Source organism: Microbacterium sp. OR16, assembly GCF_047306725.1.
Taxonomy (GTDB): Bacteria; Actinomycetota; Actinomycetes; order Actinomycetales; family Microbacteriaceae; genus Microbacterium.
Genome location: NZ_JAZEXK010000002.1, coordinates 460,013 through 514,955, shown reverse-complemented (window position 1 = coordinate 514,955; position 54,943 = coordinate 460,013). Strand labels below are relative to the sequence as shown.

General features: G+C 69.9%; 56 protein-coding genes (1 of these 56 only partly in view). 31 read left to right on the top strand and 25 right to left on the bottom strand.

The window, feature by feature from the left end:
* From V2S05_RS12995 to V2S05_RS12975, 5 genes are all read left to right on the top strand, one after another.
* On the top strand, window positions 1-735 hold the end of the coding sequence (locus V2S05_RS12995; RefSeq protein WP_413635819.1) for a glycoside hydrolase family 35 protein. It extends 1,026 nt beyond the left edge of the window; the window shows 735 of its 1,761 coding nt (coding positions 1,027-1,761); its start codon lies off the left edge, out of view; its stop codon occupies window positions 733-735.
* A 28-nt stretch (window positions 736-763) separates the two neighbouring features.
* A complete protein-coding gene (locus tag V2S05_RS12990; protein WP_413635817.1) occupies window positions 764-1,897 on the top strand; it encodes a hypothetical protein in 1,134 nt (377 codons plus the stop codon).
* Between the two features lie 140 nt (window positions 1,898-2,037).
* Entirely contained in the window at window positions 2,038-2,247 is a 210-nt protein-coding gene (locus V2S05_RS12985) for a heavy-metal-associated domain-containing protein (RefSeq protein WP_413635816.1), read from the top strand.
* 85 nt (window positions 2,248-2,332) lie between these two features.
* The gene (locus V2S05_RS12980; RefSeq protein ID WP_413635941.1) at window positions 2,333-4,609 is read left to right on the top strand and encodes a heavy metal translocating P-type ATPase; all 2,277 of its coding nucleotides are present in this window, start codon (window positions 2,333-2,335) and stop codon (window positions 4,607-4,609) included.
* Between the two features lie 15 nt (window positions 4,610-4,624).
* A complete protein-coding gene (locus tag V2S05_RS12975; protein WP_413635814.1) occupies window positions 4,625-6,730 on the top strand; it encodes a heavy metal translocating P-type ATPase in 2,106 nt (701 codons plus the stop codon).
* A gap of 32 nt (window positions 6,731-6,762) precedes the next feature.
* Here the strand turns inward: V2S05_RS12975 and V2S05_RS12970 are convergent, their stop codons facing one another.
* The 3 genes from V2S05_RS12970 to V2S05_RS12960 all read right to left on the bottom strand — a co-directional run bounded on the left by V2S05_RS12970 (window position 6,763) and on the right by V2S05_RS12960 (window position 10,374).
* Window positions 6,763-7,353, bottom strand: coding sequence for a GNAT family N-acetyltransferase (locus V2S05_RS12970; protein ID WP_413635812.1), 591 nt, complete (start codon window positions 7,351-7,353; stop codon window positions 6,763-6,765).
* 29 nt (window positions 7,354-7,382) lie between these two features.
* Complete coding sequence (locus tag V2S05_RS12965) at window positions 7,383-9,449, bottom strand: APC family permease (RefSeq protein WP_413635939.1); 2,067 nt, start codon at window positions 9,447-9,449, stop codon at window positions 7,383-7,385.
* A gap of 73 nt (window positions 9,450-9,522) precedes the next feature.
* Window positions 9,523-10,374 (bottom strand): PfkB family carbohydrate kinase, encoded by an 852-nt coding sequence (locus tag V2S05_RS12960; protein ID WP_413635811.1) that lies wholly within the window; start codon window positions 10,372-10,374, stop codon window positions 9,523-9,525.
* Between the two features lie 123 nt (window positions 10,375-10,497).
* Between V2S05_RS12960 and V2S05_RS12955 the strand changes: the two genes are divergently transcribed.
* The gene (locus tag V2S05_RS12955) at window positions 10,498-11,166 is read left to right on the top strand and encodes a GTP pyrophosphokinase family protein (protein WP_413635810.1); all 669 of its coding nucleotides are present in this window, start codon (window positions 10,498-10,500) and stop codon (window positions 11,164-11,166) included.
* Between the two features lie 87 nt (window positions 11,167-11,253).
* On the opposite strand, the gene V2S05_RS12950 is transcribed toward V2S05_RS12955, so the two are convergent.
* A complete protein-coding gene (locus tag V2S05_RS12950; protein ID WP_413635809.1) occupies window positions 11,254-12,096 on the bottom strand; it encodes an alpha/beta fold hydrolase in 843 nt (280 codons plus the stop codon).
* A 96-nt stretch (window positions 12,097-12,192) separates the two neighbouring features.
* On the opposite strand from V2S05_RS12950, the gene V2S05_RS12945 reads away from it, so the two are divergent.
* Window positions 12,193-12,771 carry a TetR/AcrR family transcriptional regulator gene (locus V2S05_RS12945; RefSeq protein WP_271638781.1) on the top strand — a complete coding sequence of 193 codons (579 nt, stop codon included), beginning with the start codon at window positions 12,193-12,195 and terminating at the stop codon, window positions 12,769-12,771.
* 9 nt (window positions 12,772-12,780) lie between these two features.
* Here V2S05_RS12945 and V2S05_RS12940 read toward each other — a convergent pair whose 3' ends face one another.
* Window positions 12,781-13,995 (bottom strand): amidohydrolase, encoded by a 1,215-nt coding sequence (locus V2S05_RS12940; RefSeq protein ID WP_413635808.1) that lies wholly within the window; start codon window positions 13,993-13,995, stop codon window positions 12,781-12,783.
* Window positions 13,996-14,279: 284 nt separating this feature from the next.
* Between V2S05_RS12940 and V2S05_RS12935 the strand changes: the two genes are divergently transcribed.
* A complete protein-coding gene (locus tag V2S05_RS12935; protein WP_271638779.1) occupies window positions 14,280-14,483 on the top strand; it encodes a cold-shock protein in 204 nt (67 codons plus the stop codon).
* A gap of 62 nt (window positions 14,484-14,545) precedes the next feature.
* Here V2S05_RS12935 and nhaA read toward each other — a convergent pair whose 3' ends face one another.
* The 5 genes from nhaA to V2S05_RS12910 form a co-directional block, all read right to left on the bottom strand.
* Complete coding sequence (gene nhaA, locus V2S05_RS12930) at window positions 14,546-15,823, bottom strand: Na+/H+ antiporter NhaA (protein ID WP_413635807.1); 1,278 nt, start codon at window positions 15,821-15,823, stop codon at window positions 14,546-14,548.
* Window positions 15,824-15,936: 113 nt separating this feature from the next.
* The gene (locus V2S05_RS12925; protein ID WP_413635806.1) at window positions 15,937-17,397 is read right to left on the bottom strand and encodes an alanine/glycine:cation symporter family protein; all 1,461 of its coding nucleotides are present in this window, start codon (window positions 17,395-17,397) and stop codon (window positions 15,937-15,939) included.
* Between the two features lie 196 nt (window positions 17,398-17,593).
* Complete coding sequence (locus V2S05_RS12920; protein WP_413635805.1) at window positions 17,594-18,607, bottom strand: LacI family DNA-binding transcriptional regulator; 1,014 nt, start codon at window positions 18,605-18,607, stop codon at window positions 17,594-17,596.
* Between the two features lie 30 nt (window positions 18,608-18,637).
* Window positions 18,638-20,299 carry an alpha-amylase family glycosyl hydrolase gene (locus V2S05_RS12915; RefSeq protein WP_413635803.1) on the bottom strand — a complete coding sequence of 554 codons (1,662 nt, stop codon included), beginning with the start codon at window positions 20,297-20,299 and terminating at the stop codon, window positions 18,638-18,640.
* Window positions 20,300-20,322: 23 nt separating this feature from the next.
* Window positions 20,323-21,249, bottom strand: coding sequence for a 2-hydroxyacid dehydrogenase (locus V2S05_RS12910; protein WP_413635801.1), 927 nt, complete (start codon window positions 21,247-21,249; stop codon window positions 20,323-20,325).
* Window positions 21,250-21,360: 111 nt separating this feature from the next.
* Here V2S05_RS12910 and V2S05_RS12905 point away from each other — a divergent pair, with 111 nt between their 5' ends.
* The 6 genes from V2S05_RS12905 to V2S05_RS12880 all read left to right on the top strand — a co-directional run bounded on the left by V2S05_RS12905 (window position 21,361) and on the right by V2S05_RS12880 (window position 26,811).
* The gene (locus V2S05_RS12905; RefSeq protein WP_413635799.1) at window positions 21,361-22,386 is read left to right on the top strand and encodes an iron-siderophore ABC transporter substrate-binding protein; all 1,026 of its coding nucleotides are present in this window, start codon (window positions 21,361-21,363) and stop codon (window positions 22,384-22,386) included.
* Window positions 22,387-22,413: 27 nt separating this feature from the next.
* Window positions 22,414-23,460: a FecCD family ABC transporter permease gene (locus V2S05_RS12900; RefSeq protein WP_413635797.1), complete on the top strand. Its 1,047-nt coding sequence runs from the start codon at window positions 22,414-22,416 to the stop codon at window positions 23,458-23,460.
* A 47-nt stretch (window positions 23,461-23,507) separates the two neighbouring features.
* Window positions 23,508-24,578, top strand: coding sequence for a FecCD family ABC transporter permease (locus tag V2S05_RS12895; RefSeq protein WP_413635938.1), 1,071 nt, complete (start codon window positions 23,508-23,510; stop codon window positions 24,576-24,578).
* The gene (locus V2S05_RS12890) at window positions 24,575-25,375 is read left to right on the top strand and encodes an ABC transporter ATP-binding protein (protein ID WP_413635795.1); all 801 of its coding nucleotides are present in this window, start codon (window positions 24,575-24,577) and stop codon (window positions 25,373-25,375) included. Before V2S05_RS12895 ends, V2S05_RS12890 begins: the two co-directional genes overlap by 4 nt.
* Window positions 25,365-26,318: a siderophore-interacting protein gene (locus tag V2S05_RS12885; protein ID WP_413635794.1), complete on the top strand. Its 954-nt coding sequence runs from the start codon at window positions 25,365-25,367 to the stop codon at window positions 26,316-26,318. Before V2S05_RS12890 ends, V2S05_RS12885 begins: the two co-directional genes overlap by 11 nt.
* Window positions 26,319-26,379: 61 nt before the next feature.
* Window positions 26,380-26,811 (top strand): DUF1761 domain-containing protein, encoded by a 432-nt coding sequence (locus V2S05_RS12880; RefSeq protein WP_413635793.1) that lies wholly within the window; start codon window positions 26,380-26,382, stop codon window positions 26,809-26,811.
* 38 nt (window positions 26,812-26,849) lie between these two features.
* On the opposite strand, the gene purQ is transcribed toward V2S05_RS12880, so the two are convergent.
* Window positions 26,850-27,557, bottom strand: coding sequence for a phosphoribosylformylglycinamidine synthase subunit PurQ (purQ, locus tag V2S05_RS12875; RefSeq protein ID WP_413635791.1), 708 nt, complete (start codon window positions 27,555-27,557; stop codon window positions 26,850-26,852).
* A complete protein-coding gene (gene purS, locus V2S05_RS12870; protein WP_363505294.1) occupies window positions 27,554-27,802 on the bottom strand; it encodes a phosphoribosylformylglycinamidine synthase subunit PurS in 249 nt (82 codons plus the stop codon). The genes purQ and purS overlap by 4 nt, the downstream gene beginning before the upstream one ends.
* A gap of 144 nt (window positions 27,803-27,946) precedes the next feature.
* Between purS and V2S05_RS12865 the strand changes: the two genes are divergently transcribed.
* Complete coding sequence (locus V2S05_RS12865; RefSeq protein WP_413635790.1) at window positions 27,947-28,408, top strand: substrate-binding periplasmic protein; 462 nt, start codon at window positions 27,947-27,949, stop codon at window positions 28,406-28,408.
* Complete coding sequence (locus V2S05_RS12860; protein ID WP_413635789.1) at window positions 28,405-29,400, top strand: cation diffusion facilitator family transporter; 996 nt, start codon at window positions 28,405-28,407, stop codon at window positions 29,398-29,400. The genes V2S05_RS12865 and V2S05_RS12860 overlap by 4 nt, the downstream gene beginning before the upstream one ends.
* A 10-nt stretch (window positions 29,401-29,410) precedes the next feature.
* Here the strand turns inward: V2S05_RS12860 and V2S05_RS12855 are convergent, their stop codons facing one another.
* The gene (locus V2S05_RS12855) at window positions 29,411-29,929 is read right to left on the bottom strand and encodes an adenine phosphoribosyltransferase (protein WP_413635787.1); all 519 of its coding nucleotides are present in this window, start codon (window positions 29,927-29,929) and stop codon (window positions 29,411-29,413) included.
* 65 nt (window positions 29,930-29,994) lie between these two features.
* Here V2S05_RS12855 and V2S05_RS12850 point away from each other — a divergent pair, with 65 nt between their 5' ends.
* Both V2S05_RS12850 and V2S05_RS12845 read left to right on the top strand, forming a co-directional pair.
* On the top strand, window positions 29,995-31,425 hold the full coding sequence (locus V2S05_RS12850; protein ID WP_413635786.1) for a GH1 family beta-glucosidase: 1,431 nt from the start codon (window positions 29,995-29,997) through the stop codon (window positions 31,423-31,425).
* Between the two features lie 59 nt (window positions 31,426-31,484).
* The gene (locus V2S05_RS12845) at window positions 31,485-32,483 is read left to right on the top strand and encodes a LacI family DNA-binding transcriptional regulator (RefSeq protein WP_413635785.1); all 999 of its coding nucleotides are present in this window, start codon (window positions 31,485-31,487) and stop codon (window positions 32,481-32,483) included.
* A 208-nt stretch (window positions 32,484-32,691) separates the two neighbouring features.
* Here V2S05_RS12845 and V2S05_RS12840 read toward each other — a convergent pair whose 3' ends face one another.
* From V2S05_RS12840 to V2S05_RS12830, 3 genes are all read right to left on the bottom strand, one after another.
* On the bottom strand, window positions 32,692-33,204 hold the full coding sequence (locus V2S05_RS12840; protein ID WP_413635784.1) for a CinA family protein: 513 nt from the start codon (window positions 33,202-33,204) through the stop codon (window positions 32,692-32,694).
* Between the two features lie 243 nt (window positions 33,205-33,447).
* Complete coding sequence (locus V2S05_RS12835) at window positions 33,448-34,776, bottom strand: uracil-xanthine permease family protein (RefSeq protein WP_413635782.1); 1,329 nt, start codon at window positions 34,774-34,776, stop codon at window positions 33,448-33,450.
* A gap of 204 nt (window positions 34,777-34,980) precedes the next feature.
* Complete coding sequence (locus V2S05_RS12830; RefSeq protein WP_413635780.1) at window positions 34,981-35,844, bottom strand: phosphoribosylaminoimidazolesuccinocarboxamide synthase; 864 nt, start codon at window positions 35,842-35,844, stop codon at window positions 34,981-34,983.
* Between the two features lie 137 nt (window positions 35,845-35,981).
* Here V2S05_RS12830 and V2S05_RS12825 point away from each other — a divergent pair, with 137 nt between their 5' ends.
* Window positions 35,982-37,397, top strand: coding sequence for a DHA2 family efflux MFS transporter permease subunit (locus tag V2S05_RS12825; RefSeq protein ID WP_413635936.1), 1,416 nt, complete (start codon window positions 35,982-35,984; stop codon window positions 37,395-37,397).
* 33 nt (window positions 37,398-37,430) lie between these two features.
* Here the strand turns inward: V2S05_RS12825 and V2S05_RS12820 are convergent, their stop codons facing one another.
* Window positions 37,431-37,916, bottom strand: coding sequence for a hypothetical protein (locus V2S05_RS12820; RefSeq protein WP_071642184.1), 486 nt, complete (start codon window positions 37,914-37,916; stop codon window positions 37,431-37,433).
* Window positions 37,917-38,025: 109 nt separating this feature from the next.
* On the opposite strand from V2S05_RS12820, the gene V2S05_RS12815 reads away from it, so the two are divergent.
* The 4 genes from V2S05_RS12815 to V2S05_RS12800 are packed head-to-tail and all read left to right on the top strand — an operon-like array spanning window position 38,026 to window position 41,100.
* A complete protein-coding gene (locus V2S05_RS12815; RefSeq protein ID WP_413635778.1) occupies window positions 38,026-38,220 on the top strand; it encodes a helix-turn-helix transcriptional regulator in 195 nt (64 codons plus the stop codon).
* Window positions 38,207-38,641 (top strand): hypothetical protein, encoded by a 435-nt coding sequence (locus V2S05_RS12810; protein WP_413635777.1) that lies wholly within the window; start codon window positions 38,207-38,209, stop codon window positions 38,639-38,641. Before V2S05_RS12815 ends, V2S05_RS12810 begins: the two co-directional genes overlap by 14 nt.
* Before the next feature lie 47 nt (window positions 38,642-38,688).
* Entirely contained in the window at window positions 38,689-39,219 is a 531-nt protein-coding gene (locus V2S05_RS12805) for a GNAT family N-acetyltransferase (protein WP_413635776.1), read from the top strand.
* Window positions 39,220-39,261: 42 nt separating this feature from the next.
* Window positions 39,262-41,100, top strand: a complete 1,839-nt coding sequence (locus V2S05_RS12800; protein ID WP_413635774.1) for a heavy metal translocating P-type ATPase — start codon at window positions 39,262-39,264, stop codon at window positions 41,098-41,100.
* A 125-nt stretch (window positions 41,101-41,225) separates the two neighbouring features.
* Here the strand turns inward: V2S05_RS12800 and purD are convergent, their stop codons facing one another.
* On the bottom strand, window positions 41,226-42,503 hold the full coding sequence (purD, locus tag V2S05_RS12795) for a phosphoribosylamine--glycine ligase (RefSeq protein WP_413635772.1): 1,278 nt from the start codon (window positions 42,501-42,503) through the stop codon (window positions 41,226-41,228).
* A 93-nt stretch (window positions 42,504-42,596) separates the two neighbouring features.
* A complete protein-coding gene (locus V2S05_RS12790; RefSeq protein WP_413635770.1) occupies window positions 42,597-43,277 on the bottom strand; it encodes an NUDIX hydrolase in 681 nt (226 codons plus the stop codon).
* A 60-nt stretch (window positions 43,278-43,337) separates the two neighbouring features.
* Between V2S05_RS12790 and V2S05_RS12785 the strand changes: the two genes are divergently transcribed.
* Window positions 43,338-43,694: a sterol carrier family protein gene (locus V2S05_RS12785; protein ID WP_271638752.1), complete on the top strand. Its 357-nt coding sequence runs from the start codon at window positions 43,338-43,340 to the stop codon at window positions 43,692-43,694.
* 51 nt (window positions 43,695-43,745) lie between these two features.
* A complete protein-coding gene (locus V2S05_RS12780; RefSeq protein WP_271638751.1) occupies window positions 43,746-44,069 on the top strand; it encodes a potassium transporter Trk in 324 nt (107 codons plus the stop codon).
* On the opposite strand, the gene V2S05_RS12775 is transcribed toward V2S05_RS12780, so the two are convergent.
* Together V2S05_RS12775 and V2S05_RS12770 are read right to left on the bottom strand one after the other, a co-directional pair.
* Entirely contained in the window at window positions 44,066-44,665 is a 600-nt protein-coding gene (locus V2S05_RS12775) for a zinc-binding alcohol dehydrogenase (RefSeq protein WP_413635768.1), read from the bottom strand. The two genes, V2S05_RS12780 and V2S05_RS12775, sit on opposite strands and share 4 nt — an antisense overlap.
* A gap of 110 nt (window positions 44,666-44,775) precedes the next feature.
* Window positions 44,776-45,099, bottom strand: coding sequence for a hypothetical protein (locus tag V2S05_RS12770; RefSeq protein WP_413635767.1), 324 nt, complete (start codon window positions 45,097-45,099; stop codon window positions 44,776-44,778).
* Between the two features lie 231 nt (window positions 45,100-45,330).
* Here V2S05_RS12770 and purM point away from each other — a divergent pair, with 231 nt between their 5' ends.
* The 3 genes from purM to V2S05_RS12755 are packed head-to-tail and all read left to right on the top strand — an operon-like array spanning window position 45,331 to window position 49,225.
* Window positions 45,331-46,446 carry a phosphoribosylformylglycinamidine cyclo-ligase gene (purM, locus tag V2S05_RS12765; RefSeq protein ID WP_413635766.1) on the top strand — a complete coding sequence of 372 codons (1,116 nt, stop codon included), beginning with the start codon at window positions 45,331-45,333 and terminating at the stop codon, window positions 46,444-46,446.
* Between the two features lie 5 nt (window positions 46,447-46,451).
* Window positions 46,452-47,918, top strand: a complete 1,467-nt coding sequence (purF, locus tag V2S05_RS12760) for an amidophosphoribosyltransferase (RefSeq protein WP_413635764.1) — start codon at window positions 46,452-46,454, stop codon at window positions 47,916-47,918.
* The gene (locus V2S05_RS12755; protein ID WP_413635762.1) at window positions 47,915-49,225 is read left to right on the top strand and encodes an MFS transporter; all 1,311 of its coding nucleotides are present in this window, start codon (window positions 47,915-47,917) and stop codon (window positions 49,223-49,225) included. Before purF ends, V2S05_RS12755 begins: the two co-directional genes overlap by 4 nt.
* A gap of 140 nt (window positions 49,226-49,365) precedes the next feature.
* On the opposite strand, the gene V2S05_RS12750 is transcribed toward V2S05_RS12755, so the two are convergent.
* Entirely contained in the window at window positions 49,366-49,551 is a 186-nt protein-coding gene (locus V2S05_RS12750) for a DUF3073 domain-containing protein (protein WP_099194886.1), read from the bottom strand.
* A 153-nt stretch (window positions 49,552-49,704) separates the two neighbouring features.
* On the opposite strand from V2S05_RS12750, the gene V2S05_RS12745 reads away from it, so the two are divergent.
* Window positions 49,705-50,247: a universal stress protein gene (locus V2S05_RS12745; RefSeq protein WP_271638745.1), complete on the top strand. Its 543-nt coding sequence runs from the start codon at window positions 49,705-49,707 to the stop codon at window positions 50,245-50,247.
* A gap of 102 nt (window positions 50,248-50,349) precedes the next feature.
* On the opposite strand, the gene V2S05_RS12740 is transcribed toward V2S05_RS12745, so the two are convergent.
* Both V2S05_RS12740 and V2S05_RS12735 read right to left on the bottom strand, forming a co-directional pair.
* On the bottom strand, window positions 50,350-50,985 hold the full coding sequence (locus V2S05_RS12740; RefSeq protein WP_413635760.1) for a PadR family transcriptional regulator: 636 nt from the start codon (window positions 50,983-50,985) through the stop codon (window positions 50,350-50,352).
* Window positions 50,982-51,821, bottom strand: a complete 840-nt coding sequence (locus tag V2S05_RS12735) for a DUF4097 family beta strand repeat-containing protein (protein ID WP_413635759.1) — start codon at window positions 51,819-51,821, stop codon at window positions 50,982-50,984. Before V2S05_RS12735 ends, V2S05_RS12740 begins: the two co-directional genes overlap by 4 nt.
* Window positions 51,822-51,976: 155 nt before the next feature.
* Here V2S05_RS12735 and V2S05_RS12730 point away from each other — a divergent pair, with 155 nt between their 5' ends.
* Both V2S05_RS12730 and V2S05_RS12725 read left to right on the top strand, forming a co-directional pair.
* The gene (locus V2S05_RS12730) at window positions 51,977-52,771 is read left to right on the top strand and encodes a MerR family transcriptional regulator (protein WP_271638742.1); all 795 of its coding nucleotides are present in this window, start codon (window positions 51,977-51,979) and stop codon (window positions 52,769-52,771) included.
* A 138-nt stretch (window positions 52,772-52,909) separates the two neighbouring features.
* Entirely contained in the window at window positions 52,910-54,295 is a 1,386-nt protein-coding gene (locus tag V2S05_RS12725; RefSeq protein ID WP_413635758.1) for an FAD-dependent oxidoreductase, read from the top strand.
* On the opposite strand, the gene V2S05_RS12720 is transcribed toward V2S05_RS12725, so the two are convergent.
* On the bottom strand, window positions 54,219-54,935 hold the full coding sequence (locus V2S05_RS12720) for a Pr6Pr family membrane protein (protein WP_413635757.1): 717 nt from the start codon (window positions 54,933-54,935) through the stop codon (window positions 54,219-54,221). The genes V2S05_RS12725 and V2S05_RS12720 overlap by 77 nt on opposite strands.
* Window positions 54,936-54,943 lie beyond the last annotated feature (8 nt).

The following is a 54,943-nucleotide window of genomic DNA, read 5'->3' as shown; positions in this document are numbered from 1 at the left end:
GCAGACCTGCGCGCCGACGCCGCGCTGCTCGAGGTGATCGACGCGACGCCCGTGCGCGCCGAGTCGCCGCAGCCGCTGAGCTTCGAAGAGCTCGGCGCGGAGGATGGGCTGGTCGCCTACGAGAGCGATCTGCTCTTCCCGGCGGGGGCCACCCTCGGCATCCTGCAGCTGCACGACCGCGCGACGATCTTCTTCGACGGCGAGCGGCTGGGCACCCTCGAGCACGACGGTGAGCACACGCTCGCGCTGCCCGCCGCGGGCGGCAGCGGCCGGGTGGTGATCGTCGTCGAGAGCCTCGGGCGGATCAACTACGGGCCCCTCACCGGCCAGGCCAAGGGCATCCTCGGCGGCGTCGTGGTCGACGGACGCCGGTACCAGCACGGCTGGACGCATCGCGTTCTCGGCGAGGGGATCCCCACGGCGGATGCCGGCGTGCACGCCGGCATGGCGGTCGCAGACCCCGCCGGGCTCGCCTCGGGCGTGCTCGACGTCGCCGAGCCGCTCGACGCGTGGCTCGCCTTCCCCGGAGGAGCGAAGGGCATGGTGTGGCTGAACGGCTTCCTGCTCGGCCGCTACTGGGAGCGCGGCCCGCAGGAGACGCTGTACGCACCCGCGCCGCTCTGGCACGCGGGCGAGAACGAGATCGTCGTTCTCGACACCGACCGTCTGCCTTCGCGCGTCGAGATCCGCGAGCGGCCGGCCTTCGGGCCGACCGAGGAGTTCATCGGCACCTGACCGACCGCCTCGCTGGGATGATGGGCGGGTGAGCTCAACCTCCGATGCCGCCGACGTGGCCGATGCCTCGCGCGCCGATGCCGTCCGCCCCGATGCCGTCCGAGGCGATGCCGTCAGAGCCGCTGCCGAGTCCCGCGCGATCGTCGCCGCAGGCCTCGGCGGCCTGAGTGGGCTGATCGGCGGACTGATCGTCTTCGCCGGGCGCCTGGTCGGGCTCGCCGACGGGGCGCTGCCGGTCGGCTCGTTCGCGGCGCTGGTGGCCGGCATCGTCGGAGTCCCCGTCTTCGCGATCACGTACGTGCGCGCCGACTCGCGCCGAGGGAGAGGCCGAGAAGTCGTGCGTCGCTCCCGACTGCGGCGCGCGATCGACGTGATCGGACTCACGCTGACGGCCTCCGCGATGGTGATGCTGCTGATCGCCGCCCTGTTCTCCATCGCGCAGCTGGCGTTCCGCTCCCTCGAGATCGGGGCGTTCGCGGCGGCGGTGCTCACCGCCGGCGCGGTCGCTGCGAGCACGTACGCGCTGTCGCTGCTGGCATCCGACATCACCACGCAGCGCGTTGCGACCCTGCTGGCGCTGTTCCTCGCCGCCGGCACGCTTTCGAGCATGCTCTCGGCCGAAGACGAGCTCTGGTGGCAGAACAACTTCTCGGCGCTGGGGATGCGAGGGGTGAGCGGATCGTACTCGTTCAACGTGACCGTGATCCTGTCCGGTCTCGTGCTGATCACCCTCTCGGGTTACCTCACCCGGGATCTGCGGGTGCGCAGCATCCGCTATGCGGTGCCGGCGCGCGGGGTGGGCATCGTGCGCACCCTGCTGGTCGTCGTCGGAGTGGCCTTCATGGGCGTCGGCGCGGTCCCGGTCGATGTCAGCCAGCTGCTGCACAACATGTTCTCCGTCTGCCTGATCATCGCCTTCGTCGTGCTGATCGCGGCGTGTCCGACCCTGATCGCGGGGCTGCCGCGTGCCTTCGTCGCGGCCAGCGCGGTGTTCGTCGCCGGGATGGTGCTGATCGTGCTTCTCTGGGTGCCGTTCGGCTACTACAACCTGACGGCGGTCGAGCTGCTCGCTGTGGTGGTCGTCTTCACGTGGCTCGTGCTCTTCACGCGAAACGTCTCCACCGGGCAGATGCCCGACGGAGACGCTCGACTCGATGCGTGAGGGGGCAGCCCTTCACTGCTTCGGCGGTCAGGCCCGAGCGCCAGTAGCGCTGCAGGGTGAAGAACAGGATACCCCAGGGGGGTACATGGTAGTACTCTGGTGTGAGTACCCCTCAGGGGTACGCGGACGAAGGAGGAACCATGAGCACCACCGAATTCCAGGTCACCGGCATGACATGCGGCCACTGCGAGATGTCCGTGCGTGAAGAGGTCGAGAAGATCGCCGGCGTCGAGAGCATCGATGTCAGCGCGCAGACCGGCCGCCTCGTCGTCACCTCGGTCGCCGCTGTCGACGCCGACGCCGTGATCGCGGCAGTCGACGAGGCGGGGTACCACGCGGTCACGGCCTGACGCGCCACGGGGTGACCAGATCGTGAGAGACGACGCGGCGCCGTCCGGCGCCGAGCAGACCCGTATCGACCTCGAGATCGGCGGGATGACCTGTGCATCGTGTGCGATGCGCATCGAGAAGAAGCTGAACCGCCTCGACGGCGTCTCAGCGAGCGTGAACTATGCGACCGAGAAGGCCCAGGTGGTCGTCGACGGACCCGTCGACGCGGCAGCGCTGATCGCCGAGATCGAGAACGCGGGGTACTCGGCCGTGGTTCCTGCGCCGCCCGCCGACCACGGGGCGGACGGGCCGGATGCCGAGCCCGCCGCCGACCAGGAGCTGCGCTCGCTGCGTCAGCGCCTGATCGGCTCGGTCGTGCTGTCGATCCCGGTCATCCTGCTCGCGATGATCCCCGCGCTGCAGTTCACGTACTGGCAGTGGGCGTCTCTCGCGCTCGCCGCCCCGGTGATCGTGTGGGCCGCGTGGCCCTTCCACCGGGCGGCGTGGGTGAACCTGCGGCATGGCGCCGCCACCATGGACACCCTGATCAGTCTCGGCACGTCGGCCGCGTTCCTCTGGTCGCTCTACGCGCTGTTCCTCGGCACAGCGGGCATGCCGGGCATGACGCACGGCTTCTCGCTCGCGATCACGCGCAGCGACGGTGCCGGCAACATCTATCTCGAGGTGGCCGCGGGTGTGACGATGTTCGTGCTCGCCGGCCGCTACTTCGAGAAGCGCGCCAAGCGTCAGGCGGGGGCAGCGCTTCGCGCCCTGATGGAGCTCGGCGCCAAGGACGTCGGGGTGCTCGACGAGGGCCGCGAGAAGCGCATCCCGATCGACGACCTGCGTGTCGGCGACGAGTTCGTCGTGCGCCCGGGCGAGAAGATCGCCACCGACGGCGTGGTCGTCTCGGGCACCTCGGCGGTGGACCAGTCGATGATCACCGGGGAGTCGGTCCCCGTCGAGGTCGCGGCGGGCGATGCGGTGACCGGCGCGACGGTGAACGCGGGCGGGCGACTCGTCGTGCGCGCGACGCGCGTCGGCGCCGACACGCAGCTCGCGCAGATGGCACGCATGGTCGAGGATGCGCAGACCGGCAAGGCGGAGGTGCAGCGCCTCGCCGATCGCATCTCGGGGGTGTTCGTGCCGATCGTCATCGGCATCGCCCTCGTCACGCTCGCCGTCTGGCTGGTGCTCGGCTTCCCGGCATCCGTCGCCTTCACCGCCGCTGTCGCGGTGCTCATCATCGCCTGCCCGTGCGCCCTCGGCCTCGCGACCCCCACGGCTCTGCTCGTGGGAACGGGGCGCGGTGCGCAGCTGGGCATCCTGATCAAAGGACCGGAGGTGCTCGAATCGACCCGTCGGGTCGACACCGTCGTGCTCGACAAGACGGGAACGGTCACCGAGGGACGGATGTCGGTCGCAGCCGTCGTGCCCGAGCAGGGCGTGGATGCCGCCGATCTGCTGCTCCTGGCGGGAGCCGTCGAGCACGCCAGCGAGCATCCGATCGCGCGTGCCATCGCATCCGCCGCGTCGGAGATCTCAGCTGATCCGGATGCCCGGCGGCGAGCCGCCGCGTCGCCCGCCGACACCGGTCCGGATGCTCCGACGACTCCGACCTCGCAGCGGGTGCTGCCATCGGTCGACTCGTTCCGCAGCCACGACGGCCGCGGTGTCACGGGTGTCGTCGACGGCCGCGCCGTGGTGGTCGGGCGCCTCTCGCTGCTCGAGGACTGGTCGATCCACCCCTCCGCCGATCTGCTCGCGGCGAAGGCGGATGCCGAGGCCACCGGGCAGACGGCGATCCTGGTCGGCTGGGACGGCGCCGCCGCGGGCGTGATCGTCGTCGCAGACGAGGTCAAGGCGACGAGTGCCGAGGCGGTCGCGTCTCTCGTCGCGATCGGGCTGCGGCCCGTGCTGCTGACCGGAGACAACGAGGCCGCGGCACGGCACATCGCCGCGCAGGTCGGTATCGAGGAGGTCATCGCGGAGGTGCTGCCGGCAGACAAGGTCGCTGTCGTGTCGCGCCTGCAGGCCGAGGGGCGGGTCGTGGCGATGGTCGGCGACGGCGTGAACGATGCCCCCGCGCTGGCTCAGGCCGACCTGGGCATGGCGATGGGCACCGGCACGGACGTCGCGATCGAGGCATCCGACATCACGCTCGTGCGGGGCGACCTGCGCGCCGCGGCCGACGCCATCAGGCTCTCGCGCCGCACGCTCGGCACGATCAAGGGCAACCTGTTCTGGGCGTTCGCGTACAACGTCGCGGCGATCCCGCTCGCCGCGCTCGGACTGCTGAACCCGATGCTCGCCGGGGCCGCGATGGCGTTCTCGAGCGTGTTCGTCGTGGGCAACAGTCTGCGGCTGCGGGCGTTCCGCTGATCAGAAGGATCCGTCATGAATGCGCACGAGACACACCCCGGGAACCACGACCACGGCGACCACACCGCCGGATCCGGGGGCCATGTCACCCACGCCGGCCATGGTGACCACCACGGCGGGCACGGCGACCACCACGGCGGGCACGGCGACCACGTCGGGCAGTTCCGCCGGCTGTTCTGGATCAACCTGCTGATCGCCGTTCCCGTGGTCGCGACGAGCGGCATGTTCGCGATGATCATCGGCTACGAGGTGCCGGGGTGGGCGCGCTGGATCGCCCCGCTGCTGGGCACGGTGATGTACGTCTGGGGCGGCCGCCCGTTCCTCACCGGAGCCGTCGGCGAGCTCAGGAGCCGCACGCCCGGGATGATGCTGCTCATCGGTCTGGCCATCACCGTCGCGTTCCTCGCGTCGTGGGGTGCGGGCCTCGGCATCCTGCACCACGAACTCGAGTTCTGGTGGGAGCTGGCGTTGCTGATCGTGATCATGCTGCTGGGTCACTGGCTCGAGATGCGCTCGCTCGCGCAGACCACCTCGGCGCTCGACTCGCTCGCAGCTCTTCTGCCGGATGAGGCCGAGCGCGTCGACGGCGACGAGGTCACCGCCGTCGATCCGGCCGACCTGCGCATCGGCGACGTCGTGATCGTGCGCCCCGGCGGCAGCGTGCCGGCCGACGGCGTGATCGTCGACGGCCGCGCCAGCATGGACGAGTCGATGCTCACCGGCGAGTCCCGCACGGTCGGTCGCGGGGTGGGCGACCGCGTCACCGCAGGCACGGTCGCCACCGACTCGGGACTCCGCATCGAGGTCGACGCCATCGGCGACGACACCGCCCTCGCCGGCATCCGCAAGCTCGTCTCCGACGCACAGGCGTCCAGCTCGCGCGCGCAGCGCCTCGCCGACCGCGCCGCCGCCTGGCTGTTCTGGTTCGCGCTGGGTGCCGCCGCGATCACCGCCGTGGTCTGGACCCTGTTCGGGATGCCCGACGAGGCGGTCGTGCGCACCATCACCGTGCTCGTCATCGCCTGCCCGCACGCCCTGGGGCTCGCCATCCCGCTGGTCGTCTCGATCGCGACCGAGCGGGCAGCCCGCGCCGGCGTGCTCGTGAAGGACCGGCTGGCGCTCGAGAGCATGCGCACCGTCGACACGGTGCTGTTCGACAAGACCGGAACCCTCACCAAGGGCGAGCCGACCGTCACTGCCATCGCCCCGGTCGACGGCTGGGACGATGATGCCGTGCTGGCGCTCGCCGCGGCCGCTGAGGCCGACAGCGAGCATCCGCTGGCGAAGGCGATCGTCCGGGCGGCATCCGCCCTTCGACGAGCTCAGGGACCCACCGGTGCGTTGACGGCGACCGGCTTCAGCTCGTCGCCCGCCGTCGGCGTCACCGCGACGGTCGACGGCGCCGAGATCCGCGTCGGCGGACCGCACCTGCTCACCGAGGCCGGTGTCGACGAGGTGCCGGATGCCGAGCGCTGGCGCTCCGAAGGGGCGATCATCCTGCACGTGCTGCGCGACGGACGGGTCATCGGTGGGTTGAAGCTGGCCGACGAGATCCGTGTCGAGTCGCGGCAGGCCGTCGACGCGCTGCACTCCCGCGGCATCGAGGTGGTGATGATCACCGGCGACGCCGAGGCCGTCGCGCACGCGGTGGCCGACGAGCTGGGAATCGACCGGGTCTTCGCCGGGGTGCGCCCGGAGGACAAGTCGGCCAAGGTCGCCGCGCTGCAGAGCGAGGGCAGGAGGGTCGCGATGGTCGGCGACGGCGTGAACGACGCTCCGGCACTTGCGCAGGCGGATGTCGGCATCGCGATCGGCGCCGGCACGGACGTGGCGATCGGGTCGGCCGGGGTGATCCTGGCATCCGACGACCCGCGAGCGGTGGTCTCTGTGATCGAGCTGTCGCGGGCCGGCTACCGCAAGATGACGCAGAACCTGTGGTGGGCCGCCGGGTACAACCTGATCTCGGTGCCGCTGGCCGCCGGCGTGCTCGCGCCGATCGGATTCGTGCTGCCGATGTCGGTGGGCGCCGTGCTGATGAGCCTGTCGACCATCGTCGTGGCGCTCAACGCGCAGGCGCTGCGCCGGCTCGACCTGCGCCCCGAGGCCGTCCTCGACCGCTGACGGGCTGACGGGCTGACGGGCGCGGTCGGGCGTCAGCGCTCGACGGGCCACTCCTCGGCGAGCAGCGCGTAATTCAGCCCGTCCATCCACTCGCCTGAGCGGTGCAGTCCGGTCTTGCGGCTGCTCTCCTCGCGGCGCATCCCGAGACGCTCCATCAGTCGCCACGACGGCTCGTTGACGGCGAAGCATCCCGCGTGCACGCGCCGCAAGCCCAGCGTGGTGAAGCACAGATCGATCACCGCGCGCACCGCCTCGGCGGCGTAGCCCTGCCCGGTGTGCTCGGGGGCGAGCGCCCAGCCCAGCTCGGCCTGGGTCGCCGCCGCCTGCGCGGCGACCTCGGCCTGCGCCCAGGCGTCTTCGATGCGGATCATCAGATCGCCGATGATGGGCTGCGCGCCGGTCTCGGCATCCGGTCGGACGATCACGAAGGTCATCGCCCGCCGGCTCGGCTCGGAGTAGGTCTCGTGGAAGGCCTCGCGGGTCGCCGGGGCGCGCCCCAGCCACCGGTTCACCTCCGGAAGACGCCGGATCTCCCACATCGCGTCGAGATCGTCGAGTGCGAGCGGGCGGATCTCGAGCCGCTCGGTGCGCACCGGCCAGGCGACGTCGTTCAGAGAGAGCATGTCGACAGCGTAATCCTGGGTTCGTCCGCTCATCCGGCGTCGGGGGGTCCGGCCGGCCGCTGCGCGCGACGACCGTGCGGTGCGTCGCCGTAGAGCGCCACGGGGCGTCCGGCGCGCTCCTGCCCGGGCACCGGGCGCGACCGGCGCCCGTAGATCAGCTCCGACGAATCGAGCAGCCACGGCACGAGGGTGATCGTCACCCCGTGCACGAGCATCAGCTGCGAGGCGATGCGGCGTGCGCGTCGGTTGTGCAGCAGGCTCTCCCACCAGTGCCCGACGATGTACTGGGGCAGGTAGACCGTGACGACCGACGGGCCGTGCTTCTCGCGGTACTCGCGGATGAAGTGCTCGATGGGCTGCGCGAAGGTGCGGTACGGCGAATCGACGATCACCAGCGGCACCGGGATGCCGTGCTGCTCCCACTCGCGCTGCAGCACCTTGCCGTCCTCCGGCGTCAGGGCGATGTGCACGGCGATGGTCTTCTCGTGCTGTGCGGCGATCGCGTAGTCGAGCGCCTTGATCACCGGCTTCTGCAGGCGGCTGACGAGCACGATGGCGACGTCGCCCTGCGAGCCGAAGTGCGTCGTGTCGTCGATGCTGATCTCGTGCTCGACGTCGCGGTAGTACCGCTTCACCCCCAGCATCAGCACGGCGAGCAGCGGGATCGCGAAGAACACCATCCAGGCGCCGTGCGTGAACTTGGTGATGGTCACGATGACGAGCACGGCGACGGTCATGCTCGCGCCGAGCGAGTTGATCACCAGCCCCACATGCGCCGAGCGCCGTTCGGCTGCGACCTCCGACAGTCGCCGGTGAGTCGTCTCGCGCAGCGTGCGTCGCCAGTGCCGCACCATGCCGATCTGTCCCAGCGAGAACGACACGAACACCCCGATGATGTACAGCTGGATCAGCGCTGTGAGGTTCGCCTGGAACGCCACCAGCACCGTGACGGCGCCGATGCCGAGCAGGATCATCCCGTTCGAGAACACGAGCCGGTCGCCGCGGGTGTTCAGTGCCTTCGGCGCGTAGCCGTCGCGGGCGAGCACGGCTCCGAGCAGCGGGAAGCCATTGAACGCGGTGTTGGCGGCGAGCAGCAGCACGCAGGCGGTGGCCGCCTGGATGACGAAGAACAGGATGCTGCCGCCGCCGAACGTCGCGGCGGCGATCTGCGCCATCAGGCTCGGCTGCGGGCCCGAGCAGTCGAAGCCCTGCAGGTCGCACGGGTTCTCGGCGTAGCGCACGCCGGCGATCAGCGCCATCGCGGTGAGGCCGGTGAACAGCACCGCCGCGACCCCGCCCATCATCGTCAGGGTCAGCTGCGCGTTGCGGATCTTCGGGCTGCGGAACGCCTGCACGCCGTTCGACACCGCCTCGACGCCGGTCAGTGCCGAGCATCCGCTCGAGAAGGCGCGCAGCACGAGGAGCACGATCGCCGCCTGCGAGATGCTCTCGGCCTCGACGGTGTAGCCGGCGCTGGCCGCGACCGGCGCATCGCCGAGGAAGGTGCGGATGAGCCCGGTGCCGATCATCAGCACGACCGACCCGATGAACACATACGTCGGGATGGCGAACACGGTCGACGCCTCACGCACGCCGCGCAGGTTGACGACCACGATGAGGATGACGAAGCCGACGGCCAGCTCGACTCGCCACGGGTCGAGCTGGGGCACGGCGGAGATGATGTTGTCGACGCCGGAGGCGATCGACACGGCCACGGTGAGCACGTAGTCGACGAGCAGCGCCGCGGCCACGACGACGCCGGGCACCTCGCCGAGATTGGTCGACGCGACCTCGTAGTCGCCGCCGCCCGACGGGTAGGCCTTGATGAGCTGCCGGTAGCTGAGCACCACGACGATCAGCAGCAGCACCACGGCTGCTGCGACCCACGGGCTGAGGGTCAGGAACGAGACCCCGCCGATGAGCATGATCATGAGCATCTCCTGCGGGCCGTAGGCCACCGAGCTCAGTGCGTCGGATGCGAAGATCGGCAGGGCCATGCGCTTGGGGAGCAGCTGGTCGTCGACCTGCTGTGTGGTGAGTGGTTCGCCGAGGAGGATGCGTTTCGCGAGTTGCGGGGCGTCCGCGTTCTCACGCATTTCATTTGCCACGAGCGGCGACACTACGCCTGCCGCCCGCACTGCGCAACAACGGCGCGCGAGGCGAATCCGGTCAGGCGTCCGCGGTGTCGCGCAGGTAGTCGCCGAGGCGGCCGAGGCGCGGGCGCGAGCAGGGATCTTCCACGGCGGCGGCGCCGACCGCGTTGGCCGCGTGCAGGGCATCCTCGTGGCTCAGCCCGGAGCGCAGCGCGATCGTCAATGCGGCGCAGAACGCATCGCCGGCGCCCACGGTGTTCACGGGGCGGGCGCGCTTCGCCGGGGCGAACGCCAGACGCTCACCTCGCGCGAACAGCGCCGAGCCCTCGGCACCGTACGTGACCGCGACGAGTGCGGCGTCGGCGAGCTCGGGGATGAGCGCGTACTCGGTCTCGTTGACGATGACGAGGTCGGCTCGGTGCAGCAGCTCGTCGGGCAGCGGCATCGCCGGGGCGGCGTTGAGCACGAAGAATCCGCGGCAGCGGCGGGCGAGCTCGGTCACGGTGTCGATCGAGATCTCCAGCTGCGCCATCACCGTCTCATCGTCGGTGAACTCGATGCCGTCGAGGGTGACCTCGGCGTTCGCGCCCTCGCACACCGAGATCTGGTTCTCGCCCTGGGCGTCGACCATGATCAGGGCCGTGCCGGTCTCGCGCTCGGCGGTGATCACACCCGAGACGTCGACCCCGGCATCCGCCAGCGCTCGCCGCATGTCGTCGCCGGAGGCATCGGCGCCGACCGCTCCGATCATCCGCGTGCGCGCGCCGAGACGGGCGGCCGCGGCCGCCTGATTGGCGCCCTTGCCGCCGGCGTCGCGCGTGAGCACACCACCGCCGACGGTCTCGCCGGCGCCCGGCAGCCGGCTCGTCGTCGCGGTGATGTCGCTGTTGATGCTGCCCACGACGGTGAGTGGGATGTCGACGGTCATGTGCGATCTGCCTTTCCGGGGATCTCATTCAATCACGCGCGTAGCCACGTGCCGGGCGGTCGAGCGCGCCCCCGCGGCAGCGATCCCAGCCGATTCCGAACGCGGGTGCGTAGCGTCGGGAGTATGACGATTCTCCCGGTCGACGAGGCCGCGCTCGCCGAGGCGAAGCAGCTGAGGGATGCGTTCCAGCGGTTCCTGCGCGAGTACGAGTTCGGGATGCGCGAGGTCGAGACGAAGATCTCGATTCTGCGGGACGAGTTCACGCACATGCATGCCTACAACCCGATCGAGCACGTCAAGAGCCGCGTGAAGACACCGGACAGCATCGTCGAGAAGGTCGCCCGCAAGGGCATCGACGCCGACTTCGAGGTGATCCGCCGCGAGATCACCGACATCGCCGGAGTGCGCGTGACGTGCAGCTTCGTCAGCGACGTGTACCGACTGTTCGATCTGCTCACACAGCAGGACGATGTGACGGTGCGCAGGGTCAAGGACTACATCGCCGAGCCCAAGGCCAACGGCTATCGCAGTCTGCACGCGATCGTCGAGGTGCCGGTCTTCCTCTCGACCGGACCGGTGGCGATCCCGGTCGAGGTGCAGTTCCGCACCATCGCGATGGATTTCTGGGCGAGCCTCGAGCACAAGATCCACTACAAGTTCGCCGGCCGGGTGCCGGCGCACCTCGTGCAGAGCCTCACCGACGCCGCCGGTGCGGCCGGCGAGCTCGACCTGCGCATGGAGCGCCTGCACCGCGAGGCGCACGAGAGCAATCAGCGGGCGATCCAGGTCTGACGGATTCAGGACGAGCGCGATTCTGAAGATGCCGCGGGCGGCAGCATCCTTCAGAATCGCGATCGTCCTTCAGGGGTGAAGCGGGTCTTACTTCGCGAGGAACGAGGTCAGTGCAGCGTTGACCTCGCCGGCGTGGGTCCAGAGCAGTCCGTGCGGGGCGCCCTCGATCTCGACGTAGTCGGCGGCGGGCACAGCCTGGTGGAACCGGCGGGCGGTGGCGTCGATCGGCAGGATGTTGTCGTTCGTGCCGTGCAGGATCAGCGTGGGCTTGTCGGCCTCGCGCACGGCGTCGACATCGCCGCGGAAGTCCTCGATCCAGGCGGGCACGACCGCGTAGGCGGCGACCGGCGCGCTGGTGACCGAGAGGTTCCAGTTCGCGTCGACGACCTGCTGGCTGATGCGCGAGCCGAGGTTCTCGTCGAGGTTGTAGAAGTCCTTGTAGAAGTCGGTGAACCAGGCGTAGCGGTCGCCCCTCGCCGCGGCCGCGATGCCGTCGAAGACCGACTGCGGCACACCCTCGGGGTTGTCGTCGCGCTGCACGAGGAAGGGCTCGAGCGAGGCGAGGAAGGCGAGCTTCGCGACGCGGTCGTGACCGTAGCGGCCGACGTAGCGGGCGAGCTCGCCGGTGCCCATCGAGAAGCCCACCAGCACGACGTCGCGCAGGTCGAGCGTCTCGAGCACGGTGTTGAGGTCGGCGGCGAAGGTGTCGTAGTCGTAGCCGGTGTCGACCTTGGACGACTGGCCGAAGCCACGGCGGTCGTAGGTGATGACGCGGTAGCCCTGGTCGAGCAGCTCGCGGGTCTGGCGCTCCCAGCTGTGGCCGTTGAGCGGGTAGCCGTGGATGAGCACGACGGGCTGACCCTGTCCCTGGTCTTCGTAGTAGAGCTCGATGGGGGTGCTGTTCTCGGTGCCAACGGTGATGGTGCCCATGATGAGATCCTTTCCAGTGGGAGTGAGAACGGTCGTTCTCGCTGCTGTGCTCAACCATAGGGGAACGATCGTTCTCGTGTCAACTAGACTCGTCACATGACCGCAGATGACGCACGCGAGCAGGTTCTCTCCGCCGCCGAACGGCTCTACTACCGCAAGGGATACGCGGCCGTGGGCATGGACGAGCTGCGGGCCGCCGCCGGCGTGTCGCTGCGCCGGCTGTACGCGCTCTTCCCGTCGAAAGACGACATCATCGCGGCCGTGCTGCAGCGCAAGCACGAGGAGTGGGAGACGACACTCGCCGCCGCGGTGGCCGATGCGGGCGACGACCCGCGCGCCCGGCTGCTCGCGGTCTACACCTACCTCGAGAACTGGTTCTGCGCCGACGACTTCCGCGGCTGCGCGTTCATCAACGCCTTCGGCGAGCTGGGCGGTACGAACCCTGTCGTGGCCCGGCTGGTCAGAGAGCACAAGGCGTCGTTCCAGAGTCAGATGGCGACCCTCGCGGCCGAATCCGGTGGCAGCGCCGCGCTCGCCGCTCAGCTCTCGATCCTCGCCGAGGGCGCGCAGAGCACCGCGGCGATCTCCGCAGACCCGCAGGTCGCAGCTCAGGCGCGAGCCGCAGCAGAGGTGCTCATCAACGCCGCTCTCAGCTCGTCGAGCGCGCGGGCCTGACGGAAGTCGTCAGTCGAGGAACTCCCGAGCCGCGGTCACCAGCGCCGAGACGCCCACCTCGATCGTGGGGTGGATCACCGGGGCGTAGAACGGCGAGTGATTCGTGGGGACGTCCTTGTCGACCGTGCCGCCGGCCAGGGCATCCGCGTACACCTTCGGGTCGACGCCGCCCCAGAACCAGAACACCAGAGGCACGCCCGCATCGCGGGCGAACCACGACACGTCCTCGCTGCCCGTGAACAGCCCCGGATCGATCACCGACTGCTCGCCGAAGACGCCCTGGAACGCCGAGACCACCCGGGCGGTGGCGTCGGCGTCGTTGATGGTCGCCGGCAGCCGGTGCAGGGTCGAGATCTCGGGCTCGCGTTCGGCCCCGGATGCCATCGCCTCGGCGCGGATGACGCGTTCGACCCGCTCGAGGACCTTCTCGCGCAGCTGCTCGTCGGGATAGCGCAGGCTGAGCTGCAGCGTGGCGTCGGCCGGAATGATGTTGTTCTTCGTGCCGGCGTGGATTGCGCCGACCGTCACGACGGCGAGGTCGCGCGGGTCGACCTCGCGTGAGACGACGGTCTGCAGCCGCATGATCGTCGCTGCGGCCATGACGATCGGGTCGACCGTCGAGTGCGGACGCGACCCGTGACCGCCGCGACCGTGCAGCACGACCTGGATGCCGTCGGATGCCGACATCTGCGGCCCCGGTCGCACCCCGATCGTGCCTGCGGGCAGGGGAGTGACGTGCTGACCGAGCACCACGTCGGGCCGCGGAAAGCGGTCGAGGGCCCCGTCGTCGAGCATCGCGCGGGCGCCGGCGCCGTACTCCTCGGCGGGCTGGATCACGACAACGACCGTCCCGTTCCACTGCTCGCGCTCGGCGACCAGACGCTCGACCGCGCCGATCATGGCGGTCACGTGCATGTCGTGCCCGCACGCGTGCATGACGCCCACGGTGTTGCCGTCGGGGTCGACGCCGGTCGCGGTCGACGCATAGGCGAGTCCGGTCTCCTCGACGACGGGCAGGGCATCCATGTCGGCGCGCAGCCAGACCGTCGGCCCCTCGCCGTTCCTCAGCTCACCGACGACGCCGGTGATGCCGACACCTTCGGTCACCTCGAGCCCGAGATCACGCAGGTGCGTCGCGGCGATGCCGGCAGTGCGCGTCTCCTGGAACGACAGCTCCGGATGCCTGTGCAGATCCATGTAGAGGGCTTCGAGGTCGACGGTCATGCGATGAGCCTAGCCCCGGGGCGCAGCCGGGCGAGCCGTCGGGCGTGGTACGGTTGGGTGTCCCTCCGCCGGAGGGCCCACTCTCACAAGGCTCGCGAATCTCGCTGCAGCCCATCACCCCGATCCCATCCCGCGTGTGAGTTCCGCGGAACAGGATCCCCACGATCCCGTCGGGTCGCACGCATTGCGTCTCCTCATCGGCATCGTCGTAACGTACCCGCCGGACAATTCAGCGGGGGCACTTCGGCTGCGACAGCGGCCACATCGAAAGAAAGCAGAAGCACATGGCCACTGGCACTGTGAAATGGTTCAACTCCGAGAAGGGCTTCGGCTTCATCGCTCCCGATGACGGCTCCGACGACCTGTTCGCGCACTTCTCGGCGATCGAGGGCTCCGGCTACAAGGAGCTCACCGAGAACCAGAAGGTGGAGTTCGAGCCCGAGCGCGGCCCCAAGGGCATGCAGGCGGCGAAGATCCGCGCGCTCTGATCTGAGCGTCTACAGAACCGGCCGGGACCCACGTGGTTCCCGGCCGGTTCTTTTGCGTCTGGTCAGGTCGCCGCGTTCTTCCGGTAGCGGCGGTTGCGCAGCCCCAGCAGGGCGGACGCCAGCACGGCGGCGCCCACCGATGCAGTGAGGATCGCCACCTTCGCCTGATCGTGGTGGGGGTCGGCGACGTCGAAGCTCAGCTCGGCTACGAGGAGCGAGACCGTGAAGCCGATGCCGGCGAGCAGCCCCACGCCGATGATGTCGATCCACTGCAGCGAGGGATCGAGATCGATCCGCCGCACCCGGGTGACGGCCCACGTGGCGACGGCGATGCCGATCGGCTTCCCCACGATCAGGCCGAGGATGATGCCGAGCACCACCGGGTCGCCGAGCGCCGAGAGCCACCCCTCGAGACCGCCGATGGCCACGCCGGCTGAGAAGAAGGCGAAGACGGGCACCGCGACGCCGCTGGAGAGCGGACGGAACCGGTGCTCGAAGATCTCGGCCAGACCAGGGCCGCTCTCGTCTTCGTGCGCCGCACGACGGTGCAGCACGGGGATCGTGAAGCCGAGCAGCACGCCGGCGATCGTCGCATGCACACCAGACGCGTGCACGAGCGCCCAGGCGACGAAGCCGATCGGCAGCAGGATGAGCCACGCCGCCGACGCGTGCAGGCGGAACAGCCTCCGGTAGCGCTGCGCGATGACGCCGTACGCGAAGATCACAAGCGCCGCCAACAGCAGCGGGATGACGTCGATGCTGTCGGTGTAGAAGATCGCGATGATCGCGATCGCGACGAGATCGTCGACCACGGCCAGCGTCAGCAGGAAGATGCGCAGCGCGCTGGGCAGATGCGAGCCGATGATCGCGAGCACCGCCACCGCGAACGCGATGTCGGTGGCTGTGGGGATGGCCCACCCCCTGGCAGCATCCGGCGTGCCGCTCGTGACAGCGACGTAGACCAGCGCGGGCACCACCACGCCGCCGAGCGCCGCGACGACCGGGATGATCGCGGTGCTGAATCGCCGCAGATCCCCGGCGACGAACTCGCGCTTGAGCTCGAGGCCGACCATGAAGAAGAAGACCGCGAGCAGGCCGTCTGCCGCCCACTGCCCGAGCGTGAGGTCGAGGTGCCACGGCTCGTAGCCGACTCGCATATCGCGAAGGGCGAAGTAGCCGTCGGCCCACGGCGAGTTCGCCCACAGCAGCGCGACGGCCGCGGCGACGACGAGCAGGACGCCACCGGTCGTCTCGGTGCGGAGGATCTCGCCGATGCGGCGCGACTCCGCGCGCGACGACGTGGGGAACAGCGGGCGGAAGCGGGAGGAGGAGCGCACCATTCGGGGCCTTCCGGGTCGACGGACGATGACGTCGACCAGGCTTCCCGACACTCCTCCTCCAGCCTATCGGGGCGTGCGCGCCGTAGCAGGGTGCCGCCTGAGCGGCACCGCGCTCAGCGTCTCCGGCCGGCGACGGGGATCGGTCCGGTGACGCTCAGCTCGTCCTCCCAGCACTGGATGCCGGTGACCTCGGGCATCCGCTCCCGGGTGAACACCGGGTCGAGCCCGGCCCGGCGCTGGTCGAGGTAGTCGCGCAGCAGCTTGAACGCGACGCCGGAGAGCAGCGCGATGGCGATGAGGTTGACGATCGCCATGACGCCCATGATGCTGTCGGCGGTGTTCCAGATGAGGTCTGCCGACGCGATCGAGCCGAGGAAGACGACCAGCACGACCAGGGCGCGGTAGGTCTGCAGCACGCCGCGCTTGGCGCGGATGAACTCGATGTTCGACTCGCCGTAGTAGTAGTTGCCGAGGATCGAGCTGAACGCCAGCAGGAAGATGATCACGCTCAGCACGATGTTCGACCACGAGCCGAGCGAGCTGACCAGGGCGTTCTGCGTGAGCACGATGCCCTGCTCGGCGTTCGCCAGGTCGGGGGTCGCGACGAGCACGATGAACGCGGTGATCGAGCAGACCAGGAACGTGTCGAAGTAGACGCCGAGCGTCTGCACCAGGCCCTGCTTGACCGGGTGCGTGACGGCGGCGGTCGCGCCGGCGTTCGGCGCCGAGCCGAGTCCCGCTTCGTTCGAGAACATGCCGCGCTTCGCGCCGATCATGATGATGGTGCCCAGGGCGCCGCCGGCGACCTCCTTCGTGCCCCACGCCTGTGTGTAGATCGAGGCGAAGACCTCGGGCAGGCGGTCGATGTGGATCGCGACGATCACCAGACCCAGCAGCAGGTAGATCAGTGCCATCAGTGGCACGACCCTCGACGAGACGCTGGCGATGCGGCGCACGCCGCCGAAGATGACGAGCGCGGTGAGGGCTGCGAGCACGGCGCCCACCACCCACGGGATCCATGCGACGTCGCCGCCGAAGCTGCCCGAGACGGTCGCGCTGATCGTGTTCGCCTGCAGCGAGTTGAACGAGAACGGGAAGCACAGGATGAGGATGACGGCGAAGACGATGCCCATCCAGCGGGCCTTCAGGCCGTGCTGCATGTAGTACGCGGGCCCCCCGCGGAAGCCGTCCTGGTCGCGCACCTTGAAGGTCTGCCCCAGGGTCGACTCGATGAAGCTCGACGCGCCGCCGATGAACGCCATCGTCCACATCCAGAACACCGCACCCGGACCGCCGAGCGCGATCGCGGTGCCGACGCCGGCGATGTTGCCGACGCCGACCCGGGATGCCGCCGAGATCGTGAACGCCTGGAACGCCGACACCGACTGCGGCCTGCCGTCGGCATCCGTCGGGGTGCGGTCGGTGAGCGTGCGGAACATCTCGGGGATGAGGCGGAACTGCACGACGCCCGAGCGGAAGGTGAAGTAGAGGCCGAGCAGCAGCAGGATGGGCAGCACCGCCCACGTCCAGAGCTTGTCGCCGAAGAAGAGCACGAAGTCGTTGAGTGCGTCCATCCGACCAGTATTCAGGCAGCGGTCCGCCAACCGAGCCAGCGCCGGGCCGAATCGCCCGGATGGATGTGTTTGTGAAGTCAACCGCGAGACTTGCGCTCCAGCACGAAACCGACGTCGGGGCGCCCTGTCTCGTGCTGAAACTCAAGTCTCGCGCGGGGTGCAGGTCGCGGGTCGCCGGATGCCGGATGCGGGACGCTTACGGTCGCGGCCGCGGCGGCGCGGTCGTGCGGCGCACGATCAGCTCGTAGGGCAGGTCGGCGGGCGCGGCATCAGCAGCGCTCTCGAGCTGCGCGAGGATCGCCGCCGCCGCGCGCTCGCCCTGCGCGAGTGGGAACTGATCGACCGTCGTGAGGTCGAAGAACTCGCCCAGTTCGTAGCCGTCGATGCCGACGATCGAGACGTCGTCCGGTACATCGATGCCGAGGTCTCGCGCCGCGAGCAGGGCGCCGATCGCCATCTCGTCCGACGCGGCGAAGATCGCGGACGGCCGCGGTCCCGGGCGGCTGAGCAGCCGAATGGCGGCGCGGTGCCCGCCGTCGACGGTGAAGTCGGCGGGTTCGAACAGTGCGGGATCTGCGGGGATGTTCGCATCCGACAGCGCCTGCTCGAAGCCGAGACGCCGGCGGGAGGGCACCCGGAAGTCGGCCTCGAACTCCGCGGCGGCGCCGATGTGCGCGATGTCGCGGTGTCCGAGCCCGATCAGGTGCTCGGTGGCCAGGCGCGCGACGGCGGTGTCGTCGAACGTCAGCGTGCGCAGCCGCGGATTCGGGCCGCCGACGCCGATCACCGGCAGGCCGAGATCGAGCAGCTGGGCGGTCTCGTCGCCGTCGAGCTCGATGGCGACGGCGATCACGGCATCCACCCGCTGGCGACGCAGGAAGGTCGAAAACACCTCTCGGCGCACGGCGGCGTCGGCCGTGATGTTGTACAGCGTGACGTCGTAGCCGGCGCGCATCAGCGCGCTGGTCGCGCCCGAGAGCACGGTGCTGAAGAACCAGCGGTCGAGGAAGGGGACGATGACCCCGACGTTCTGCGTGCGTCCGGATGCCAGGCTCGACGCGCGCGACGACACGACGTACCCGAGGGAGTCGGCCGCGGAGCGCACGCGCTCTCGTGCGCGCTCCGACACGTGCCCGCGCCCGCTGAGCGCACGCGAGACGGTCGCCGTCGACACTCCGGCGAGCCTTGCGACCTCGTCGATGCTCACCACGACGTCAGCCTATCCCGACCGCCGACCCGCTCAGGCGCGTGTGAACCAGGCGGCCGTGTTCGGCGGCAGCGCGGTGCCTGTGAACGGCTCGCTCTGCACGACGAAGGTGACGTCATCGCCGAGCTCGATCGGCTCGTCGCCGAGGTTCGCGACCACGTGCAGCTCGCCGCGGTGGAAGGCCACGGCCGAATCGGCCACATCGTCCCAGACGAGCGAGCCGCTGCCCAGACCGCGCGCGGCGCGCTCGCGAAGCAGGCTCTTGTAGAGGTTCAGCGTCGAATCCGGCTCGCGCTCCTCGGCATCGCGCGCGAAGCTCGCCCACTCCGCCGGCTGCGGCAGCCACGAGGCGCCGGTGTCGTTGAATCCGAACGCGGGGCCCTCGGCCGTCCACGGCAGCGGAACGCGGCAGCCGTCGCGACCGTAGCGCTCGCCGTTCGTGCGGAACCACGTCGGGTCCTGTCGGAACTCGTCGGGGATCTCCATCGCCTCGGGAAGGCCGAGCTCCTCGCCCTGGTAGACGTAGGCCGAGCCGGGCAGCGAGAGCATCACGGTGGTCGCCGCGCGACCGCGGGACAGACCGATGGCCGGGTCGGGCTTGCCCTGCGAGTTCGGGCCGATGCCGTCGCCCTGCGGGCTGTCGGCGGTCAGTGCGAGTCGCGAGGCGTGCCGGATCACGTCGTGATTCGACAGCACCCAGGTGCTGGGTGCGCCCACCGCTCCGAACGCATCGAGCGATTCGCGGATGACGAGGCGCAGCTCCTGGGCATCCCACGGCGTCATCAGGTAGGGGAAGTTGAAGGTCTGGTGCATCTCGTCGGGACGCACCCAGAGGGCGGTCTTCTTCAGCGTCGGCAGCCAGGCCTCGCCGCACAGCGCGCGGTCGCCGTCGTATTCAGCGAGCACGTTGTGCCAGTCGCGGTAGATGTCGTGCACCTCGTCCTGGCCCCAGTACGGCACGTTCTCCTCGCCGCCGCCCATCGAGTCGGCGTCGGCGACGGGCGCGTAGTCGGGCAGCCCCGCCTCCTTCATCATCCCGTGCGCCACGTCGACGCGGAATCCGTCGACGCCGCGGTCGAGCCAGAAGCGCAGGATGCTGCGGAACTCCTCGCGCACCTCGTCGTTCGTCCAGTCGAAGTCGGGCTGGGTGGCGTCGAAGATGTGCAGGTACCACTGGCCGGGAGTGCCGTCGGGCTCGGTCACGCGCTCCCACATGCCGCCGCCGAACACGCTCTGCCAGTTGTTCGGGGGCAGCTCGCCGTTCTCGCCTCGGCCGTCGCGGAACACGTAGCGGGCGCGCTCGGGGCTGCCGGGGCCCGCCTTCAGCGCCTCCTGGAACCAGACGTGCTGGTCTGAGGAGTGGTTGGGCACGAGATCGACGATGACCCGGATGCCGCGGGCGTGCGCCGCGTTCAGCATGACGTCGAAATCGTCGAGCTTGCCGAACAGCGGGTCGACGTCGCGATAGTCGGCGACGTCGTATCCGGCGTCGCGCTGCGGGCTCGTCATGAACGGGCTCAGCCAGATGGCGTCGATACCGAGGCTCTTCAGATCGTCTAGCCGGCTGGTGATGCCGGGCAGGTCGCCGATTCCGTCGCCCGAGGCGTCGGAGAAGGACCGGGGGTAGATCTGGTAGATGACGGCGGTGCGCCACCACTCAGAGCCGGGTGCTGCCATCTGCTCACGCTGTGCCATGATCCCCACCCTAGTGCAAGCGCTTACAGGACGATGTTCACGGGCGGCTCGCCCGCGAGCATTCGATCGATCTGGCGGCGGATGAGCCGGGCCATGCGCGGATTCATCGCCGTCGACGCCCCTCCGCCGTGCGGCGTGATCAGCAGGTTCGGCGTACTCCAGAGCGGATGCCCGGCGGGCAGCGGCTCCTCTTCGAAGACGTCGGATGCCGCGCGGATCGCGCCTGAGTTCAGCGCGGCGACCAGCGCATCCGTGTCGACCAGCGGCCCCCGCCCGACGTTCACGAGCAGCGCGCCCGGGGCCATGCGCGCGATGCGCGCGGCGTCGAACAGGTGATGCGTCTCGTCGCTGGCGGGCAGGCTCAGGACGACGATCTCGGCACCGGGCAGCAGGGCGTCGAGATCGTCCATGCCGTGCACGCTGATCTCGCCGATCCCGTCGACCTGCTCGGTGCGGGCCGTGCGGGCCACTGCGGTCAGCTCGACCTCGAACGGCGCGAGGCGCCGGGCGATGGCCGTGCCAACTCCGCCGAAGCCGACGAGCAGCACCCGCCGGTCGGCGAGGCTCTCGGCGAAGACCGGTGACCATTCTCCGCGCTCCTGCGCGCGCACGAATCGGGGCAGCTGCCGCTGCGCGGCGATCATCATGCCCACCGCGAGCTCGGCGGTCGATGCCTCGTGCACGCTCGCGGCGTTCGCGAACGGGATGCCCTCCGGCAGCGCGTCGGCCACGCCGTCGTAGCCGATCGACTGAGCCTGCACTAGGCCCACGTCGACGCCCTCCAGTGCGCTGAGCACGCTGCTGCCACCCATGTACGGCGGCACGACGATGTCGATGCGGTCTGCGGGTGCGGGCGAGCGCAGATCCCAGATCCGCAGGTCGACCCCCTCCGGCAGCGCGCCCAGATTCGCGGCGAGGCGTTCGGTCGGCACGGTCACGAGCAGGGTCACGCTACGACCCTACCGGCGTGCGCCTCCGAGGTTCGCGTGCTACGTTAGGCAAGCCTTACCAAAGTGCACACCGGATCTCGGTGCCGCCGCCACCCACTCGAAGGAACGCCCGTGCGATCTTCCCGTCTCCTCGCCCTCGCCGCCGCCGCGGCCCTCGCCGTCGGTCTCGCCGGCTGCGCGTCCGCAGCCGATGACAGCACCGACTCGAACGCCTCCACGGGGTCGTCCGGCGAGTCGTTCCCCGTCACCATCGAGCACGCCTTCGGCGAGACGGTGATCGACGCCAAGCCCGAGCGGGTCGCCACCGTCGCATGGGCGAACCACGAGGTCCCCCTGGCGCTCGGCATCGTCCCGGTGGGCATGAGCAAGGCCACCTGGGGAGACGACGACAACGACGGCATCCTGCCCTGGGTCGAGGAGAAGCTCGACGAGCTCGGTGGTGAGAAGCCGGTGCTGTTCGACGAGACCGACGGGATCGACTACGAGGCCGTCGCCGACACCGCCCCCGACGTGATCCTCGCCGCGTACTCCGGGCTCACGCAGGAGGAGTACGACACGCTGTCGAAGATCGCTCCCGTCGTCGCCTACCCCGAGGTCGCGTGGGGCACCTCGGTCGAGGACATGATCGAGATGAACTCCGAGGCGCTCGGCCTCGAGAAGGAGGGCGACGCCCTCATCGAGCAGCTCGATGCCGACGCAGAGGCCGCACTGGCCCAGCATCCGGAGCTGAAAGAGGCGAAGGTGCTGTTCGGCTACTTCGATATGAGCGACCTGTCGAAGATCGGCTACTACACCGCCGCCGACACCCGCCCCGGCTACCTGCACGAGCTCGGCCTGCCGCTGCCGCAGATCGTCGCCGACAGCGAAGACAGCGACCAGTTCTACCTCGAGGTGTCGGCCGAGGAGGCGCAGCGCTTCGACGACGTCGACCTGTTCGTCACCTACGGCGACGACTCCACCGTGGCGACCCTGCAGGCCGATCCGCTGCTGTCGAAGATCCCCGCGATCGCCGAGGGGCGCATCGCGATCCTGCCCGACGCGACGCCGATCGCCGCATCCGCCAACCCGTCGCCGCTGTCGATCCCGTGGGGCCTGAACGACTACTTCGACATCCTCGCCGCGCCGCTGGCGAAGTAAGTCCCTTCCGCCTGCGGAGACCCGTTCGTGACCTCCACCACCGCCGCACCAGCACCGGCCGTCGCGCACCTGCGCCGGCCGGTGCTGGTGCGCGCGTCGTGGCTGATGGCGGGCGTGGTGGCGCTGGTCGTGCTCAGCATCCTGTCGATCTCGTTCGGCGTGCGCGCGGTGACGATCGACGATCTGTTCGCCGCCCTGTCGGGGCAGAGCGACACGATCGAGCAGGCCGCGATCATCAAGCGGATGCCGCGCACGGCGCTGGCCCTGCTGATCGGCGCCGCGCTCGCCATGGCGGGGGCGGCCATGCAGGCCGTCACCCGCAACCCGATCGCCGAACCCGGCATTCTCGGCGTCTCCAACGGCGCCTCGCTCGCCGTGGTCGTCGGCATCGCCTCGTTCGGGTTGAGCGACCCGTTCGGGCAGATGGCCTTCGCGATCTCGGGCGCCGCGGTGGCTGCGGTCTTCGTGTACGCGGTCGGCTCGCTGGGCCGTGGCGGTGCCACCCCGCTCAAGCTCGCCCTCGCGGGTGCGGCGACCTCGGCCGCCTTCGCTTCCCTGATCAGTGCGATCATGCTGCCGCGGGTCGATCTGCTGCAGGCGTTCCAGTCGTGGCAGGTGGGCGGCGTCGGCGGTGCGGAATGGCCGCGCATCGCGGTCACCGCGCCCGTGCTGGCGCTCGGCGCCCTCATCTGCCTGCTGAGTGCACGGGGGATGAACTCGCTCGCGCTCGGTGACGACATGGCCAGGGGCCTCGGCGAGAACGTCGCTCGCACGCGGATGCTCGCAGCGCTCGGCGCCGTGATCCTCGCCGGCGCCGCCACCGCGATCGCCGGGCCGATCGGCTTCGTCGGTCTGGTCGTGCCGCACGTGTGCCGGATGCTGATCGGCACCGACCATCGCTGGCTGATGCCGTTCTCGGCGCTGGCGGGAGCGGTGCTGCTGACCGCGAGCGACGTCATCGGCCGCGTCATCGCCCCGTCCGGGGAGGAGATCCAGGTCGGCATCATCACGGCGATCGTCGGTGCGCCCTTCTTCATCTGGATCGTCCGCAGGCAGAAGGTGCGCGAGCTGTGAGCACACGCGAGCGCACGGCAGGCGCACATGCCCCGATCGAGACCAGCATCCCGACCGCGCACACGCTCGAGCGGTCGGCCGACACCGGCGCGCAGCGCGTCGTGCGCATCATCGCCGGCCGCCGCGCGCGACACCGTCGCCACGCCGTCGCCACGATCCTGCTGGGCGCTCTGGTGTGCGTGCTCTTCGCCGTCGCGCTCATGGTCGGCGACCGGTTCTACAGTCCCGATCAGATCGTGCGGGTCGTGCTCGGCGAATCGGTGCCGGGGGCCTCGTTCACGGTGGGCGAGCTGCGGCTGCCCCGGGCTGTGCTGGCGGTGCTGACCGGACTCGGCTTCGGGATGGCCGGCGTGACGTTCCAGACGCTGCTGCGCAATCCGCTCGCCTCTCCCGACATCATCGGCATCTCGCACGGCGCCGGTGCCGCAGCGGTGATCGGCATCATCGTGCTCTCGCTCGACGGGCCGGCGGTGTCGCTGCTCGCACTCGGCGGTGCGCTCGCCACGGCCGCGCTCATCTACGCCCTCTCGATCAGAGGCGGCTTCGCCGGCACCCGGCTGATCCTCATCGGCATCGGGGTCGCCGCGGTGCTGCAGAGCGTGATCTCGTACCTTCTCTCGCGCGCGGCGAGCTGGGACATCCAGACCGCCATGCAGTGGCTCAGCGGCAGCCTCAACAACGCCTCGTGGGAGCGCGTGCTGCCGATGGCGATCGCCGCCGTGGTCGTGATGCCGTTGATGCTGTCGCAGGGGCGCTCGCTCGGTGCCATGCAGCTGGGCGACGACTCCGCCGCCGGCCTCGGGGTGCGGGTCAACGCGACGCGCATGCTGTTCATCCTCGGGGCGGTCGCGCTGCTCGCCTTCGCGACTGCAGCCGCCGGACCCATCGCCTTCGCCGCGTTCATGGCCGGGCCGATCGCCGCGCGCATCACCGGCCCCGGCGCGAACCTGCTGCTGCCAAGCGCCTTCGTCGGCGCGGCGCTCGTGCTCGGCAGCGACCTGCTCGCCCAGTTCGCCCTCGGCGCCCGCTATCCGGTCGGAGTCGTCACCGGCGTGCTGGGCGCGCCCTTCCTGATCTACCTGCTCATCCGCACCAACCGCTCGGGAGGCTCCCTGTGACCGCGGCGCACACTCTCGCGGCCGAATCCGTCACGCTCGGGTACGGCGACCGCACGGTGATCGAGGGGCTCGATCTGTCGATCGCGCCCGGCCGGATCACCTCGATCGTCGGGGCGAACGGATGCGGCAAGTCGACGCTGCTTCGGGCGCTGGCGCGCCTGCTCAGCCCCGCCGACGGCCAGATCGTGCTCGACGGCACCTCGGTGCACGCGCGCCCGTCGAAAGAGGTCGCGCGCGTTCTCGGGCTGCTGCCGCAATCGCCCGTCGCACCCGAGGGGATCGCAGTGGCCGACCTCGTGGGCCGGGGGCGACACCCGCATCAGCGGATGCTCGCGCGCTGGAGCGCCCAGGACTACGCGGTCGTCGCCGATGCTCTCGACGCGACCGGCATCAGCGATCTCGCCGATCGCAGCGTGGACGAGCTGTCGGGCGGCCAGCGCCAGCGGGTGTGGATCGCGATGGCGCTCGCGCAGCAGACCGACATCCTGCTGCTCGACGAGCCGACCACGTTCCTCGACGTCGCCCACCAGGTCGAGGTGCTCGATCTGCTCACCGACCTGAGCGCCTCGCGCGGCACCACCATCGTGATGGTGCTGCACGACCTCAACCTCGCCGCTCGGTACAGCGACGAGCTGGTGGCCATGAAAGACGGCCGGGTGCACGCCGTCGGCGCCCCGGAAGAGATCGTCACCGCAGAACTCGTCCAGGAGGTCTTCGGCCTCGCCAATCAGATCACCGTCGACCCCGTCTCGGGCAAGCCGATGGTCACCCCTATCGGGAGGCATCATGTCCGCTGACACCACGACGAAGACCCGGCCCAGCTACCTGCTGGCGCTCGCCGAGGTGCGCGCGGTCGAGCGCGTCTCGCCGAACTTCGTGCGGATCACCTTGGGTGGCGACGACCTCGACGAGCTCGGCACCCCGGGCGACACGTTCGACTCGCGCATCAAGCTGATCTTCCCGCCCCGACCGGATGCTGTGCCGCCGATCGACCGTGACGGCGATGACTGGTGGGGATCCTACCTGGCCGTGCCGGAGACCGAGAGAGGCTCGATGCGCACGTACTCGGTGCGCGAGCTCACCGTGACGGATGCGGGCACCGAGATCGTCATCGACTTCGTGCTGCATCTGAGCCCCGGCCTCACCGGCCCGGCCTCGCGATGGGCGGCCGACGCACGCGTGGGGCAGCCGATCTTCGTCGTGGGCCCGCGCCGCGGGGTGTCGGCCCGGGAGCACGGCGGCGCGGAGTTCGCGCCCGGCGAAGCGCGCTCGGTGCTCCTCGCCGGTGACGAGACGGCAGCGCCGGCGATCGCGCGCATCCTCGAGGACGCCCCGCGCGACCTGCGGGGCACCGCGTTCATCGAGGTGCCCGAGCCGGCCGACGTGCTCGAGATCGCAGCACCGGCGGGCGTGGAGATCACCTGGCTGCCCCGCGCCGACGGCGACGCGCACGGATCGGCGCTCATCCCGGCGGTGCTCGCCCATCTCGGCGACGCGCACACGCACGTCGACGTGCGCGATGTCGACACCGAGGACCTTCTCTGGGAGACCCCGGCGTACTCCAGCCTCGGCGAGCAGATCGCCGCGACCCACGCGCCCGCCGACCGGTACTTCTGGATCGCCGGCGAGAGCGGAGTGGTGACCACGCTGCGTCGTCACCTCGTCAAGGACATCGGGGTCGACCGTGCGCAGGTGGCGTTCATGGGGTACTGGCGACACGGCGTCGCCATGCGCGGCTGAACGACCTCGAACGCCACGGCGTCCGGGAGTAGTCTGAGCCGCATCCGATGAAGGAGGCGTCATGACGGTTCCCGAGATCAACTACTGGGCGGTGCTGGTGGCGACCGCGTCGAGCATGGTGGTGGGCGCTGTCTGGTACGCCCGCGGCGTGATGGGCGAGCGGTGGGCTCGGCTCGCGGGCGTCGACCTCGAGCATCCCTCCCGCAGCCCGCTGTGGCCGATGATCACGACGGTGCTGGTCGGCTTCGTCACCGCGTGGGTCCTCGCCGGCGCAGCCACGATCGCCTGGCACTTCTACGAGGGCTCGTACTTCTGGGCCCCGCTCGTCACCGCGGTCACCCTGTGGGCCGGGTTCACCGCGGCGCGCTTCATCACGCACGACGCGTTCGAGGGGCGCTCGACCCGGCTGACCACCGTCAACATCGGTCACGAGCTCGTGACGGTGCTCGTGATGGCCGTGATCATCGGCGTCTGGCCGCCGGCCGGTCTCTGAGCCGGTCGCGTGCCCACGCGGCGTCAGGCCGCGGTGAGTCAGGCCGCGACGCGCGCGACGGCGGCGATGGCGCTCTCGAAGAAGCCCAGCCCATCCACGCCCGAGCGCATGGCGGCCCGGGTGTCGGGGCCGAAGCCGGCCTCGGTGGCGTGCTCGGGGTGCGGCATCAGGCCGACCACGTTGCCGCGGTCGTTCGTGATGCCGGCGATGTCGCGCAGCGAGCCGTTCGGGTTCACCCCGGCGTAGCGGAAAGCCACGAGACCCTCGCCCTCGAGGCGGTCGAGGGTGTCGTCGGCGGCGATGTAGCCGCCCTCGCCGTTCTTGAGCGGGATGACGATCTCCTGACCCTTCGCGAACGTGTTCGTCCACGCGGTGTCGTTGTTCTCCACCGTCAGACGCTGGTCGCGGCGCACGAAGTGCTGGTGGTCGTTGCGGATCAGGCCGCCCGGCAGCAGGTGCGCCTCGACGAGCATCTGGAAGCCGTTGCAGATGCCCAGCACGGGCATCCCCTTCGCCGCGGCGTCCTTCACCTCGGCCATGATCGGCGACAGAGCCGCGATCGCGCCCGAGCGCAGGTAGTCGCCGTAGCTGAATCCGCCGGGCAGCACCAGAGCATCCACGCCCTCGAGATCATGCGAGCCGTGCCACAGGGCGACGGGCTCAGCGCCGGCGATGCGCACCGCGCGCTGGGCGTCGCGGTCGTCGAGCGAGCCCGGGAAGGTGATGACGCCGATGCGCACGCTCACTGCGCGACCTCGACTCCCACGACATCCTCGATGACGGAGTTCGACAGCACGTCCTCTGCCAGGCGCCGCGCTTCGGCCAGCACGTCGTCGGTGACCTCGCCGTCGACGGTGAGCTCGAAGCGCTTCCCGATGCGGACCTGGCTGAAGCTCTCGACACCCAGGCGGGCGAAGGCGCCGGAGACGGCCTTCCCCTGCGGGTCGAGCAGTTCGGCCTTGGGCATGACGTCGACGACGATGGTGGGCATACCCCCGATTCTAGGCGATGCGGCCGCACCCCACGCCGCGTGAGTCGGGACGAGAAAGCGCGGCCCGAACGTTGTCAAGGGGGCGCCTGAAAGTGGTCGCCGCCCAGGCGCCTCGCTATGGTCGGCGCCATGAGAAGACGTCGGATGACGGGTGCGGCAGCGCTCGTGCTGCTCGTCGCGCTGACGGGCTGCGGGCTGCGGATCCCCGCTGATCCGCACGGCAGCATCGAGCGGATCGAGGGCGGCACGCTGCGCGCGGGCGCCACCGAGCAGCCGCCCTGGGTCGATGTGCACGACGACGGGGAGCCGACCGGCTCCGAGCCCGAGCTGGTGCAGGAGTTCGCCGAGCAGCTCGACGCCACGGTGGAGTGGACGACGGGCAGCGAGGCCGATCTGCTCACGGCGCTCGAGCGCGGCGAGCTCGATGTGGTCGTCGGCGGTTTCCTCGACGACACACCGTGGACCGATCGCGGCGCGGTGACGCGGCCGTACGCCGAGCGCAGCACGGAGCACGGCACGCAGAAGCACGTGATGATCGTGCGGATGGGTGAGAACGCCCTGCTCACCGAGCTCGAGACGTTCCTGCACGAGGAGGTCGGATCATGACCACCCGGTTCGGGCGCGCCGAGCTGCCCCCGCGGCAGGAGCAGGCGCTGCGCAAGGCGATCCGCTTCGAGTGGTACACGCTGATCTTCCTCGCCGTGGCCATCACGATGGTCTATCTGGTGATGGGCAGCTCACAGGCGATGAAGGCGGCATGGATCGAGGATCTGCTGTCGCTCGCCCCGCCGATCGCCTTCCTCATCGCGGTGCGCATCGTCAACCGGCCGCCCAGCGGACGCTATCCGTACGGCTTCCACCGCGCGGTCGGCGTGGCCCACCTCGTGGCTGCCGTGGCGCTGATGGCCATGGGCGCGTTCCTCGTCATCGACTCGCTCACCGGACTGATCGGCGGCGAGCATCCGCCCATCGGCACGGTCGTGCTGCTCGGGCAGCCGATCTGGCTGGGCTGGCTGATGGTCATCGTGATGGCGCTCACCATCCCGCTCCCGATCTACTTCGGCCGGGTGAAGATGCGCCTCGCGAAAGAGCTGCACGACAAGGTGCTCTACGCCGATGCCGACATGAACAAGGCCGACTGGCAGACTGCCGTCGGATCCATCGTCGGCGTGCTCGGCATCGGCATCGGATGGTGGTGGACGGATGCCGTGGCGGCGCTGCTCATCGCCGGCAGCATCCTCTGGGACGGCATCCGCAATATGCGGGCGGCCATCACCGATCTGATGGACACCGCCGCGACGACGTTCGACGACGGGCGGGTGCATCCCCTGACCGGCGAGATCGACGAGCTGCTGCGCCGACTGCCGTGGACAGAGCAGGTCGGATCGCGGGTGCGCGACCAGGGGCACGTGCTGCACGTGGAGTCGTTCGTCGTGCCGCACCGGGGACGCACGCCAAAGCTGAAGGATCTGATCGAGGCTCGCGATGCCTGTCTCGACCTGGACTGGAAGGTGCAGGACATCGTCATCGTGCCGATCGATCAACTGCCCGAGGAGGTCGGCGGAAGCCGCGAGCACCAATCGGAGCGCAGCGAGTGAGAGGCGCCGCTCAGGCCGAGCGGAAGACGGTGTGCAGCTCGCCGATCACGTCGCGGCCGCCGAGGCCGTCGATCTCGAACAGCACGGCGATGCCGGCGACGGTGTAGCCGAGGCTCTTCACGATCTCCCGTCCCGCGGCGAGCGTGCCGCCGGTGGCGAGCACGTCGTCGATCAGCAGGATGCGCGTGCCGGCCGGCAGATCGTCGTGCATCTCGACGGTGGCCGTGCCGTACTCGAGGGCGTAGTCGACGGCCGCCGCCGGGCGCGGCAGCTTGCCGGCCTTGCGGATCGGGGCGAAGCCGACGCCGGCGGCGATCGCCGCGGCACCGGCGAGGATGAATCCGCGCGCCTCGATGCCCGCGACGACGTCGAACGAGCCGGCGAAGGGCTCGATCAGCGCCTCGGTCGTGGCGCGCAGCGCCCTGGCATCCGCAAGCAGCGGCATGATGTCGCGGAACAGGATGCCCGGTTGCGGGTAGTCGGGGATCGAGGCGATCAGGGACTCGGCGCGCGCCAGTTCGGGACTCACCTGGCAAGGTTACCGAATCGACTCGATGCCGACCCGTGGGAGCGCTCCCAGCAAGTCATGGCATCATGAGTTGCATGACGCGAACCTTCCCCGACGGCTTCCTCTTCGGCGCGGCCACCGCGGCCTACCAGATCGAGGGCGCTGCCTTCGAAGACGGACGCACGGCATCGATCTGGGACGCCTTCGCGCGAGTGCCCGGAGCCGTCGTCGGCGCCGAGAACGGCGATGTCGCCTGCGATCACTATCACCGCTATGCCGACGACGTCGCGCTGATGAAGCGGCTCGGCCTGCAGACCTACCGGTTCTCGACCTCCTGGTCGCGCGTGCGTCCCGACGGCGGGCCGGTCAACGGGAAGGGCCTGGACTTCTACAGCCGCCTCGTCGACGAGCTGCTGGCCGCCGACATCGTGCCCTGGCTCACCCTGCATCACTGGGACATGCCGCAGGCGCTCGAAGAGCAGGGCGGCTGGACCAGTCGCGACATCGTCGAGCGCTTCACCGACTACGCACTCAGCGTGCACGACGTGCTCGGCGACCGCGTGCAGCACTGGACCACCATGAACGAGCCGTGGTGCTCGTCGTTCCTGTCGTACACGGCCGGCGTGCACGCGCCGGGGCGCACGAGCATCCGCGACGGTCTGCTCGCCTCGCACCACCTGCTGCTCTCGCACGGCAGCGCCGTGCGGGCGCTGCGCGAGCGCGACTCCTCGCTCGATCTCGGCATCACCCTCAACCTGACAGTCGCCGACCCGGCCAACGTCGACGACCCGCTCGACGTCGACGCCGCGCGCCGCATCGACGGCCAGTTCAACGGCTGGTTCCTCGGCCCGATCTTCCACGGCGAGTATCCCGCCGACATCGTCCGTGACTTCCGCGAGGTCGACTCGGCCGCGGTCGCCCAGTGGCAGGCCGCCGTGCAGCCCGGCGACCTCGAGATCATCTCCGCGCCGCTCGACGCGCTGGGCGTGAACTACTACCACGGCGAGCTGCTCTCGGGGCATCCGCAGCCCGGCGGGGGCGACCCGCACCAGACCGAGGGCCAGCAGCGTGAGACGCGCTCGCCGTTCCCCTCCAAAGAGGGCATCTACTGGGTCGAGCGCGGCCTGCCGCGCACGGGGATGGACTGGGAGGTGCAGCCCGAGGGGCTCACCCGGCTGCTCGTGCGCGTCGCGAACGGCTACGCCGGCGACGTGCCGCTGTACGTGACCGAGAACGGCGCCGCGTACGACGACGAGGTGGGCGCCGACGGCGAGGTGGCAGACGTCGAGCGCACGGAGTTCCTGCGCGCGCACGTCGCGGCGACGCTGGACGCCATCGAGCAGGGCGTGGACGTGCGCGGCTACTTCTACTGGTCGCTGATGGACAACTACGAGTGGGCCTGGGGGTACGCCAAGCGCTTCGGGATCGTGCGCGTCGACTACGAGACGCAGCAGCGCACGATCAAGCAGAGCGGTGCGGAGTACGCTCGGATCATCGCCGCCCACAGCGGTCGTTGAGCGAAGCAGCCCAGCGACTGAGGCGAAACGCAGCCCGCATCACCGAAAGCACGCACAGGATGCCCCGAGCCACGATCGAAGAGGTCGCCGCACTCGCCGGCGTGTCCCGCTCGACGGTGTCACGCGTCGTCAACGGCTCGACCTCGGTCAGCGCCGAGGCGCTCGCCGCCGTGCAGAACGCGATCGCCGAGCTCGGCTACGCGCCCAATCGCGCCGCGCGCTCGCTCGCGAGCCGGCAGACGCACGCGATCGGCCTGGTCGTGCCCGAAGACACCACGCGGTTCTTCGGCGATCCGTTCCTGGCGTCGGTCGTCGCGGGGATCAGCTCGCGTCTGTCTGAGTCGGAGTACATCCTCAACCTGCTCATCGCCAGCGACGACCCCGACGGCAAGATGACGCGGTTCGTGCGCAACGGCGGGGTCGATGCCGCGATCATCGTGTCGCACCACGCCAGCGACTCGTTCATCGAGCGCATCGCCGAGGCGGTGCCCGTCGTCTTCGGCGGGCGGCCGGCGAGGGTGCGCGAGAGCGACATCATCGTCGACGTCGACAACGTGGCGGCGGCCCGCGCCGCTGCCGAGCACCTCATCGCGCTCGGCCGCCGGCGCATCGCGACCATAACCGGCACGATGACGATGGCCGTGAGTGTCGACCGTCGTGACGGCTTCGTCGCGGCGCTGGCGGATGCCGGACTGCAGCCCGCCGGAGAGTTCGACGGCGACTTCAGCGAGCACGGCGGTGCGGAGGCGGCGCGTCTGCTGCTGCAGGGCGGGAAGCATCCGGATGCGATCTTCGTGGCGAGCGACCTGATGGCCCGAGGAGCGATGGGCGTGCTGCGCGCCGCCGGGCTGCGGGTGCCCGAAGACGTCGCGATCGTCGCCTTCGACGACTCGCGGGTCGCCGAGTCGTCGGACCTCACGAGCGTGCGCCAGCCCATGTTCACGCAGGGGGAGATGCTCGGCGGCATGGTGATCGACCTGCTGGCCGGGACGCGGCCGGATCCGCTCACGATCCTGCCGACCGAGCTGGTCGTGCGCGGGTCCGCGCCGGCGGTCTGACACGGTCGATCGTCCGTAGCGTCCGAGGCATGGCATCCATCATCGGCGTCGTGATCGGTGCGCATCCGCTTCCGCGTGGCGACGATTCGTCACGCAGGCGAGGTGACGGGCGACTGACTTATCCTGACGCAGGAGGGGTGACGGGCGCGACGATCTCTGACGCAGCCGGCGTGACGGGCGAAGATTCCGCCGCGGGTGCGCGATCCCGTCAGCGGCTCCCGGCGCTAGCTGCCCGACCGGAGCCATCCGCCCCGCCGAGGCCTTCCGCCGTGCCGGCGCGCGAGATCAGCAGCTCGACAGCCGCCTCGACGGTCGAGTCGAGCACGTCCTCTGGCTCGCCGTCCAGGTCGAGCCTGCGGTGCCCGGCCTCGTCGCGCGTCGCCCATCCGAGGAACACGGTCCCTGCGGGATGCCCGTCTTCGGCATCCGGACCACCGACCCCGGTCGTCGAGACGCACAGGTCGGCGTCGAAGAGCTCGCGGGCGCCGCGGGCGAGCTGCTCCGCGCATTCGGCCGAGGTCGGATCACCGTCGGAAGGGAACCCGAGCACCCGCTCCTTCACCTCCGGCAGGTAGGCGACGATGCCGCCGCCGAACCAGGTGCTCGCCGCCGGGCCGGCGCCGATGGTGCTGGCGAGAGCCCCCGAAGTCAGTGATTCGGCGACCGCGACGCGCAGCTCTCGGCGTCGGGCGAGGTCAGCGAGAGGTGTGACGTCGAGCATGCGCCGACGATACCGCGCAGACCGGATGCCGCGGCGGGGCCTTGACAGACCCGGGTGGCGGGGCGTTCAGCCGCCGCGACGGATGCCCGAGCGGGTACCGGAAGCCCCAGCCGGATGCTCCAGAGCGTGCCGGAAGCCCGTGCCGGATTCCCGAGAACAGGAACACGCGGGAACAGGACGGATTGCGGGAAATCCACCTGCGCTCGCGTGTTCTCCTGCGCTGGATGAGGACGGCTGTCCGAATCAGGCCGGGTCGCCGCCCGGAGCGCCGACGCCGGCCAGCGGCTTCGGGTCGTCGGCGCCCGAGCCGCGCAGCCGCGCGACGAGGTTGCCGAGGTGGTAGATGAGGATCGCGCCGACGGTGGCGAGCACGATGCCGCCCAGCTCGAAGCCAGACTCCGGATCCTTGATCATGAACCCGCCGACCGCGACGATCAGGCCGACCGCTGCGGTGTACTGGTTGACCGGGCGCGAAAAGTCGACGCGGTTGTCGACCCAGATCTTGATGCCGATGACGCCGATCAGGCCGTACAGCGCCGTGGTGATGCCGCCGAGCACGCCCGCGGGCACCGAGTTGATGACCGCGCCGAACTTGGGTGACATGCTGAGCAGGATGGCGGTGATGCCGGCCACCCAGTACGCGGCGGTCGAGTAGACGCGGGTGGATGCCATGACGCCGATGTTCTCGCCGTAGGTGGTGGTTCCCGAGCCGCCGAAGAAGCCGGCGAGCGAGGTCGAGATGCCGTCGGCGATGAGCGCCTTGCCGGTCTGCTTGTTGATCGTCGGATCCTCGACCATGGTGGCGACTCCGCGCACGTGCCCCACGTTCTCGGCGATCAGCACGAGCACGACGGGAAGGAACATCGCCATCGCCGACCAGGTGCCCGGGGTCGCGAAGTCGGGCAGGTGGAAGGTCGGAAAGCCGATCCAGTCGGCGGCCTCGACCTTGTCGAACTTCAGCTCGCCCCGGATGCCCGCGAAAACGTACCCGGCGATCACCCCGAGGAAGATCGAGATGCGGCCGAGGAAGCCGCGGAACACCACGGCGAACAGGATGGTGATCGTGAGGGTGAAGGTCGCCGTGATCGGCGCCTGCTCGTAGTTACCGCGCGCAGCGCCGGCGAGGTTGAACCCGATCAGCGCCACGATCGTGCCGGCGAGCACGGGCGGCAGGAAGCGGTCGACCCAGTGCACGCCCACCGTGTGCACCACGACGCCGATGAGGGCCAGCAGCACGCCGACCGCGACGATGCCGGCGAGCGCCGAGCCCACGCCCGCCGATGCGGTCGCCGCGGTGACCGGCGCGATGAACGCGAACGACGAGCCGAGGTAGCTGGGCAGCTTGTTGCGCGTGACCAACAGGAAGAGGATCGTGCCGATGCCGCTGAACAGCAGCGTGGTCGGCACGGGGAAGCCGGTGATGATCGGCACGAGGAACGTCGCGCCGAACATCGCGACGACGTGCTGCACGCCGATCGCGATGGTCGCCGGCCAGTTCAGGCGCTCTTCGGGTCGAACGACGGCGCCGGGCGCGACAGTGCGACCGTTGCCGTGGATGGTCCACAGCGGCATGGGGGCTCCTCGGGAGTCGGGATCAGGGCCGAGGAAACACTACCGCCCCGGATGCCCGGCATCCGGCGTGCAACGCGTGCGACGAAACGGGGGCCGACACTCCAGATGTCGGACACTTTGCGCGAATCGGTCCGACATCTGGAGTGTCGGCCCCCAAGGGGGTGGCGGGGTGGCGGGCGCCGCGCGGGGTGGCGGGGCCTGCGGTCAGCCCTTGAGTCGCGCGATGAGCTCGCGGTACCGGTCGGCGGTCTGCTCGACGATCTCGGCGGGCAGCACCGGCGGCTCGCCCTGCCGGTCCCAGTTCGTCGCCAGCCAGTCGCGCACGATCTGCTTGTCGAAGCTCGCCATGCGCTCTTCCGGCGTCGTGCCGGATGCCCACGCCGCCGCGTCCCAGTACCGCGACGAGTCGCTGGTGAGCACCTCGTCGGCGAGGCGCAGGGTGCCGTCGGCGTCGACGCCGAACTCGAACTTCGTGTCGGCGAGGATCAGGCCCTTCTGTTCCGCGATCTCCGCGGCACGTCGGTACAGAGACAGCGAGGCGTCGCGCAGCTGAGCGGCGCGGTCAGCGCCGACCAGCTCGACGACCCGCTCGAAGGTGATGTTCTCGTCGTGCTCGCCGAGCGGCGCCTTGTAGGCGGGGGTGAACAGCGGCTCGGGAAGCCGGTCGCCGTTCTGCAGGCCCGCGGGCAGCGGGATGCCGCACACCGTCCCGTGCGCGGAGTACTCCGCCCAGCCGGTGCCGGTGATGTACCCGCGCACGACGCACTCGATCGGCAGGATCTCGAGCGCCATCGCGAGCATGGCGCGCCCGTCCACGGCATCCGGGATCTCGCCCTCGGTGAGATGATTCGGCACGTCGGAGAGCTGCTCGAACCACCAGTCGCTCAGCTGGGTGAGCAGCTCGCCCTTGTGCGGGATGCCCGGCGAGAGCACGAAGTCGAAGGCGCTCACCCGGTCGCTGGCCACGACGAGGATGCGCGTGTCGGCCGGATCCTCCGAGGCGTACAGGTCGCGGACCTTGCCCGAGTAGAGGTGCCGCCAGCCGGGGATGCTCTGTGCTTCGCTCACGCACCCATCTTCCCATCCCGCGAGGCGCCGATGGCGGTGCCGAGGAGTAGCGTTGCCGGGTGACTTCGACTGAGACGCCCCGCACCGAGACCCGCAGCCCGTGGCCCGCGCTGTGGGCGCTGGTCATCGGCTTCTTCATGCTGCTCGTCGACACGACCATCGTCTCGGTCGCGAACCCCGCCATCAAGGCGGCGCTCGACCCCGACACGAACAACCTCGACAACGTCGTATGGGTGACGAGCGCGTACCTGCTCGCCTACGCAGTTCCGCTGCTGATCACGGGGCGCCTCGGCGACCGGTTCGGGCCGAAGAACATCTACCTGATCGGTCTCGCCATCTTCACCCTGGCGTCGCTGTGGTGCGGGCTGTCGACCAGCCTCGACGGACTCATCGCCGCGCGAGCAGCGCAGGGCCTTGGTGCCGCGTTCATGACGCCGCAGACGATGGCCGTCATCACCCGCACCTTCCCCCCGCAGCGACGGGGCGCGGCGATGGGGCTGTGGGGTGCGACCGCGGGCGTGGCGACGCTGGTGGGTCCGCTGCTGGGCGGCGTGCTGGTCGACGCGTTCGGGTGGGAGGCGATCTTCTTCGTCAACATCCCGGTCGGGATCGTCGGATTCGTGCTGGCCTGGATGCTCGTGCCGAAGCTCGAGACGCATCCGCACCGCTTCGATCTCGTCGGCGTCGTGCTCAGCGCGCTCGCCCTGTTCCTCATCGTGTTCGGACTGCAGGAGGGCGAGGCCTACGACTGGGGGACGATCGTCGGTCCCATCTCGGTGTGGGGTCTGATCATCGCGGGCGTGATCGTGCTGGTGCTGTTCGTCGTGCAGCAGGCGGTGACCAAGACCGAGCCGCTGGTGCCGCTGGAGCTGTTCCGCGATCGCAACTTCTCGGGGTCGAACGCGGCGATCGCTGTCGTCGGGTTCGCGGTGACCGGCATGTCGCTGCCGTTCATGTTCTTCCTGCAGCTCGCCCGCGGCCTGTCGCCGACCGAGGCGGCGCTGCTGATGATCCCCATGGCGGTGCTCTCGGGTGTGCTCGCGCCGGCGGCGGGCAAGCTGCTCGACCGGGTCGATCCGCGGTGGATCCTGATCCCCGGGCTGCTGTGTGTCGCGGCCGGACAGCTGTGGAACGCCTCGTTGATGAACATGGACACCCCCACCTGGATGTTCCTGCTGCCGTCGGCCGTGCTCGGCATCGGCAACGCGGGCATGTGGGGGCCGCTGGCCACCACGGCGACCCGCAACCTGCCACCCCGCCAGGCCGGTGCGGGCGCGGGCATCTACAACACCACGCGCACGATCGGCTCGGTGGTCGGCTCGGCCGCCATCGCCGCCTTCATGCAGTCGCGGCTCGAAGCGAACCTGCCGGGTCTGTCCGAGGCTCCTGCGGGCCTCGCCGGTGACGGCGAGATGCCCCTGCAGATCGCGGAGGGCTTCTCGGCAGGCATGGCGCAGGCGATGCTGCTGCCGGCCTGCGTGCTGGGCATCGCACTCGTCGCCGCACTCTTCCTCCGGCGCCACCGGGTGGATGAGGCGCAGCCCGAGCACTGACGTGGCGGCGCCGGGGCGCGCCGTGCATCCGACTCAGCGGAAGAGGGCGATGCCCGCCTGGCCGATGAGTGCGAAGATGATCGCCCAGATGATGATCGAGATGATCTGCCAGACGATCACCGCGTTTCGGCTCGCGCCGAACGACACCATCATCCCCGAGGTGATCTGGCTGGGCAGCACGGTCTGACCGAGCAGACTGACCCCGGGAACACCGAACCGGTCGAACATGCGCTTCACCTTCTCGCGTCGCGGCGAGGGGGCATCCGTCGCGGCATCCGCACCCCGTCGGGCGAGCACCTTCTGCCGGGCGGCGGCGGCGATGAAGACGAAGACCAGCATGGAGATCACGTTGCCGACGACGGCGGCGAGCACGGCGATCGGGAGCGGCACCCCCGCGATCGCACCGATGAGCGTGCCGAAGTAGGACTCGATGAACGGGATCGCCGCGGCGAGCATCACCCCGGCCCACTGCAGCCACAGGGGAAGGGACTGGGTGAAGTCGACGAGTGCGTCCTGCATGATGGCCTCCGGATATGTAAAGCGTGTTTGACATGACAAGCATGCTTGACATCGATCCGCGCTGTCAAGTCGGCTTTACATTGCGATGTCCGCGGCCTACCTTTGAAGCGTGCAGAGCAGGGTCAAAGAGCTGAGAACCGCGCGTGGTCTCTCGCAGCAGGCGCTCGCGACCGCGGTCGGTGTCTCTCGCCAGACCATCAATGCGATCGAGACCGGCCGATACGACCCCTCGCTGATGCTCGCCGTGCACCTGGCTCGGCATTTCGGCTCGACCGTTGAGGAGGTCTTCGATGTCGACTCATGACGACGCTGCGGTCGAGCCCGCGCGCCGCCGCTGGCCCATGTCGCGCACCAACACCGTGCTGGTGGCGGTGCTGGCGGCGGGTGCGCTGGTCTGCTTCGTGCTCGGTCAGATGATCGCTGCCGTGACGCTGCTGATGGGGGCGGTCGGCGGTGCGCTCGGCGCGATCTTCGCCCGCCGCGGCACGTCGGGCGACCTCGAGCGCGTGAACGCGCTGGAGTACGCCGATGAGCGCGACCGCACGGCGGGCACGAAGGGGCTCGCCGCCGTCGGCGTCGTCGCGCTCGTGCTGTGCACGGTGCAGCTGGTCGTGCACGCCGTCGTCGACACCGACCCGGTCTCGTGGTGGACAGCCATCGCCCTGTACTTCGCCCTGGTGATTAGCTGGTTCGGGGCGAACTGGTACTTCGTGCGCCGCGGCTGAACGCGCTCCGGATGCCCGGCAAGCCGCGGTCGTGGTGTGATGGGACGATGTCCGTCTCTCTTGCCTCGCCCTCGCTCTCGCTTCTCGAGTCCTGGTCCGAGGCCGTCACCGAGTTCGGAGATGTGCACATCGACGGCGCGGGTCTCGACCGCGGTCAGGCGGCCGATCGCGCCGCATGCGAGTCGTTCATCGCGAAGGCTCAGATGTACGCCGACCCCGAGGCCACGCTGCCGGAGGGGCACGTCGCCTGCGACTACTTCTGGATCGTCGACGACGGAGAGGTCGTCGGCTTCATCGCGTTCCGCCGCGAGCTGAACGAGTGGCTGCGCGGCTATGGGGGCCACATCGGGTACTCGGTGCGCCCCTCGCGGCGTCGGCAGGGCATCGCCCGAACGGCCCTCGACCTCGTGCTCGACCGGGCCCGCGCACAGGGATACGACCGCGTGATGCTGACCTGTGACGACACGAACATCGGCTCGTACCGCACCATCGAGGGCGCCGGCGGCTCGCTCGATGACGTCGTCGACGGATCCGCGGCCGGTATCAGCCGCATGCGCCGGTACTGGGTGAGCCTCTGATCCGGATTCCGTCCACGGGGCGGCGTCCGGCAGAGTGAGTCCATGAGACTTCTGCCGCTCGCGCAGCGCTATCCGGTGCTCACCGGGGGCCTTGTCGCCACGGTCGCCGTGTCGCTGCTCTCCGTGGCAGATCAGCACGAGATCGCACGATGGACCGCGACCCTGACGGTGGGCGTGGTGATCGCGATCACCGCGTGGGGGATGGTCGGAGACATCCTCCGCGCGCACTTCGGTCTCGACATCCTCGCCCTGGTGGCGATGGTCGCGACGCTGCTCGTGGGCGAGTACATCGCATCACTCGTGATCGTGCTGATGCTGTCCGGCGGAGAGGCGCTCGAAGACTACGCATCACGCCGGGCGGCCCGCGACCTGACCGCCCTGCTCGACCGCTCGCCGCAGACGGCGCACGTCGTCGAGAACGGCACCGACGCGTCGACGCGCGACGTCCCCGTCGGCGAGGTCGTACCCGACATGGAGCTGCTGGTGCGACCGTCCGAGATCGTCCCGGTCGATGCCGTGCTGCTCAGCGAACGCGCGAGCTTCGACGAGTCGTCGCTGACCGGGGAGAGCCTGCCCGTCTCGCGCGCAGCCGGCGAGGAGGTGCTCTCGGGGGCGGTGAACGGCTCGAACGCCGTGCGCGTCCGCGCCCTGCGACACAGCGCAGACAGTCAGTATCAGCAGATCGTCGCTCTAGTGCACGAGGCGCAAGAGAGCAAGGCACCGACGGTGCGCCTCGCCGACCGTTTCGCGGTGCCGTTCACGCTGGTCTCGCTGCTGATCGCGGGCATCGCGTGGTGGATCGCGGGCGACCCGCTGCGCTTCGCGCAGGTGCTCGTGCTGGCGACGCCGTGCCCGCTGCTCATCGCCGCGCCGGTCGCGTTCCTCGGCGGGCTGTCGCGTACGGCGAAGGAGGGGGTGATCGTCAAGGGCGGTGGCGTGATCGAGCAGCTCGCGCGGGTGCGCTCGGCGGCCTTCGACAAGACCGGCACCCTCACCCAGGGTCGGCCCGAACTCGTCGAGGTGCGCGCGGCGGAGGGGATGGATGCCGATGAGCTGCTGCGTCTGTCGGCATCCGCTGAGCAGTACTCGAGCCACGTGCTCGCCGACGGTGTGCGCCGCGCCGCGATCGAGCGCGGGTTGCGACTCGCGCCCGCCTCGCACGCCGAGGAGGTCGCGACGAACGGCGTATCGGCCACGATCGAGGGGCGCACCGTCGTGGTCGGCAAACCTGCGTACGTCGCCTCGCTCGCGCCCGACACCTGCCGCACCGAGCTTGCATCCGGGCAGCTGGCCGCCTACGTCGCCGTCGACGGACGGTTCGCCGGCGCACTGGTGCTGGCGGACGCCGTGCGCCCGGAGGCCGCCGCGGTCGTGGCCGGTCTGCGCGCGAGCGGTGTCGAGCGGGTCACCATGCTCACCGGCGACGCCGACGCGACGGCGCAGTCGATCGCATCGCCGCTGGGCGTGACCGAGGTGCATGCCGAGCTACTGCCCGCGCAGAAGGTCTCGCTCGCCGCCAAGATGACGCCGCGTCCGCTGCTGATGATCGGCGACGGGGTGAACGACGCGCCGGTGCTGGCCGCGGCCGACGTCGGCGTCGCGATGGGCGCTCGCGGATCGACGGCGGCCGGCGAGGCCGCGGATGCCGTCGTGTTGAAAGACTCGCTGCTGCCCGTGCTGCGCGCGACCGAGATCGGCAGGCACACCCTACGGGTCGCCTACACGGCGATCTGGATCGGCATCGTGTTGAGCGTCGGCCTGATGCTCATCGCCACGACAGGCGCGATCCCCGCGGTGGCCGGCGCGTTCATCCAGGAGCTCGTCGACCTCGCCACGATCCTGTACGCGCTGCGCGCGCTGACCGGGCCCAAGCCCCACTGACGGGCTACTCGGCGACGCGTGCGGTTCGCACGGATGTCGGCGAGGAAGACGGATGTCGGCAGGAATCAGGTGATTCCGCCGACATTCGTTCATGTCGCCGACAGGTGTGCGACGGGGGGAGTCTGCTACTCCGCGACGCGTGCGGCGATGTCGTGCCGGTAGTGGGCGCCGTCCAGAGAGATCCGGCCGATGGCCTCGTAAGCCCGCGCGCGCGCATCCGCGAAGTCCGACCCGGTCGCGACGACGTTGAGCACCCGCCCGCCGGTCGCGACGAGCGACCCGCCAGGGGCGTCGGAAGCGCCGGTCGCGGCATGCACGATCGAGACGCCGTCGACGGATGCCGCCTCCGCCAGCCCCTCGATCATCCGGCCAGTCTGCGGCGCCTCGGGGTAGCCCTCGCTGGCGAGCACGACGGTGATCGCGACGTCTGACGAGAACTCGGGCTGCGGCTCGTCTTCGAGGGTTCCGGATGCCGCCGCCAGAAGCAGCCGCGACAGGGGCGTGCGCAGGCGCGGCAGCACGACCTGAGTCTCGGGGTCGCCGAAGCGCGCGTTGAACTCGATCACGCGCACACCGGCAGGGGTGAGGATGAGGCCCGCGTAGAGCAGGCCGATGAACGGGGTGCCCTCGGTGTCGAGCTGTCGCACCACGGGCATGGCGACCGTCTCGGTCACCTCGGCGACGAACGCATCGACGCTGCCGAAGTCGTCGGCCAGCCAGGGCAGCGGCGAGTACGCCCCCATACCGCCCGTGTTCGGTCCGCCGTCGCCGTCGAGCGCCCGCTTGAAGTCCTGCGCGGGGCTGAGGGCGCGCACTGTATCTCCGTCGCTGAGGAAGAACAGCGACACCTCGGGGCCGCTGAGGAACTCCTCGACCAGCACCGGGCCTGCGGGCAGGTAGTGCTCGGCGTGGGCCAGCGCCTCTGCGCGGTCGGCTGTGACGATGACGCCCTTGCCGGCGGCCAGGCCGTCGGCCTTCACCACGTGCGGGGCGCCGAACTCGTCGAAGGCCGCCTCGACCTCTGCGGTCGTTGCCGCGCGCACCGCGCGCCCGGTGGGCACGCCGGCGGCATCCATGACCCGCTTCGCGAACGCCTTCGACCCTTCAAGCTGCGCGGCGGCGCGGCCCGGGCCGAACACCGGGATGCCGCGCTCGCGCAGCACGTCGGCGACCCCGGCGACCAGGGGTGCCTCGGGGCCGATGACGACCAGATCGATGCCCCGCTCGTTCGCGAAGGCGGCGACCGCGGCGCCGTCGAGCTGGTCCAGGTCGACGAGCGTGGCGTCCTGAGCGATTCCGGCGTTGCCGGGGGCGGCGAAGATCTCGTGGTCGGCCTGTTCGGACCGCAGGGAGAGGATGATCGCGTGCTCGCGCGCGCCCGAGCCGAGGACGAGGATCTTCATGCCGCCAGCCTACCGGCGCCGCATCCGGCGGCTCAGACGATGACGGCTACACGATGACGGATCACACGACGACGACTCACACCATGACGGCGCTCAGACCGAGACGGGGCGCTCGACGGCCCGATCCCAGGGCAGCGCCCAGCCTGTCGCGTCGAACAGCGCATCGAGTATGCCGGCCGTGAAGCCCCACACGATCGTGCCGTCGACGTCGAACGCCGGACCCCGGTACGTGAAGCCGTCGCGGCGCAGCACCGAGGTGAAGCGATTGACCGGATCGACGAGCTGCGCGATCGGCACGCGGAAGACCTCGACCGTCTCGGCGTGATCCACGGCGGCGACGCGCGAAGGCTCACGCCACCAGCCGAGCACCGGCGTGACCAGGAAGCCGCTCACCGCGAGCGGGATCTCGGGCAGTGCCGCGAGCACCTCGACGCCCTGGGGGTCGAGCCCGGTCTCCTCTTGGGCCTCGCGCAGCGCCGTGGCGACGGGATCGGCATCCTGCTCTTCGTAACCGCCGCCGGGGAACGACACCTGGCCCGGGTGCGACGACAGCGTCGCCGCCCGGCGCTGCAGCAGCACGTCGAGGTCGCCCGACACTGTCTCGTCGTCGGCGCGGGCGGGGATGCTGTCGAGCCGGCCGAACAGGATCAGCACGGATGCGGGCCATGCATCGTCGACCGACATCGGGAAGCGGGGTGTCCACTCGTCGGCGCGGGCGGCTGCGGCGAGCAGCTCGGCGCGTGCGCCGCGCATGTCGTCAGCAGAACCAGTCATCGATCTCGAGCCTATGCCCGCCGCAGGGCGCGATCACTGAGCGCGGCTTAGCCTGATGACATGCCCGCACGCAGGATCGACACCGCAGCCGGACGCGACGCCCTCTCCGCCGTCTCCGCCGGAGGTGCTGCCCGGACGGTCACGGCGACGGCCGTGCGCTACCTGCTGCAGCTGCTCGATGAGAAGGCGCCGGGCAACAGCGTCGAGGTGCGCGTGCCGCCGTTCGGCGCGGTGCAGGTCGTGCAGGGGCCGCGGCACACCCGCGGCACCCCGCCGAACGTCGTCGAGATGGATGCCTCGACGTGGATCGCGCTGGCCACCGGCGCGGAGCAGTGGACGGATGCCGTGGCCGCGGGCCGCGTGACGGCATCCGGAACGCGAGCGGATCTCTCCGATCTGCTGCCGCTGCGCCCCTGAACCGAGCCGGATGCGGGCCCGTCCACAGCATGCGCGTGGGAGAATAGGGGCATGTCCGCAACAGCCAGGCACTCGACCGTCGAAGCGACGATCCGCCCCGTCCCCCGCTACGGCGTTTTCATGGTGACGGGTGCCGTTCTGGGGATCATCGTCGCGGGCATCCTGACGCTGCTCGGGTCGTATGAGCCGTCCGACGTGCTGGGCGTGGTCTACCCGCCCGGGCAGGTGTTCGGGTTCGCGCTGCTGTGGACCGTGCCGATCGGCGTCGCGCTCGGCGGCATCATCGCGGTCGGTCTTGACCGCGCCGCACGCAAGCACGCCCGTGTCGTCACGGTCGAGCACGAGCGAGTCGTCGAGGACGACGATCGGGCCTAAGCGAGTTCGGCGATCACCGGTCGCATCGCCGCATCGAACGCCACGACGTCGCGACGCAGCCCGTCGGTGACGGCGACCGTCAACGCACCGATCCACCAGATGCCGCGCTGCGTGAACGGCAGCACCTGCACGTTCAACTCGAACGAGTGCGCTCGGCGGCCGATCTCGCGCTCGAACTCGGCGATCGCGCTGGCGTAGGCGCGGTAGGAGCCGCCGGACGAGCTCACCGACTCGACATATCGGTTGTGCGCACGCTGCGCGTAGTGCAGCACGGTCTGCGCGTGGGGCACGATCGCCGCACGCAGGTCCTCCGCGCCGGTGGTGGGCAGGGCGATGAGCGTGTCGTAGCCCTCGACCAGATCGAGCGGCACCTCCGATCGGTGCGCGCGCGGCTCGACGGTCATGTCCCAGTACTCGCGCCACTGCTTCTCGAGTGCGTCGTCGACCTCGGTGGCGTCGGGACGGCGCACCTCGAGTCCGCGCAGTGCCGGCAGATCCTCGGGGGCGCGGATACCGAGCAGCTGACGCAGCGCGAGCGCGACCAGCACCGAGGTGCCGGCGTCTTCGCGGATCAGCCACTGCGGCTTGTCGACCATGGCCCCATCGTAGGGTCCTTCATGATCTTGCGCGCGGGCCTTGCGGCCCGCCACGCTGCTGCCCTCACGAGCCGCACGCCGGACTCCGGATCCGGCTGGTCGGATGCGCGTCAGCGGCGGCGGGAGAGGATGCGGCGTCGCAGGCGCTCGCGGCTGCGAGAGGGCGGACGGGTGGCATCCACCAGCGCCTGCCTGGCCGCAGCGAGGCTCGGGTAGCTGCCGATGCGGCGGCTGTGCCGGTCGTGCACCACGTGGGCGGCGTCGTCGACGGTCACGAAGCCGGCGAACTCGCCGCGGCTCGTGGCGACATAGACGTCGTGGTCGGCCTGACTCCAGGCGAGCTCGGCGGGTGCAGTCGTGTTCTGTGCGGGGGTGGGCGTGTTGTGGTCGGGAGTGGGCGCGCTGGAGCGCGCGGAAGTGTCGGTACTGCTCATGATCTCTGGTCTGTCTGCGGGCGGCATGCTGCCGCCTGTGGGTGGCTCGGGGCGCCAGGATCCGCATCGGTGCGGATCGGCCACTCATGCCCGGCCTTGATGTGTGCGCTGCGCCGGTGAGATACGGCGGAACTTCGCGCAACCATTCATGCTAGCAGATCGGCTGACCGGGCGCCTCGATCGCCCTGTCACGAGGGGGCGGGCGTCGCCGCGGGCCGGTACGCTGTAAAGGTGGCAGACTCCCCCACCAATCCCTATGCTCAGGCCGGTGTCGACACCGCCGCCGGTGATCTCGCCGTCGAACTCATGAAGGCCTCCGTGCGCGCGACGCACGGGCCCGAGGTGCTCGGGGGTGTGGGCGGCTTCGCCGGCATGTTCGACGCCAGCGCGCTGCTCGGCTACCGGCGCCCGCTGCTGGCCAGCAGCACCGACGGCGTGGGCACGAAGGTCGCCATCGCGCAGGCCATCGACAAGCACGACACGATCGGGCAGGACCTGGTCGGCATGGTCGTCGACGACATCGTCGTGGTCGGCGCCAAGCCGCTGTTCATGACCGACTACATCGCGTGCGGCAAGGTCGTTCCCGAGCGCATCGCCGATATCGTGCGCGGCATCGCCGAGGCATGCTCGGCCACCGGAACCGCGCTCGTCGGCGGCGAGACCGCCGAGCATCCGGGTCTGCTCGGACCGCGCGACTACGACGTCGCGGGTGCGGCGACCGGAGTGGTCGAGGCGGATGCCCTGCTCGGCGCGCACCTCGTGCAGGACGGCGATGCGGTGATCGCACTCGGATCGAGCGGCCTGCACTCGAACGGCTATTCGCTCGTGCGGCACATCGTCGCGAACGCCGGCATCGGCTACGGCGACAACGCCGCCGACCTCGGGGGCACCTGGGGCGAGGCGCTGCTCGAGCCGACGCGCCTGTACACGACGCCGCTGCTGAAGCTGATCGAGACGCTGCCGGGGGCGGTGCACTCGCTGAGCCATGTGACCGGCGGCGGAATCGCCGCGAACCTCGCCCGCGTTCTGCCGCAGGGCAGCTGGGCCGAGGTCGACCGATCGACCTGGACGCCCAGCCCGGTGTTCCAGGTGCTGGCCGACATCGCCGGCACCCCGATCGTCGACACCGAGGGCACCTGGAACCTCGGCATCGGCTTCCTCGCCGTCGTCGCGGCGGAGCAGAAGGATGCCGCGATCGCCGCCATCGGCTCGCAGGGCATCGCCGCCTGGCAGGTCGCGACCGTGCACACCGGTGCACGCCCCGAGGGGCATTTCGAAGAAGGCGCCAAGGGCGTCGACGGCGGAGCGGTGCGCCTGGTGGGCGCATACGCGGACGGAGCGAAGTAACACCCATGTGCGGCATCGTCGGAATGGTCGGCAATGGACCGGTCAACCAGGACATCTACGACGCGCTGCTGCTGCTGCAGCACCGCGGGCAGGATGCCACGGGTATCGCCACCGCGGAGCCGAACGGCGTCATGCACATGGCGAAGGCCGAGGGCATGGTGCGCGAGGCGTTCCGCACCCGAGACATGCGCTCGCTGCTGGGCAGCATCGGCCTCGGCCACGTGCGCTACGCGACCAAGGGGACGGCCTCCAGCGAAGAGGAGATGCAGCCCTTCTACGTGAACGCGCCGTACGGCATCGTGCTCATCCACAACGGCAACCTGACCAATACGCGTGAGCTGACCGCCGACATGGCCGAGCGCTATCGCCGGCACCTGAACTCGTCGAGCGACACCGAGCTGCTGCTGAACGTGCTCGCGGGCGAGCTCCAGACCACCACCTCGACGGTCGATCTGGACGCCGATCGCATCTTCGACGCAGTCGAGCGCACCCATGCGCGCATCGAGGGTGCGTACGCGGTGATCGCGATCATCGCCGGGTACGGTCTTCTCGCGTTCCGTGACCCGTTCGGCATCCGTCCGCTCATCCTCGGCCGCCGCGCGGCGACATCCGCCGACGGTCACGACGAGTGGGTCGTCACCAGCGAGTCGCTCGTGCTCGAGAACGCCGACTACGACATCGTGCGCGAGGTCGCACCGGGCGAAGCGGTCTTCATCTCCAACGACGGCGAGCTGTTCACGCGCCAGTGCGCCGAGAACGCCCAGCTCGTGCCGTGCGCGTTCGAGTACGTCTATCTCGCCCGCCCCGACTCCGTGATGAACGGCGTGTCGGTGTACGAGTCCCGTCTGCGCATGGGCGACAGGCTCGCCGACACGATCGCCGAGCACGTGCCGCTCGACGAGATCGACGTGGTCATGCCGATCCCCGACTCTTCGCGCCCGTCGGCGATGGAGGTGGCCCGCAAACTCGGCAAGGAGTACCGCGAGGGCTTCTACAAGAACCGGTACGTCGGACGCACGTTCATCATGCCCGGGCAGGCGGTGCGCAAGAAGAGCGTGCGCCAGAAGCTCAACGCCATGTCTGCGGAGTTCCGCGGCAAGAACGTGCTGCTCATAGACGACTCGATCGTGCGCGGCACCACCAGCAAGCAGATCATCCAGATGGCGCGGGATGCCGGTGCGAAGTCGGTCATCTTCGCATCCGCCGCGCCCCCGGTGCGGCACCCTCACGTGTACGGCATCAACATGCCGTCGCGTCACGAGCTCATCGCGCACGGGCGCACGATCCCCGAGATCGCGGAAGAGCTCGGCTGCGATCGCATCGTCTATCAGAAGGTCGACGACCTCAAGGCCGCGATCATCGAGGGTTCCGACCTGACCGACCTCGACATGAGCTGCTTCGACGGACGATACGTCACCGGCACGGTCACGCCCGAGTACCTGGCCTGGGTCGAGCAGTCGCAGACCTCGTGACGGCGGCCCAGCCGCTCTGGCGCGGCCGGGTGCTCGCGCTTCTCGGCATCCTGCTCTGCGCCTTCTCGCTACGTTCGGCCGTCGCCTCGCTCTCACCCGTCGTCGACCTGATCGGCGAGGACTTCGCGGTCTCATCGGCGGTTCTCGGCGTGATCGGCACGCTGCCGCCGGCGTGCTTCGCGCTCTTCGGCATCCTCACGCCGGTGCTCGAGCATCGGCTCGGCATCGAGCGGCTGACGGTCATCGCCCTGACCGCCATCACGGCGGGACTCGTCGGGCGCAGCCTCGCGGCCGATTCGATCGGCCTGCTGGTCGGCACTGCGGTGGTCTTCGCGGGAGTCGGCATGGCGAACATCCTGCTGCCGCCCCTGGTGAAGAAGTACTTCCCCGACCGCATCGGCGTGATGATGACCGTCTACACCGCGACCATGGCGTTCTCGACCTTCGTCCCCCCGCTGGTGGCCGTGCCGATGGCGGATGCCGCGGGCTGGCGCTTCTCGATGGCGGTCTGGGCGGCATTCGCCTTCGCCGGGCTCATTCCGTGGAGCGTGATGCTGCTGCGCCCCGCCACCCCGACCGTTGCGGACCGTCCCGCACCCGGGCATACGGTCGCTGCGGAGAGGGCGGAATCCGACGATTCCCAGGCCGTCTTCGCCGCCACCGGCCCGATCGCCACCGCTCCGACGAACCTCCGTCTGTTCGCGCGCCTCGCGCGCATCCCGCTGGTGTGGGCGCTGGCGCTGACGTTCGCGACGTCGTCGACGATGGCGTACGTCTCGTTCGCCTGGCTGCCGTCGATCCTCATCGACACCGCCGGGGTGGATGCCGCGACCGCCGGCTTCCTGCTGTCGCTGTGGGCGTTCATCGGCCTGCCCGCATCCTTGATCGCCCCGGTGCTCGTGGTCCGATTCCAGGCGACACGTCTTCTGTTCGTCGTCGGCTCGCTGACGGCTCTGACCGGTCTCGTCGGCCTGATGCTCGCGCCCCTGCCCGAGCTCCTGTGGCTCTGGATGACCCTGTTCGGCATGGTGGGGCTGCTCTTCCCCCTCGCGCTGGTGCTGATCAGCATCCGCTCGCGCACCCCCGAGAGCGCGGTGCTGCTGTCGAGTTTCGTGCAGAGCTCCGGCTACGTTCTTGCAGCGATCTTCCCGCTGCTCGTCGGCATCCTGCACGACGCGACGGGAGGCTGGACGGTGCCGCTCATCGCGGTCGTCTCGGTGCTGGTGATCACCTTCCCGGCGGGTCTCGTCGCCGGTCGCCGGGTCACCGTCGAAGACGAGTGGGAGCGCCGGCACGGGCGCTGGTGAGCGGGCTCAGGGGCTGGTGCGCGGGCACGCAAACGCCCCCCGAGCACGACGAAACCCTGGTCGACGCGGCGTATGCCGGTCGCCAGGGTTCGCCCTTCGGCAAGCTCAGGGACCCAGATGAGCAGCCCCGGATGGAGCGGTCAGGCTCGCTCGAGCTCGTCTTCGTCTTCGTCCGCGTACATGTCGGCCCACTTGTCGACGTACTGGTCGTCTGACGTCGGGTGCCCGAGCTCACTCTCCAGCGCAGAGAAGTTCACGTCGGGACTGTACGACTTGAGTTCGCGGGCGATCTTGGTGTGCTTCGCCTTCTGACGGCCACGGCCCATGCGCGAGACCCCCTTTTACGAGTTCAGCAGCGGGCTCGTGACGGGCCCGATGATATTCACGGCACCGGCGTGAAGCCGGTAAGAGTAGCATTCAGGATAGCACGCACGCCAGAGCATCCGGCCGTCCTGCGGCCGCCCCGCGGAAGGATCGAAATGACGGATTCCACGCCCCGAGCAGCTGAGGAAGCGGCACAGAACGCGGCCCTGCAGAAAGCGGTGATCGTCGGCATTCAGCCCGGCCAGCCACCGCATGTCCTCGACGAGGCCCTGCGCTACGCGCGGCTGCTCAGCGCGCCGCTCGTCGTCGTGCACGTCGATGTGACCCGCTTCGTCACCTACGAGGATCCCGACGGCTACGTGCACTCGGCGCCGATCGACCTCAACCTCGATGCGGGCGCCGCCGAGTTCGAGGACGTGCAGCGCGCAGCCGAGGAGGCGCTCGCCGACGCCGACGTGCCCTGGACGGCCCGCCAGCTGGTCGGCGACCCGGCTCTGGCGATCAAGCAGCTGGCCGAGAAGCTCGATGCGCAGCTGATCGTGGTCGGCACGCGCAAACGCGGACTCGGCGAGTCGATCCGCGAGTTCTTCACCGGCTCGGTCGCTGCCCGCCTCGCACACCGGCAGCACCGCTCGGTGCTCGTCGTCCCGCAGGGCGAGACGGTTCCCGACGACCAGAAGGACATCTGGACGGAGTGAGCTCGGGCTGGTGCTGGCATCCGCTCCGAAGACGAGCGCTCGCGCGCACTGACGCGACGATGCCCCCTCCGCCAGAGACGGCAGGGGGCATCGATCGTCGGGCTACTTCTCGGTCGGCAGTGCGCTCAGCGCGCGGGTCACCGCACGAGCCGCTTCGTCCATCGCGTGCTCGAGCTCGGTGACGACGGATGCCGGAAGCGATCCTCCGCGAGCGACATGCGTGCGCAGGTCGGTGCGCAGCTGGGCACGGAACGCGTTGATCGAGGCATCCGCCCGCTGCAGATGCTCACGACTGGTGGCACGCTCGTCGCTCATCCCATCGAATCGCGGACGCGACTTCGCCGCACGCTTCTCGTCGTGCGCCGCGGTGGCGAGGTCGGCGCGAAGGCTGCGCATCGCATCCTGCACGCTCTGGCGCACCTCGTTCGCGATGAGCCGCACCGAATCGGCGAGACCCTGCTCGATGCCGGCGAGGTCGCCCTCCCGAGCGGTGAGCTCTGCGCGGCCGGCGTCGGTGATGGCGTAGATCGTGGTGCGCCCGTCGGCGGTCTTGGTGACCAGGCCCTCCTCCTCGAGCTTCGCCAGCCGCGGATAGATCGTTCCGGCGCTCGGAGTGTACGTGCCGCCGGTGCGGTCGGTGAGCGCCTGGATGATGCCGTAGCCGTGCTGCGGTGCCTCGGCGAGCAGCGACAGCAGGTACAGGCGCAGATCACCGTGCGAGAAGACCGCGGGGCTCATGATTCCCACTCCGCGTCATCCGCGACCGACACCTGCGGGCGGCGCAGCACCGTGACCGCGCCGGAGACGGAGTTCGCGCGCACGTCGACGAAGCTGCCGGCGAGCTCGCCCGCCTGGCCGGTGTAGCTCCCGGGCCCGCCGCTCGAGCGTTCGACGCCGTCGACCGTGATGCGCCCGGTCATGCTGCGCAGCACGTAGTTCGCGGGCAGCGTCTCATCGAGCCGCACGGTCGTGCCGCCCGAGACGGTGTTGAGGTTGATGGTGTTCATGTCGCCGACGGCGTCGATCAGGATCGAACCGGACACGGTGTCGACGGTCGCCTTGCGCAGGCTGCCGGTCACCGCGACGTCGCCGGAGACGCTGTTGGCGTTGATGGATCCGGTCAGCCCTCGCACCTGCACGTCGCCCGACACGGAGTTGGCGGTGAGGTCGCCGGTGATGCCGTCGGCGATCAGGTCGCCGGAGACGGTGTTGAGCTTGGCATCGTTGCGGATGCCCGAGACGAGCGCACCTGCACTGACGACCCCGAGCGTGAGCGCGATGGCGCGCGGGACGGCGATGCTGACCTCGGCCTTCGGCCCGCCGGCTCCGAAGTTGCGGAACACGTCGAGGAAGTTGTCCCAGCCGATCTGGGGGTGGTCGATCTCGACCTGGGTGCCGTCGGACTCGACGCGCAGATCCTTCACGGTGACGCCGCTCACCTCGATGCGGATGCCCGGTTCATCGTGCGCGATCACATCGACCTGACCGCCGACGAGCCCGACTTTGAGGCGTGACGCGGAGGCGATGTCGATGACGCGTTCTTCGCCGGGGGCGATGAGCCACTTCTCGGTCATGTCAGTTCTCCTTGATGAACGGATATCGAGATATACCGCGTTGGAGCGAGAGTAACACGATATATCTCGATCTGTGCCTGGAAATGTGCTGAATTCGGATTGACCTTGACGCGACGTCAACTTCTACCGTGAAGTCATCGACAGAGAGGAGCGCCATGGACTGGTCGATCCAGGAGATCGCCCGCCTGGCCGGCACGACGAGCCGCGCCCTGCGCCACTACGACGACATCGGCCTACTGCCGCCGTCCCGCATCGCCCGCAACGGATACCGCCACTACGACCAGGCGGCCCTCGTGCGCCTGCAGCGCATCCTGCTGCTGCGCGAGCTCGGGCTCGGACTGCCGCAGATCGCCGAGGTGCTCGGCTCGTCGGCAGGATCGGGGGCCGACGCGAGAGCGGCGGAGGCATCCGCGCTCGAGACGCACCTCGCCTGGCTGCGGCAGGAGCAGCAGCGCATGCAGCGGCAGATCGCGTCTGTCGAGAACACCATCCACGCATTGAGAGAAGGACAGCAGATCATGGCGAAGAACATGTTGGACGGGTTCGACCACACCCAGTACAAGGAAGAGGTCGAGCAGCGATGGGGAGAGAAGGCATACGCCGACGGCGACAGGTGGTGGCGCGGCATGAGCTCTGGCGAGCGCAGCGCCTGGCAGCAGCGCGCCGCCGAACTCGGCGCCGACTGGGTCGCCGCCGCGGAGAGCGGGATCGATCCGGGGTCGGACGAGGCGCAGCAGATCGCGCGCCGTCACGTCGAGTGGCTCAGGGGCATCCCCGGCACGCCGGCATCCGCCCCTGGCGGAGATGCACGGGGCTACGTGATCGGACTCGGCGAGATGTACGTCGCCGACCCGCGCTTCGGAGCGAACTACGCCACGAGCGCGGGCGGCACCACGGGCGCGGAGTTCGTGCGCGACGCGCTGCGCGTCTACGCCGAGGCGAACCTGTAGCCCTCCCGGAACGCAGGAGTTCACACGAAACGCGGGAGCGGATGCCGCAGGGCATCCTGCGTTCCGTGTGAACCCCTGTATCCCGCGCGGACGGTGGGGACGAGATCGCCGAACGCCGAGGGTAGTCTGGCAAGCACGATGAGCATCACGCGCCGCACTCTGCTCGTCGGCGCCGGGGCGGGCGCCGTCGGGCTGCTGCTCGCCGCCTGCACGCCCGAGCCGCAGCCTGCGCCGACGCGCACGAAGACGCCCGTGCCGCGGCCGACCGCACCCGAGGCGGTGCCGGCGCCGGCCGGCTGGCTGCGAAGCGCCTGGGCCAGCGACCCGTACTCGTTCGGATCGACCAGCTACCTGCCCGCCGGTGCGGATCCCACTGAGCGCGAGCGCCTCGCCGAGTCCGTGCTCGACCGGGTGTTCTTCGCCGGTGAGGCCACCGACACCACACGCCCCGGCACCGTCGTCGGAGCCGTCGACGATGCACGCCGTGCCTCCCTCGAGATCGTCAGCGTCGCCGAAGACACCGAGCGCCTCGCCGTCGTCGGCGCGGGTGCGGCCGGAGTGATCGCCGCCCGGATGCTCGCGGACGCCGGCCACGAGGTCACCCTGTTCGAAGCGCGCGAGCGCATCGGGGGTCGCATCCGCAGCGTCGCCGACGACGAGCAGTGGCCGATCCCGCCGCAGCTCGGCGCCTGGCTGCTGAGCGAAGACGATCTCGCGTCGCTGGATGATCGACTGGTCGACATGGGTGACCACACGGTCACCCTCGACGTCCCGACGGCATGGAACGCTGACGGTGAGGCGCCGGGCCTCGACCGTGCACCGATCGCGCAGGCCGTCGAGAAGGCCCAGGCGCAGGCATCCGACGCGCCGATAGCCGAGGCGCTCAGCGCGAACGGCGCAGACCTCGATGATCCCGCGCTCGCAGCCTCGCTCGCCTGGATGGCCGCGATCACCGGCGCCGACCCGTCTCGGGCCTCGAGCTGGTACCCGCCCCGGTTCCCAGAAGGGGCGGTGCACGGTGTCATCGGCGACCTCGACGGGTTCCTGGAGAAGCAGCTCGAGGATGTCAGGGTGGCGACGGCGTCGCCCGTCTCCCGCATCGCGTACGACGAACGCGGCGTGAGCCTGCGGCTCGGCACGGGCGAAGCACTCTCGTTCGATCGCGTCATCGTCACCGCGCCGGTCGGTGTGCTGCAGAAGCAGGGCATCGAGTTCGCGCCCGCCCTGCCCTTCTCCCACCGCGGTGCGATCGCAGCCCTGGCATCCGGCTTCATCGAGACGGTCTGGATGCGCTTCGACAAGGCGTTCTGGGCGACCGAGGCGACCATCTGGCATGTCGTCGGCGGCGACGCGATGATCCGCACCTGGCTGAACCTTCAGCCGTTCACCGGCGAGCCGGTGCTCGTCGGCCTCGTCGGCGCAGCGGACGCCGAGCAGTTCGCCGAGCTCAGCGAGCGCGACGCGGCGCTCGCCGCTCGCGCCTCGCTCGTGTTCTTCGCAGAGCCGGAAGCGGACGAGGGCTGATCTCACCCCACGGCGGCACCGTCGGGCGCACCTTGCTCAGCAGCACGAGCGCGACCGCGACGGCGGCGAAGATCGCCAGCGCGAGCGCGCAGCTGAGCGCCATCTCGGTGAGGCCCGACACCTGCCGCAGGTCGAGGAAGTAGTACGGGTACCAGCCGATCACGCTGCCGCGCCAGATCGTGAAGACGCCCCACAGCACCGGATACAGCAGCACGAAGGGCACCACGCGCCACGACGCGGCACGACGGCCGGGGCCGAACACCCAGGCGACGACCGACCACGCCGGCAGCACGAAGTGCAGCACGACGTCCGACCAGGGGACCGTGATCGGGATGCCGTGCTCGCCGGCCTGCCACACGATGAGAGCGAACGCGAGACCGGCGGTGATCGTCCAGCTGAGCACGAGAGCGCGAGCGGTGGTCAGCCACGCCGGATCCTCCGCGCGCCGCAGGGCGATCACCCCGGCGACGACCGCCAGAACGGCGAACGCCGTGTTCGACTGGATCGTCAGGTAAGCGAAGAAGTTCGACCCGGCCAGGGTCTGAGAACCCATGCCCCACAGCATCCGATGCACGAGCGCCGCGATGCACACGGCGGCGGTCGCCAGACGCGACCAGCCGAAGATCCTTCGCGTGAGCACTCGAGCGT

What these genes read in the sequence shown, in the direction of transcription:
- V2S05_RS12985 (WP_413635816.1), top strand. Translation starts at nt 2,038, where the DNA reads ATGAGCACCACCGAATTCCAGGTCACCGGCATGACATGCGGCCACTGC.
- V2S05_RS12980 (WP_413635941.1), top strand. Translation starts at nt 2,333, where the DNA reads ATGACCTGTGCATCGTGTGCGATGCGCATCGAGAAGAAGCTGAACCGC.
- V2S05_RS12975 (WP_413635814.1), top strand. Translation starts at nt 4,625, where the DNA reads ATGAATGCGCACGAGACACACCCCGGGAACCACGACCACGGCGACCAC.
- V2S05_RS12970 (WP_413635812.1), bottom strand. Translation starts at nt 7,353, where the DNA reads ATGCTCTCTCTGAACGACGTCGCCTGGCCGGTGCGCACCGAGCGGCTC.
- V2S05_RS12965 (WP_413635939.1), bottom strand. Translation starts at nt 9,449, where the DNA reads ATGCGTGAGAACGCGGACGCCCCGCAACTCGCGAAACGCATCCTCCTC.
- V2S05_RS12960 (WP_413635811.1), bottom strand. Translation starts at nt 10,374, where the DNA reads ATGACCGTCGACATCCCACTCACCGTCGTGGGCAGCATCAACAGCGAC.
- V2S05_RS12955 (WP_413635810.1), top strand. Translation starts at nt 10,498, where the DNA reads ATGACGATTCTCCCGGTCGACGAGGCCGCGCTCGCCGAGGCGAAGCAG.
- V2S05_RS12950 (WP_413635809.1), bottom strand. Translation starts at nt 12,096, where the DNA reads ATGGGCACCATCACCGTTGGCACCGAGAACAGCACCCCCATCGAGCTC.
- V2S05_RS12945 (WP_271638781.1), top strand. Translation starts at nt 12,193, where the DNA reads ATGACCGCAGATGACGCACGCGAGCAGGTTCTCTCCGCCGCCGAACGG.
- V2S05_RS12940 (WP_413635808.1), bottom strand. Translation starts at nt 13,995, where the DNA reads ATGACCGTCGACCTCGAAGCCCTCTACATGGATCTGCACAGGCATCCG.
- V2S05_RS12935 (WP_271638779.1), top strand. Translation starts at nt 14,280, where the DNA reads ATGGCCACTGGCACTGTGAAATGGTTCAACTCCGAGAAGGGCTTCGGC.
- nhaA (WP_413635807.1), bottom strand. Translation starts at nt 15,823, where the DNA reads ATGGTGCGCTCCTCCTCCCGCTTCCGCCCGCTGTTCCCCACGTCGTCG.
- V2S05_RS12925 (WP_413635806.1), bottom strand. Translation starts at nt 17,397, where the DNA reads ATGGACGCACTCAACGACTTCGTGCTCTTCTTCGGCGACAAGCTCTGG.
- V2S05_RS12915 (WP_413635803.1), bottom strand. Translation starts at nt 20,299, where the DNA reads ATGGCACAGCGTGAGCAGATGGCAGCACCCGGCTCTGAGTGGTGGCGC.
- V2S05_RS12885 (WP_413635794.1), top strand. Translation starts at nt 25,365, where the DNA reads ATGTCCGCTGACACCACGACGAAGACCCGGCCCAGCTACCTGCTGGCG.
- V2S05_RS12880 (WP_413635793.1), top strand. Translation starts at nt 26,380, where the DNA reads ATGACGGTTCCCGAGATCAACTACTGGGCGGTGCTGGTGGCGACCGCG.
- purS (WP_363505294.1), bottom strand. Translation starts at nt 27,802, where the DNA reads ATGCCCACCATCGTCGTCGACGTCATGCCCAAGGCCGAACTGCTCGAC.
- V2S05_RS12865 (WP_413635790.1), top strand. Translation starts at nt 27,947, where the DNA reads ATGACGGGTGCGGCAGCGCTCGTGCTGCTCGTCGCGCTGACGGGCTGC.
- V2S05_RS12860 (WP_413635789.1), top strand. Translation starts at nt 28,405, where the DNA reads ATGACCACCCGGTTCGGGCGCGCCGAGCTGCCCCCGCGGCAGGAGCAG.
- V2S05_RS12850 (WP_413635786.1), top strand. Translation starts at nt 29,995, where the DNA reads ATGAGTTGCATGACGCGAACCTTCCCCGACGGCTTCCTCTTCGGCGCG.
- V2S05_RS12845 (WP_413635785.1), top strand. Translation starts at nt 31,485, where the DNA reads ATGCCCCGAGCCACGATCGAAGAGGTCGCCGCACTCGCCGGCGTGTCC.
- V2S05_RS12840 (WP_413635784.1), bottom strand. Translation starts at nt 33,204, where the DNA reads ATGCTCGACGTCACACCTCTCGCTGACCTCGCCCGACGCCGAGAGCTG.
- V2S05_RS12835 (WP_413635782.1), bottom strand. Translation starts at nt 34,776, where the DNA reads ATGCCGCTGTGGACCATCCACGGCAACGGTCGCACTGTCGCGCCCGGC.
- V2S05_RS12825 (WP_413635936.1), top strand. Translation starts at nt 35,982, where the DNA reads ATGCTGCTCGTCGACACGACCATCGTCTCGGTCGCGAACCCCGCCATC.
- V2S05_RS12820 (WP_071642184.1), bottom strand. Translation starts at nt 37,916, where the DNA reads ATGCAGGACGCACTCGTCGACTTCACCCAGTCCCTTCCCCTGTGGCTG.
- V2S05_RS12810 (WP_413635777.1), top strand. Translation starts at nt 38,207, where the DNA reads ATGTCGACTCATGACGACGCTGCGGTCGAGCCCGCGCGCCGCCGCTGG.
- V2S05_RS12805 (WP_413635776.1), top strand. Translation starts at nt 38,689, where the DNA reads ATGTCCGTCTCTCTTGCCTCGCCCTCGCTCTCGCTTCTCGAGTCCTGG.
- V2S05_RS12800 (WP_413635774.1), top strand. Translation starts at nt 39,262, where the DNA reads ATGAGACTTCTGCCGCTCGCGCAGCGCTATCCGGTGCTCACCGGGGGC.
- purD (WP_413635772.1), bottom strand. Translation starts at nt 42,503, where the DNA reads ATGAAGATCCTCGTCCTCGGCTCGGGCGCGCGCGAGCACGCGATCATC.
- V2S05_RS12790 (WP_413635770.1), bottom strand. Translation starts at nt 43,277, where the DNA reads ATGACTGGTTCTGCTGACGACATGCGCGGCGCACGCGCCGAGCTGCTC.
- V2S05_RS12785 (WP_271638752.1), top strand. Translation starts at nt 43,338, where the DNA reads ATGCCCGCACGCAGGATCGACACCGCAGCCGGACGCGACGCCCTCTCC.
- V2S05_RS12780 (WP_271638751.1), top strand. Translation starts at nt 43,746, where the DNA reads ATGTCCGCAACAGCCAGGCACTCGACCGTCGAAGCGACGATCCGCCCC.
- V2S05_RS12775 (WP_413635768.1), bottom strand. Translation starts at nt 44,665, where the DNA reads ATGGTCGACAAGCCGCAGTGGCTGATCCGCGAAGACGCCGGCACCTCG.
- V2S05_RS12770 (WP_413635767.1), bottom strand. Translation starts at nt 45,099, where the DNA reads ATGAGCAGTACCGACACTTCCGCGCGCTCCAGCGCGCCCACTCCCGAC.
- purF (WP_413635764.1), top strand. Translation starts at nt 46,452, where the DNA reads ATGTGCGGCATCGTCGGAATGGTCGGCAATGGACCGGTCAACCAGGAC.
- V2S05_RS12750 (WP_099194886.1), bottom strand. Translation starts at nt 49,551, where the DNA reads ATGGGCCGTGGCCGTCAGAAGGCGAAGCACACCAAGATCGCCCGCGAA.
- V2S05_RS12745 (WP_271638745.1), top strand. Translation starts at nt 49,705, where the DNA reads ATGACGGATTCCACGCCCCGAGCAGCTGAGGAAGCGGCACAGAACGCG.
- V2S05_RS12740 (WP_413635760.1), bottom strand. Translation starts at nt 50,985, where the DNA reads ATGAGCCCCGCGGTCTTCTCGCACGGTGATCTGCGCCTGTACCTGCTG.
- V2S05_RS12735 (WP_413635759.1), bottom strand. Translation starts at nt 51,821, where the DNA reads ATGACCGAGAAGTGGCTCATCGCCCCCGGCGAAGAACGCGTCATCGAC.
- V2S05_RS12730 (WP_271638742.1), top strand. Translation starts at nt 51,977, where the DNA reads ATGGACTGGTCGATCCAGGAGATCGCCCGCCTGGCCGGCACGACGAGC.
- V2S05_RS12725 (WP_413635758.1), top strand. Translation starts at nt 52,910, where the DNA reads ATGAGCATCACGCGCCGCACTCTGCTCGTCGGCGCCGGGGCGGGCGCC.